Source organism: Staphylococcus sp. HMSC072B07 (genome assembly GCF_001815505.1).
Taxonomy (GTDB): domain Bacteria; phylum Bacillota; class Bacilli; order Staphylococcales; family Staphylococcaceae; genus Staphylococcus; species Staphylococcus simulans.
Genome location: NZ_KV820965.1, coordinates 2,157 through 59,827 on the forward strand (window position 1 = coordinate 2,157; position 57,671 = coordinate 59,827).

The window sequence follows — 57,671 nt, forward strand, 5'->3', positions numbered from 1 at the left end:
CGTCTGCATCTGCTTTCACTTCTGTTGTTTTACCGTCTGGCAACGTCAATGTCACTGTGCTTAATGGCTCGCTTGTTCCGTTTACTACTTTAGCTCCCGCTTCAATCGTATCGATTGTCGGAATGGCTGGAACTACTGTATCTTTCACAGTTTGCGTCGCTTCTGCTGATTTATTGTTCGCCACATCTGACGCAACTGCTTTGATCACTGCGTCATGTGCTAACGATTCTGCCAATTCCGCTGTCCACTTGCCGTCTGCATCTGCTTTCACTTCTGTTGTTTTACCATCCGGCAATGTTAACGTAACTTTGCTTAATGGTTCACTTGTACCGCTTACCACTTTGTCTCCCGCTTCGATTGCTTTAATTTCTGGAGAAACTGGAACTACTGTATCTTTGACAGTTTGTGTCGCTTCTGGTGATTTGTTGTTCGCTACGTCTGAAGCTACTGCTTTGACTACTGCATCATGTGCTAGTAGTTCAACTAATTCTGTTGTCCATTTGCCTTCTGCATCTGTCTTAACTTCTGTTGTTTTACCATCCGGCAACGTCAATGTCACTGTGCTCAATGGTTCGCTTGTGCCACTTACTTTTTTATCTCCCGCTTCAATCGTATCAATTGTCGGAACGACTGGTGCTATTGTATCTTTCACAGTTTGTGCCGCTTCTGGTGATTTATTACCTGCCACGTCTGACGCTACTGCTTTGATTACTGCGTCATGTACTAACGGTGTTTCTAATGTAGTTGTCCAAACGCCTTTATCGTCTGCGTCGACTACTTTTGTTGTACCGTTTGGCAACGTTAACGTAACTTTACTTAATGGTTCGCTTGTTCCAGTTACTGTCTGACTACCAGCTTCAATTGCGTTAATCACTGGTGCTTTAGGTGCTACTGTATCTAAAGCTTTGACAGAAATCGGTTCAGATACTGTACCGTGTTTACCTGTTGCATATACTTGTGTAACATCGTTATGTTCTAAAGATGTTCCTTCTGGTAATTGTGTTGTCCACTGCCCATCTTTATCAACTTCTACTTCTGCTTTTTTGCCATTCGCAAAAGTAAGTGTAATTGTGCTTTCTGGCTCACCTTTACCGCTGATGCTTGTCGCACCTGCTTCTACCTTGTCCACAGTTGGTGTATCAACTTGATAAACCGCAACTAATGGGGTTAAGATTTGTAGCAATTCTTCCTTAATCGCAGGATCAGCATATTCAACACCTGTGAAGACATTAAATAGTTCTCTGCGATAATCTCTTTCAGGATGATTTTTAATTTCTTCTGCTACGTGTGTTACATCTTTTCTAATCTCTTCATCATAACGACGGTTTGCATCCGCTTGTGTTTCACCATCTACAATAAATCCTTTATCAGCCAGTGTATAAGTTAATGTTTCTTTTTCAGCATTTTGTCTAGAAATCGCTACATTATCTTTGTTTTCATTTCTGACTAACACACGACGAGCCGCTGGTTCACGATGGCGAACGATAACTTTATCGCCATATTCTAAATCGAAAGTTTGCAGTTCTGATGCAAGACTTTTGTTACCAACTAATGTTCTATCTAATACTGTCGTACCATCTGCTTTTTGAATAGTTACATGTGCATATTCATCAGTGAAGTATAAATGTGGTTGTCCTGGATTTTGTTTATACGTTACTTGTTTAGTATCTGGATTATAGTTGACTGTAGCCATTTCCCAGTTGCCTAATCCTCTTAGTGAGATGGTTTGTGTAATGTTGTTTTGGATATCATCTTTTTTAGGATAATCAAGCGTTGCTTGATTATTACCGCCTTCTCTAACTACGAGATATTCACTTTCAGGTAATGCGTCTGTTGTTGAAAGAGGTGCGACAATTTTATAAACACCTGCACGTAAATTAGAGAATGCAGCTTTACCATCTACAACTTCTGCACTCGCAATTTCTTGTGTGCCTTCCATCAAGCTTACTTTGACGTTATCTGGTAAGACTTGTCCATTTAAATTCACATTCACTTGTGCATCTTCATGAATCGCCGTATCAGCTAAATCTGATGATTTTACAAGTTCATAAATCGTAGATAAACCTAATTTATCTTTAATACGTTGTTGTTCCTCAGGATTAGTAATCAATGCTGCTAATGGGTATGTGAATGTATTGTTGTAAGTGTCTAAATCATCTTTTAAAGCTTGTGGCATTTTCACTTTGTATAAATCAAAGTAGGCTGTGCCATTAATGCCGTTATCAGCTAACCAATACGTTGTAATCCATCTCGGTACATCTTGTTCAAATGGTTTACCTGCTTTGCCCATATCCGCTTCTTCTTGACGAATACCTTTCCACATATCCGCAAAGCCTTAAATGCCCGTTAAACGCACCATTTTTGTCATGAAATCAAGACTGCCACGGAAACCTGCATTATAGAAATTCATTCTTCCATCCATTACGCGCTCATGGAAATCTTTCTGCATGCTTTCTTGTCTGCCTTCATAAGCCCAACCGTCTTTGACACCCATGATAGTCGTTTGATATTGGTTAGCTAAAATGTTGTTTTCAATTTCAATTAAATTCATTTTAGGATCATACGTCATTGCGCCATCATAGCCATGACCGACTTCATGCAGTGCTAACCAACCTCTTTCAAGATAACCTGACATAGATGGGTTATTAGATCCCATATTGTTTGTTGAGTAATAAGCAAGACCTGGCCCATGAGCATCCGCAATCGTAAAGTATTTTTGGCCGACATTATAGTGGACAGAATTAATGTCATCATTTAAGCCAACCCATTTATCATAATGATTAATAACATCCTCATAATAACCGATCATGTCATCTAAGTTCATAAAGCCCCATTGGCCTGGGTTTTTACCTAAGTTTGCGATGCGTTCACGGTCTACATTCGGTACTAAGAAAGCAATTTTATCACCATCTACATAACCATAGCTTGTATTACGAGCAGCCCAATCTGCATCGAATGCTGCTTTATCTCCACCTTTACGGTAAGTAGGCAGTGTGACGCCAGCATCACCTTCAACATAGTATTCTACAACTGGTTTTTTAGTTAAACCTGTTGGAATACGTACGAAGGCACCGCTATCCATAGTTGTAGAGATTTGTGTCCAGCTTCCATCTCTAGAAACTGTCGCATTACGAACTGTTTGTCTATCGTTAGTCATCAAATCTACACGTAAATCTTCTTCATTACTGCCTTGTGCTTGTCTGATATAGAGCTTTTTATTTTGCGGTACAATCAAACCTAAGCTTTCTCTTGCTTGATAAATACCACGTTGCATTCTTGCTGTTCTTGCAGCTTCTGATTTTTCATATACAGGAATCTCTTTCGCATAAACTTGCTCATTAATTCCTTGGATTTTTTCAACAGGATGTGCGTTCGCAGCGGGTGCTGGTGCACTTGTATTCGTAATTGGTTGAGCAGGTGCTTCTGTCGTTGTTGTATCGGTAGTAGCGGCAGCTCTTGTCGCAACTTCAGCATCTGCAGGTTGAACAGCAGGTTCTGATGGCGTAACAGTAGTAGCTTTAACTTCAGTAGTCGCAGCTTCTTTTGGCGCATCTGTCGATGGCTCTGTTGCTTTTTGTGTATCAACTTTCGGCGCATCAGTTTGCGTTGTATCTGTTTTTGTAGGTTGTGATACTTCTGGTGCTGTTACAGGTTCAGGTTTTGTTGCTGTTTCGCTTGTTTGATTATCAACAGAAGGTTGTTGAATCGTAGTGTCTTGTGGAGTAGGAGAATCATTCACTGTTTCATTTGTTGACGTAGAAACGGTTTCATTTGTTTGTGTTTTTGTTGACTCCGCAGTTGCAGTGTCACCGTTTGTTTCTGGTTGTGTTGTAGGATTTACAACAGCGGTATCAGTGTTTTCTGCAGCTTGTGCTTGTTGATCCAGGGATGTATAAACTAGTGTTCCAAATAGAACTGAAGCAATCCCTGCGCTAAATTTTCTAATGTGGTATTTATTTCGTAATTCTTTATCGAATAATACATCGTGTTGCTGTTTTCTAGGCATTAAATGTTTCACTTCTTTCGTGTGTAATTGTTCTACACAATTCTATCATTAATTTTTTGGAAGATGTAAAAAAACTTATTGATTTACACAAGTTTTACTAAAAATTTTAAAACCTTTTAAAAGAGATAACTTCCGACACACTTTTCAAAGCACTTGTGTTTAACGCGTTTTCAACATAAAACAAAATCAATTAAAATAACTATCAATTCTCATATCAGTTTAAACATAGTAAAAGAACTCATCTTACTAGACTTATATTTCTTTGAAAATGTACAACATAAAACATGAAAAACTTAGGATATTGTTCTATTTTCAAAACAGAAATCCCTTTATCGCTTGATATAATATGCTTGATATTAATACATACAAAAACACGCCCTCAACTCAGCATAATCATATGCTTTGTTAAGCGCGTGTTTTGAGAATTATTTATTCTAATTTGTTATTAACGTTGATATACAACATCAATATTAACGCTAATAATACGATAGATTGAAGCAGTACTGAGCTAATCAAGAATATATCATTGTCTAAAAATAAGAATGCAATGTCAGCCAATAGCCAAAAGAATGAAGCGAACACCGTATACATAAACACCTTTGTAGACTGCTCACTATACTCTTTTTGAGCCAGCATCCAATTCTCTTTATTTTTCTTAGACTTTCTTGTTCGAAATCCCCAAAAATGATTAATATCATCTGGCGGTACTTGTCGAAATAATTTTCCTAGTATCCATAGAAAAATACTGCTAGGAAATAACACCATACTTAAAACGCCCTCTCTGTATTCTATTTCAGTAGATGTTTTACATTGATTCTATTCTATTATACAAATGACTCCTCTCATCAAATTGAAAGGAGCCTTTTGAACGTTCATTTAGTTTTTATTTCTTCTTCTGACTTTAACAAATACAAGACCGGTTACGAGTGCTAATAACCCTACGAACAAGTTTCGTTTTGTTTCTTCACCAGTATTTGGGAGTTCGTTTGCTTTTTTAGCTTTTTGTTCAGATTTTGCTGCGTTCTTTTCAGATGTAGTGTTTGGTTGGTTGATATTTTGATTTGAAGTTGCTTTATTCTCTTTAGAGTATGAAGTTTGAGACATTGTGATTTCTTTCTCTTTGACAACACGCGCTTCTTCTTTTGGAAGTACTTTTGTTGTATCTAACCATTGTACATTTTCATTTTTAAAGACAGTTTCTTTTGCGTTTTGTTGTGCTTTATTTTCAATCACAAATGGTGTCTGTTGAGTTCCTAAACCTGTATAGGCCATTTCATACAAACCATTAGTAATAGTTTTAAGATTCAACGTTAAATATTGGATGTCATAACCTAAATTGAAAATTTTATCCTCATATAAGAAGCCGATGTTTCCATTTTTAAGTACTGTCATTGTAGAATAAGCACTTTCACCCTTTTGGATTAGGTAGAAGTGGTTAGGATCCCATCCACTTGTGACATCTTTAGCTGTTTTATCACTAGCACTTAAAGCTTTATAATAAATACCTACGCCTTTTCTACTTTTATCAATCGTTGGTAAAGATTGTAGTAAAAGGTGTGTGTATTGATTTGTTTTTAAGTTTTTTGCATACACAACAAGCGTTTCACCATTTGTAGATCCACCGTTACCTAATGTAATCTTTTCAGGTTGTGCTTCCCATGTTCCTGTCGCAAATTGTTTATCTTTCTTGTCATACGTAAAGACATTTACGATACGACCAGCTGCAGTTCTCGAGAAGATTGCCACATTACCATTAGGCAGTTCTTCAACTTTCGCTTCGTCACCATTTGGAACTGGAGAATGTGCATCGCCAAGAATATTCCAATGTTCCCCTAAATCATCACTATATAATACATAGTTATTATTACCATCTGGTTGTCCTTCTAAAATTGAAGTATAGATTCTATAATAATCACCTGTTTTCACATATCTAGACTGCATAATTCTTCCTGAAGCCGCAAAAAGACGTGTCCATTTATCATTTAATCCATAGATATTTTGTGTGATATCTTGCGGCTTTTCAAAAGTATAACCACCATCATTAGATACTAGTCTTGCGATTCTAAGCGGATCTTGGCGTGTAGAAACATATTCAGGGACTTTATGCCAGTAACCTTTGTCACCATATGCGCTCAAAATAACGACTTTATTAGAGTCTCTGTCAGCGACCATTGCCGCATCGCCATAACCCACTGTTTCTGAACTATATTGTTTAGTGATATTTGTTTCAGGTCCCCATGTTTCTCCATTATCTGTAGAATGTTTTACTAAAAAATCAATGCGATGATGACCTAAATCCCAGGCGTCATTGTATCTATAATCTGATACTGCTACAACATGGCCATCGCCTGTACTCGCAATAGCAGGGATACGATAGTAGTTTTCACCATCTGGATTATCCCATAACGTTTGACTACCCTCAGGCTTAGGTTGCTCTAAAGTTTGAGGTGGTGTAGTAGGACTTGGTGTTGATGTTGTTTGTGTTTGCGTAACAGTAGTGGTTGCAGGTTGTTGATTTGTTGTGGCAGCAGTTGTTGCCTTTGGTGTTTCAGGTGTGGCTGGTGTGGTAGTTGTCTCTGCTACAGCTGTCGTTTCAGCTGTTTTATTTGTGTCAGTCACACTTGCTTTTGGTGTTGCATCTTGCGTTTCAGCAGCTGAAGCATCATGAGTGAAATAAGCACTTGTTAATAATAACCCTCCTGTTAACAAGAGTGGTTTCAAGTACCTTTTGTGTTCCAGTGTTGAGTGATTTTCTAATTGTTTTTTCATGCTGTTTCCTCCTATGACCTAAATAAACTTCATAAAATGTTTTATTGCTAACAATATGAATGTATCATCATTTTGTAATATACCATATTTGCTTAATGAAAGCGCTTATTTTAAAGAAAATACTATAAAATGTTATTTTTGTATCTATTCATCAATCAACCATACATTATTATTAGCCAAATAAATAACATAGGAGTAACCATCCAGCTTTCTTACTAAAAGCGTGAAAGATTAGTTTAGCGCAAAAAACACGCCCTCAACTCAGCATGATCATATGCTTTGTTAAGCGCGTGTTTTTAGTTAGTTGTTTATTTACTTAATTATACGTTGAATCTGAAGTGAACAACATCGCCGTCTTGCATGATGTATTCTTTACCTTCTAAACGCATTTTACCTGCTTCTTTCGCACCTTGTTCACCGTTATTTTCAACATAGTCGTCATAGCTTGTTACTTCTGCACGGATGAAGCCGCGTTCAAAGTCAGTGTGGATGATACCCGCACATTGTGGGGCAGTCATACCTTTTTTGAATGTCCAAGCACGTACTTCTTGTACACCTGCTGTGAAGTATGTCGCAAGACCTAACAAGTTATATGTGCTGCGGATTAAACGGTTCAAGCCAGGTTCTTCGATACCTAAATCTTCTAAGAACATGTCTTTATCTTCGTCATCTAATGTCGCAATTTCTTCTTCAATTTTCGCACTGATGACAATAACTTCTGAACCTTCTTTGTCAGCGTATTCTTTAATTGTTTGAACTTTTTCGTTGTCCGCTTCATTCACTTCATCTTCACCAACGTTTGCGATATAAATCATTGGTTTTGATGTTAATAATTGTGCTTGTTTCACATATTTCGCATCTTCTTCATTGAACTCTAAGCTGCGAATCGGTTCGCCGTTTTCTAATGCTTCTTTAATACGTTCTAAAATGCGTACTTCATTCAACGCATCTTTATCTTTTTGACGTGCCATTTTTTCAAGACGTGGTAATCGTTTATCTACAGATTCTAAATCTGCAAGTACTAATTCCATATTGATAACTTCGATATCATCTAGTGGATCTACACGACCAGATACGTGTGTCACGTTATCATCATCGAATGCACGAACTACTTGGCAGATTGCATCTACTTCACGGATATGAGATAAGAATTTGTTTCCTAGACCTTCACCTTTTGAAGCACCTTTAACAATCCCTGCAATATCAGTGAATTCGAATGTTGTAGGAAGTACTTTTTTAGGATTAACGATATCTGCTAAAGCATCTAAACGTGAATCCGGAACTTCTACAATCCCGACGTTCGGGTCAATTGTAGCGAACGGGTAGTTCGCCGCAAGTGCACCCGCTTTTGTAATTGCGTTAAATAATGTAGACTTTCCGACGTTTGGTAAGCCTACGATACCAGCTGTTAAAGCCATTAGTCATTCTCCTTCTCTTGTGTATCATGTGATACAAGTATTTTCTTTAATTTTTTATTAAACTCTGTACGAGGCATCATAATACTTCGATTGCAATGTTCGCATTTAATTCTGATATCTGCACCCATACGAATTATTTTAAATCGGTTTGCGCCGCAAGCATGCGCCTTTTTCATCTCCACAATGTCATTCAGACCATACTGAGCTGCCATTTACAATCCTCCATCATTATGAATTCTTATTACTGAGATTTTTGTCCATTAAACTGCATCATAATAGGGGTTGGTGATTTAATTCCTTCTTGATTCAAGAAATTCGCAACCTCTTTCCGTAAGATACGAGCGCCTGGCACAGTATTATTCGGTGTTGTTTCTGCCGCTATTTTCATGATATAAGCATTACCTGTTAAATCCTCGATACCGAGAATTTCAGGTTTTGAGACAAAGATAAAGTAATTGGAATGTAAGGATTCTAAGAAGTCTTTCAGCTTACTTTCTACCTTATCGACATTCTCTTCCATCGCAATCGGTACTTCTATCAATGCTTTACCGTTACTGATTGAGAAGTTGGTAATCTCTGACATTACACTGTTCGGCAACACGGTCAACTCTCCTGTATACGCATGTATACGTGTTGAGCGGATACCGATAGATTGAACTGTACCTTCTGTGATAGGTGCACCGTTCAAGTTGATTTTAACATAATCTCCCACATCAAATTGATTCTCAAATATAATAAAGAACCCTGTGATGATGTCTTTAACAATAGTTTGTGCACCAAAGCCGATTGCTAAACCGACTACACCAGCTCCGGCTAATAATCCTGTGACACTAATTCCGAATTTACCTAATATCGTTGTTAATACAATAAACCATACGACATAACGCACAATATTCTTCAACATCGCACTTAATGTATGAGATCGTTTTCTACCATGTGCATTGCGGTTTTGTAGTTTAAAGAACTGATCAATCGACTTATTGACTAAGTTGATAATAATCATCGCAACGACTACGTAGATGACAATCATGATGAGCTTGTTGAGTATCATTGCGTACGTTTCAGGCTTTGTAAACGGCTCAACGAGTGAGTTGAAAACACCTTGCATTGTATTCCAAAACGTATTCAAAAGATCGTCCTCCTGTCATTTCACAACAATTATATATTTTACCATGAATACAACATAATTTCTTATGTTTCACTGTGTAATTGTTGAATCAAACGCTTAAATTCTTCTTCTGATTTGAATTCAAAAGTGATTTGTCCTTTATTTCGCTTAGTTGTGATGGCTACATTGGTACCAAAGCGCTCTTTAAGCAAGCGTTCCTGCCGTTCAATCATGCGCGGTTTCTTTGTCTTTTTCTTAGCATCATCTTCTGAAGTAGGTGAAGTCAGCTCTGCAATGTATTGTTCTAAATAACGCACACTCCACGCTTCTTTCATGACTTGTTTAGCGATTTGTTTCATTTTGGTTTCGTCTTTTAGTATTAATAATGTGCGACCATGCGCACCTGATAATTTGCCGTCTTTTACCCACTCGGCGACAGCAGACGGTAAATTCAACAATCGCAACATATTCGCGATATAAGGACGGGATTTACCTAAACGTTCAGCCACCTCTTTTTGTGTGATATGTAAATCATCCATCAGCTTACGATAACTTTCCGCTTCTTCAATCGCATTCAAATCTTCCCGCTGCAGGTTCTCTATAATGGCGAGTTCCATCATCTCAGCATCAGACATCTCTTTGACTATCGCTGGTACTGAGTTCAAGCCTGCTAAATGAGAGGCTCTGAAACGGCGTTCACCTACGACAATATGGTAACCTTGCACCGTTTTGCGTAAGATAATCGGTTGTAAGACGCCATGTTCACGAATAGAAGCTGCGAGATCTGCTAATTTTTCCTGATCAAAATGTTTTCTAGGCTGATAAGGGTTTGGCCGAATTGCATCTAAATCGATATATTCTACATGTCCATCGTTCTCATTTGTTATGTCACGCACGTTCCAGTCACCTCACTTTCGTCACTAAAATAGTGTTACATTTTTAATTTTTGCTCCTCTCTTATTGTAAGGAAAATCATGAACGCAATAAAGGAATTTTCATTCTCAAATTGAAAAATAACGGCTGAAAAATGGCTTGATTCAAAAAAATTTTAAAAATTTTTCAGCAACGTCCAACCCTTGATACGCTTATGTTTCTCTCGTTTTTAATTGTCAGTAAAAACCTACTATTCTGAAAATTCTGTTGACAAACAAAACAGAACCAATATACAATGTGGTCATCAACAAAAAACAAACCTTTCAACACGAAAGAGAAACAATTGAATATCGTCTTGAAACACGATAATAAGGAAAGTAGAACTTACACTGCTGACACAGAGAGCTTCTGTCCGCTGAAAGGAAGCACAGAAAGAAAGTTTGAAAATGGCCTTGGAGTGGTGGTGTCGATATGAGGCATCAACGGGGGCGCCCGTTATAGCGCTACAGTATTAACATTTTTGCATAATGGCGTACTGGAATGACGCACACGTTATTGTTATTTACAGCAACAGCTGATACATATAACGGAACCGACCTTCAGTAGCTGCCATGAACAGATTTAGCGTACTGGAAGAGGTTGCTTTAGCAATAAAGCAGCGAATTAAGGTGGTACCGCGAAGCTCAAGCTTTCGTCCTTTACATCCGAATCTTTTTTCGGGTTTAAAGGACGGAAGCTTTTTTTTCGTGGTCAGCTTCCCTCCTTAGTTCCAGAACTTCCGCAGCCAAAAGCAATCTCAATAACTAAAGGAGTGTATATGTATGTCACTATCATCAGAAACAAATTTAATTAAGTATCATCAATTCCCGCACATTTTAGCAGCCAACCCGCCACTTTATGACTCATCGACTTTCCCGACAGCATTGATTGGTTCAGAGGTCCCTTACGATTACGCAAGATCAGGCCACCCAAACCGAGCATTGTTAGAAGAAAAGCTTGCAGCACTTGAAGATGCCGAGTACGGTATCGCTTATAACTCAGGAATCGGAGCAATTTCAGCAGTTTTCTTCTTACTGAAATCAGGAGATCACTTAATTATTCCGAATGATGTTTACGGTGGGACATACCGCTTATGCGAACATGTTTTACCAGGATTCAATATCGAAGTCACAGCAGTAGATACGACAAATCCATTAGCAGTTGAACAAGCGATTCAGGAAAATACGAAACTAATTCATCTGGAAACACCGTCAAATCCATTATTTAAAGTGACAGATATTCAAGCCATTGCGGATGTCGCAAAGAAACATAATATCCTTGTTTCAGTCGACAATACATTCTTAACACCCCTATCACAAAAGCCATTGCATTTAGGTGCTGACATTGTGATTCATAGTGCCACTAAATTTTTAAGCGGCCACAGTGACTTAATTGCAGGGGCAGTTGTAACAAACAACGCGGAAGTTGCAGAATCATTACAATTCTTACAAAACACTTTAGGAAGCGGATTATCAGCTCAAGACAGCTGGACACTGACAAAGCATCTTAAAACGCTTTATGTACGATGGAATCAATCAGTGAAAAACACTGAAAAGATTGTTGAATTCTTAAAATCACGTCCTGAAATTACTGATGTATATTACCCAGGAAATGATGAAATCAATCAACGCCAAGCTGAAAATGGCGGTGCAGTACTTGGCTTCAGATTAAGCGAAGCAGAAAAGGTACCGACATTTGCGAAAGCATTAAAAATACCGCAAATCGCAGTCAGCCTAGGCGGTATTCAAACTATCGTCTCTCATCCAGCCACAATGTCACATGCTTCTGTTCCAGAAGATGTGCGTAACGAACGCGGAATTACGTTCGATCTCTTGAGACTGAGTGTGGGCTTAGAAGACCCAGACGAGTTGATTGCAGATTTTGAAGCAGCATTGGAGGAAGCATACTATGAGCCGGTTTCTACAAACTTTGAGCAAGAACGTATTAGTAGCTGACGGTGCAATAGGAACGATTCTCTACTCTGAAGGGATCGATACTTGCCCTGAAGCATATAATCTTACACATCCAAAGAAAATCGAACAAATTCATCGATCTTACATTGAAGCTGGTGCGGATGTCATTCAAACCAATACTTACGGTGCCAACTTCGAAAAGCTTCAAGCTTTCGGATTAGAACACCAAGTAAGAGACATCACACGTGCCGGTGTCAGAATAGCGAAACAAGCAGCCAATGAAGACACGTTTATTTTAGGAACTGTCGGAGGTTTTAAAGGCGTGAAACAAAATGACTTGTCGCTATCGACGATTTTGTATCACACAGATATTCAAATTGAAACACTGATTGACGAGGGTGTTGACGCACTCCTCTTTGAAACTTATTACGATTTAAACGAACTCTTGCAGGTAATCAGAGCGACGAAGAAAAAGTACAATATTCCAGTTATCGCACAGTTAACTGCTTCAAGCACCAACTACTTGCAAGATGGAACAGAAATTAACGAAGCACTTAAACAAGTTGAAGCAGAAGGCGCAGACGTTATCGGCTTGAATTGCCATCACGGTCCGCACCATATGCAACAATCTTTCACACATATTGAGATTCCGCAACATGCGATTCTCTCATGTTACCCGAACGCTAGTCTCTTAGACTTTGAAGATTCTACGATTCACTACAGCGACAACGCTTCTTACTTCGGTAAGATAGCTGAAACGTTAGTGAAAGAAGGCGTACACTTAATCGGCGGTTGTTGCGGTACTACACCTGAACATATCCGCTTCATCAAGCAAGCGGTTGAAGGATTAAAACCAACTTTAGAAAAGAAAGTTATTCCGATCAGAAGAAAAAGTAATTACCCTTCTATTCCGGTCAAAAAGAATAACTTAACGACTAAAGTCAAAGCTGGTCCGACAGTCATCGTTGAACTAGATACACCAAAGCACTTAGATACAACGAAATTCTTTGCGAATGTCACAAAACTAGACAAAGCGAAAGTCGACGCTATCACACTTGCAGATAACTCACTCGCAACGGTACGCGTTAGCAACATCGCAGCAGCTAGTATTATTAAGCAGAATTACAACATTGAACCGCTGGTCCACATTACCTGCAGAGACAGGAACTTAATCGGTTTACAATCTCACTTACTCGGCTTATCACTGCTTGGTATTAACGAGATACTCGCGATTACAGGTGACCCATCTAAGGTGGGGCATCTGCCAGGTGCGACGAATGTTTATGATGTAAATTCAAGAGGTTTAACTGAACTCGCTGTTCGTTTCAACCAAGGACTTAATATTGACGGCGGCGCATTGAAAACGAAAACGAACTTCAATATTGCCGGTGCGTTCAACCCGAACGTCCGCAAGATGGAAGCAGCGGTGAAACGCTTAGACAAAAAAGTAGACTGCGGTATGAGTTACTTCATTACACAGCCTGTCTACACTGTCGAGCGTATTCAAGAAATTGCTGAAAAGACAGCACATCTTGATACCCCATTCTTTATCGGTATCATGCCAATAACAAGTTATAGAAATGCAACATTCTTACACAATGAAGTCCCTGGCATTTCATTGCCAGATGAAATATTAGATCAGTTCGAAGCGGTTAAAGATGATAAACAAAAAACCAAAGAACTGAGCTTACGTATCTGTCGCAACTTGATAGATGAAATAATCAAACACTTTAATGGGCTTTATATCATTACACCATTTGAACAAGTAGACTTTTCACTCGAACTTACACATTACTTTAAAAAACAAACTGAAAAAAATCAGGAGGCAATAATATGACAATTACAACAGCTAATATCGGATTCCCACGTTTAGGACGCAAGAGAGAATGGAAGAAAGCAATCGAAAGTTACTGGGCAGGTAAAACAAACTATGATGAATTAACAACAACGTTAAACGACTTACACAAAGAAAATTTATTATTACAAAAACACTACAGCATTGACAGTGTACCTGTTGGTGACTTCTCATTATATGATCATGTATTAGACGTTTCATTATTATTCAACATCATTCCAGAACGTTTCCAAGGTCAAGAAGTCAACGATGATTTATTATTCAATATCGCACGTGGTACAAAAGAAAATGTCGCAAGTGCCTTAATTAAATGGTTCAACACAAACTACCACTATATCGTACCTGAATGGGACAACGTAGAACCTAAATTAAACCGTAACGTCTTATTAGAACGTTTCGAATTCGCTAAACAATTAAACGTGAATGCACACCCAGTGATCTTAGGTCCTGTAACATTCGTTCAATTATCACGCGGCGGAGATCAAACATTTGAAGAAAAAGTTGAAGCATTGCTTCCATTATATAAAGAAGTTTTACAATCACTCGTTGATGCAGGTGCTGAATACATTCAAATCGACGAACCTGTATTAGTAACTGACGATGCAGAACAATTACAAGACATTACACGTCACGTCTATGAATACTTCGACAAAGCAGGATTAGCTGATAAATTAGTCATTCAAACTTATTTCGAACATGTAGACTTAGACTTTGTGAACAGTTTACCTGTTAAAGGTTTCGGTTTAGACTTCGTACATGATGGCGGTAAAAACCTTGAACAAATCAAAGCAGGCAAATTATCTAAAGACAAAGCATTATACGCAGGTATTATCGATGGCCGTAACGTATGGGCTGCAGATATCGAAGCGAAAAAAGAATTGATTGAAACTTTAGAAAACTATACAGATGAGTTAGTTATCCAACCATCATCTTCATTACTACATGTTCCTGTTTCATTAGATGATGAAGAACTAGATGAATCAATTGAAGAAGGTTTAAGCTTTGCAACTGAAAAATTAGACGAATTAGACGCATTAAAACGTGTCATCAATAACGGTGACAGTGAAAAATATGACAAATTAAAAGCAGCTTACGAACGCTTCCAAAACCAAGCTTTCAAAAACCTTGAACATGACTTTGACAGCGTACGTACACAACGTGAATCAGCATTCCCTGAACGTAAGAAAATTCAAGATGCACGCTTAAAATTACCAGAATTACCAACAACAACAATCGGTTCATTCCCACAAACGAAAGAAGTTCGTAAAAAACGTGCTGACTGGAAAAACCAACGTATCAGTGATGAAGAATATAACCAATTCTTACGCGATGAAATCGCACGCTGGATTCAAATCCAAGAAGATATCGGCTTAGATGTATTTGTACATGGTGAGTTCGAACGTAATGATATGGTTGAGTTCTTCGGTGAACGTTTACAAGGCTTCTTAGTTACAAAATACGGTTGGGTTCAATCATACGGATCTCGTGCTGTTAAACCACCAGTTATCTATGGAGATGTTAAATGGACTAAACCAATCACAGTGGAAGAAACAGCTTATGCGCAAAGCTTAACTGACCACCCTGTAAAAGGTATGTTGACTGGTCCTGTAACTATCTTAAACTGGTCATTCGAACGTGTAGACATCCCATGTCATGAAGTACAAGACCAAATCGCTTTAGCTATCAATGAAGAAGTTTTAGCATTAGAAGATGCAGGCATTAAAATTATCCAAGTAGATGAACCAGCATTACGTGAAGGTTTACCATTACGCTCTGAATACCATGAAGAATACTTGAAACAAGCGTTACGTTCATTCCGCTTAGCAACATCTTCAGTGTCAGATGCGACGCAAATCCATACGCATATGTGCTATTCTCAATTCGGCGAAATCATCCATACTATCCACGACTTGGATGCAGATGTTATCTCAATCGAAACATCACGCAGCCATGGTGCTTTAATCAAAGACTTCGAGGATGTAACGTATGATTTAGGTATCGGATTAGGTGTATATGATATCCACAGTCCACGTATCCCGACTGAAGAAGAAATCACAGTCGCAATCAACCGTGGTTTACAAGAAATCGACCGTTCATTATTCTGGGTTAACCCAGACTGCGGTTTGAAAACACGTAACGAAGATCAAGTAAAAGAAGCATTAACAGTATTAGTTTCAGCAGTTAAAAAATTAAGAAACAAAGAAGGACAAGAAACAGCTTAATTCACTTGTCATGAGTGATTTACGAGTGAGCCCGCAGTCTTAAAACTCACTCGTAAATACACTTATATCAGCCCTACAATTTTAAGCAGTCATGAGGTGTTTATAATGAGTTATCCTTTATGGGATCAGCTGAAAAGTCTAAAAGAAAGTGAATGGGTCGATTTAACCCATACCTTTGACACAGACAGCCCACATTTCAGCGCATTAGAAGCTGCATATATTGATACAATCAGTACCGTTGCAGAAGATGGTTATTTTGTACAAAGATGGAGTATTGCCACACAATATGGCACACATATCGATGCCCCCATCCACTTTGTCGAAAACAGAAGATATTTACATGAATTAGATTTGAAAGAATTAGTGTTACCGCTTATCGTACTTGATTACTCTAAAGAAGTTGCGGAAAACCCCGATTTCCGTTTAACTCGCGATCATTTACTTGAGTGGGAAGCACAACATGGCCGAATCGAACCTGATACGTTCGTCGCATTCCGCAGTGATTGGTCACACCGTTGGCCGAATGTGGAGCAATTTGAGAATAAAGATGCTGAAGGTAACCCTCACGCACCCGGATGGTCACTCGATGCATTACAATTCTTACTTGAAGAACGCGGTGTACGTTCAGTCGGTCATGAAACATTCGATACAGACGCTTCAGTCGATGTCGCAAAACACGGCGACTTAATCGGTGAACGTTATGTACTCGGACAAGACACGTACCAAATTGAGCTCCTAACGAATTTAGACCGCCTCCCAGAACGAGGCGCAGTGATTTATACAATATGTCCAAAACCAGCAGATGCGCCAGGATTCCCGGTCCGCGCATTTGCGATTAAGCCAAACGCATAATCATGGACCCGCGATCATCCATGACATGCAGCCATTATTAAATCTTAAAAAACGAAACTCCTTTAAAAGTTATGAATAAATACAATAAAAGTTGGCTACATTGCCCTGGGTCCACAGGAATTGGGGCAATGAATCGCCACTGTTCTTAACCCGATAAGAACAATTCTTTTCATAAACGTTACTATTTTGAACCCGATACAAAATAGTAAGTAAATTCCGATTACCCACTCTCCCGATAATGGGTAATCACTATACTCCTTTTTACTACTTATAAAAAAGCACTGAATATAAAGTACATGTCCCACCACCCCGTGAACAAAAAACTTTATATTCAGTGCTTCATTTTTGTTTAAAAAGATAATAAATAATAGCCGATTGTGTTAGAGCACAACCGACTATCTCATAAGCCTAGGTAGAATATGGCTTAGACCATACGCCTAACATTTTTACACTCAGCTACTTTCCAGAGTTCCTGAGTGTTTTTATTACAGTAATATCATAATACCTTTTGAAACTTCTTACAATCAATAATATACGTATAAACGTCTCTATAACAACGTTATGAGGGATTTTATTCACTACTTAAATAAAAGATTATTCTTTGTACATCGCACTAAGTGATTTCAACCGCTTCGCTGCTTCATCTAATTGCTCATCCTCTAACGCAAGTGATACACGAACATAATGACGTCCATTTTCACCAAATGGAATACCTGGCGCCACTAAAATAGATTGATCTTGAAGTAAGAATTCCACAAATTGTTCTCCGTCATATCCTTTTGGTGCTTCCAACCATAAGAAGATGCCACCTGTCATCGGTTCATAAGGGATGTTTCCTTCATCTAAAATCGCAGTGAAACGATCGCGACGTGCTTTAAAGACTTCACTTTGTTTATCTAAGAAATAATCATAGTTGTTAAGCGCAAATGTCGCCGCATCTTGAAGCGCACCAAACATACCCGCATGGTGATGTGTATGATATTTCTTCAAAGCTTGAATCATATCTTTGTTGCCGACTGCGAAACCGACACGATAGCCAGACATATTATAGCCTTTAGAAAGTGAATACACCTCGATTGCGACTTCTTTGCCTCCAGCTGTCTGTAAAATACTCGGATTTTTATGGTCAAAACCGAACGCTGCATAGGCAAAATCATGTACAATTTTCGTTTGTGTACCTCTGAACTTTTGAACAACATCATCAAAGACATCTTGTGTAACAGTTGATCCAGTTGGGTTATTTGGATACGTTAAATAAATCAATTTAGTCTGACTTAAGACTTCCTTCGGTACTTTATCAAAGTCAGGTTGATAATATGGCGGTTCTAATTCTAACGCATAAGGTTTCGCATCTGCGAACAACACCCCTGCTAGGTAATCTGTATAACCTGGGTCTGGCAATAAGACATAATCTTCAGGGTTAACGATACAGTTCGGCAAACCGACTAATCCATTCTTTGTGCCATATAAAATACAGACTTCATCATCTTTATCTAACTCAACATTATATTGTCGTTTATAGAAATCAACAATTGCTTGTTTAAAGCTTTCTTTACCATGAAACGCACCGTATTTTTGGTTTTCAGGCACACGTAATGCGTTCGCAAATTCATCGACAATTCCTTTAGGCGTTTCCCCATCTGGGATGCCTACTGCCATATTGATGAGAGGAAGCGGACCATGTTCTATCTTTCTCCCCATTGTTTTTCCGAAATAACTATCTGGTATCTTCGCTAATCTTCTTGAAATCACCATTTAAGTTCCCCCTTTGTTTGATGCGCCTATTAAAAAAGCTATATATCACCTATAAGCGACATATAGCTTTCTATGTATATGGCACCTATCTTTCAAGTTATACTTGTTGGATGTAGCACAGTCAGATTCAATGGTTGAATCTTCTGTTGCTGAAGCGTCATCGGGCCAATTCCCTCTACTTCTCTAGATAAGTTTTAATGACTTCTATTGTACTAAAAATTCTGACATTTATCAATTTAAGTTGAAATGAAAAACTCTACAGCTCAATAAAAGCCGTAGAGTCAATATTCTTTATTCAGGTTGACCTTTGGAATCAAATTTCTCAACTGATCCATCAGTATGCACAATATATGAACCTGCTAAATCACCCGATTTATCCACAAATGAGAAGCCCCAGCTTCCATCACTCTTTTGTTCAGGTTCTTTATACGTATACGTGCTTGTATCTAGTTTGTGGCCTTCATATGCTTCTACTTTATCAATCACATTTGCACGTGTGACTTTACCTTCAGAAGAAGATGAGTGACTTTCAGAGCTAGAATTACTATTACTTTCTTGTGCTGCTGATTGTGCATCTTGATTTGTGATTCGGATTAAATTTGCTACTTGTTTAAAGTTCGGTTCATCTTTGTATTGTTTATATAGATCTTTAAGATTATAAACTGCTCCCATGTTTGCTAACTGTTGATATGGATTGATACCTTGTGTCCCTGATACCAGCACTTGTGTATCACTCACACCAATAACTGCCGCAAATGGACCTTTAGAGTTAGTTGTGCCATAAATCACCATATTTTGAGGTTTATTAGTTACGATTTCAGAACTACCTGTATAAAGTGTTAATTGTTGAATTTCTCGTTGTCGCGAACCGCCATTCGTGTTTTGGACATAGCTGTGGTTTAATAATTCATTTGCTGTCACTGTAAATTCAGCTGATTTAGGTGCGTATAACGCCAAAGCGACCTTTTCTTGTGGTGTCAGTTGGCTGACAGCTTGTTCTGTCGTTTGTTTATGAGTATGTGATTTTTCATGTTTTGTTGTTTGTTCATGCTGTGTATTTTCTTTTTTCTCTGCTTTTTGATGATTTGTTTTTTCTTTTTCTTCGTGTTTTTGCGTATCTTCTTGTTTTTCATTTGAGCCGCAACCTGCCAATAATATTGAAAGTGCTGCAGCGGTAGTCAATACATGTTTAAATTTCATAGATAGCTTGCTCCTCTTTGTATATTTGAATATATAATTTCATTATATAGAAGAAACGGGACACATATTGTCCTAAATTAAAAGAAAGTGATCGAGTTAAGTATGATTATTTATTACTCTTTCAAAAGACACTCTGACAATTTTAATTTAAAAGTTTAAATAAAGAGGATTTTTTACCATAAGTAGCCGACCCTACCAAATACAAAAGTTCTGCAGTATTATACTGCAGAACCAAGTACTACTCTGGTGGCGTACCAAAGTTATCTAGTTTTTCTACTTTTCCATCTTTATCAACTGAATAATTATACTGTGTATGTGTTTCTAAATTTCTAAAATTAACAGTCCATGTATGATCCAATGTGTAATCATCAACGAAATGTCTTTTAGGAGGCCCATTAAATTCATATTTTCGTGGATCTAGTTTATGTCCTATATATTCTTCTACCTTGTGTATTGCAACTTGACTATTCATGTTACCATCTGGTGTATATACATCACCAGGACTTAACTTTCTTCTTTGTTTATTATTTGAAGTAGCATTATCTGTTTCTTTAGAAGAAGATGCATTATCACTCTCTGGATTCCTCACTGATTCGCTTACTTTAACCAAACTTACGACCTTTTTAAAGTTTGGATTATGACCATATTGTTTGTATAAATCTTCTAAGTTATAGATATGAGTTCCACGTTCTTTTAAAATTTCATCATAAGTCTTAGGACTTTGACTACCTGCAATAATAATCTGGTTTCCTGTAAAACCAAATAGCTCAGCAAAGTTTTGCTTAGTTTCTTCAGGTTCATAAAATTTTACGTTTTGTGGCACATCTGTAATTCTTTCAGGTAACATTTTATTTAAATGATACTCTTGAATAGATTGTTTTGTTGCCTTATCGCCTAACATCTTACCAAGATCTACACCATGCGTATATCTTATATATGAATGATTCAATAACTCATCAGCTGATATCATATAGTTTGTTTTTTCTTGTGGTAAAAACATTGCTAAAGCTATTTTCTCATTAATTGTTAATTGGCTGACTGTCTTCTCTATTTGTTGCGCATCTTTGTTTGCTTCATTTTCTTTTTTGGAAGTTGATTTGTGTTCACTTTTTTTATTATCCGTTTTACTTTTTGCTTCTTGCTTTGCAGAATCATTTTGTTTTTCATTGTGACTGCATCCAGCTAATAAAAGGGTTAAAACTACTGCTGAAGTAAATAAATGCTGTAATTTCATAGATGTCTTAATTCTCCTTCACTTTCAATATCTCATCCTTTTCTATTATATACAAAAAGCTATTAGTTGTTCACTTTTTATTTAAGAAAATAAAAAAACCACTCGCAACGAGGCGAATGGTTGTTAACGTTTATATACTCTGATTTTAATTTCTAAATAATCATCGTGGTCGCGTTCTTTTTGTTCGACACGGATTCCACTTTGTTCGATAGTTTCAAAGCTGTTTTGTAGAGTTTCGCGTGCTTTCGTCAAATCTTTGGCGAATTGAAGCGGCACAGCTTTAACTTTTTCAGGTCCTACTTTGGCTTTGACTCTCGCTTCTGTTTGTTTCACGTTCAAGTGTTGATCAATAATAATTTGGACCATTTCTTCTTGTTTTTCGTGAGATAAACTTAACAAAGCACGTGCGTGACGTTCTGTAATCTTGCCTTCTGAAAGTTTCGTAAGCACTTTAGGAGCAAGTTTCAGTAAACGCAGTTTGTTTGCGATAAAGCTTTGGCTTTTACCGACACTTTGTGCTAATTCACTTTGTGTTGTGTCTCCAAGCTCTAACAGTTTCTGATAGGCTTCTGCTTCTTCAACTGCTGATAAATTCTCACGTTGAATATTTTCTATTAAAGCGACGACTGCTGTTTCTTCATCCGTCATATCACGAATAATCACATCTGCATAAGCCATATGAATACTGCTCATAGCTCTGAAGCGACGTTCCCCAGCTATGATTTCATACATTCCTTCTTCAATCGGTCGTACCACAATCGGTTGTAGCAATCCATGTTCTTGAATGGATTCCGCAAGTTCATTAATCTTACTTTGATCAAAGACTTGTCTTGGTTGATAGCGGTTCGGCACAATCTTTTCAATTTGAATTGATTCAACATGATTATTGCGTTCATCTTCAGTAGCGCCTGTCATTTCTTCATCTTTATTTGTTAAACCGAATAGTTTAGAAAAAGGCTTTTTCATTCCGCAATCTCTCCCTCTAAATATAATTATATACTAATATTTATTTTTATTTTAGTAAAGGAGATTTGTTAGGTGTTCCGGCTTTTCTCGGATACTTTTTAGGGGTTTTACTACGCTTTTCAATGATGATAATTTGACGCTCACCTGCATCTTCAGGCAATTCAAAAGTTTCGACCGCTTCAACTCTGCCGCCGAAGACCCCAATCGCAAAGCGTGCTTCTTCTAACTCTTCTTCACCTTTAGAAGATTTCATCGCTACGAAATGACCGCCTGTTTTCACTAACGGCAAGCATAACTCACTTAACACTGTCAGACGTGCAACTGCACGTGCTGTCACAATGTCATAAGACTCCCGGTTGTCTCCACGGGTATTCCCAAAGTTCTCTGCACGTTCATGTACAAAGCTGACACCTTGTAACCCTAAAGCATCGGCAAGATGATTTAGGAATTGGATACGTTTATTCAACGAATCTACAATTGTCACTTTCAGCTGTGGAAAGACAATTTTTAATGGGATACTTGGGAACCCAGCACCAGCACCTACATCACAGATACTGAGTTCTTTTGTCATATCCACATAAAATGCGGCTGTAATTGAATCATAGAAGTGTTTCAAATATACTTCTGATTCATCTGTAATGCTTGTTAAGTTCATTTTTTCATTCCACTCTACAAGCATTTCATAATAAGTTTGAAACTGTTGTTTTTGTTGGTCGTTCAATGTAATGCCGTGTGTTTCTAGCTTGTCAGCCAACCATTCAACACTCATTTATTTCACCCTTTCAAGCTTACCTTGTTCTAGATAAATCAGTAAAATTGAAATATCAGCAGGGTTAACGCCTGAAATACGTGATGCTTGTGCAATGTTTAATGGTTTAACTTCTGCTAATTTTTCACGTGCTTCACTTGCTAAGCTGTCAATTTTACTATAGTCCAAGTCGTGTGGAATTTTCTTCTGTTCCATACGTTTTACTTTTTCTACTTGTTGTAATGATTTATTGATATAACCTTCATATTTCGTTTGAATTTCAACTTGTTCTTCAACGTCAGCTGGAATTTGATGTTCTTCTTCTAAGATATCAAGGATTGCTTGGTAATCCATTTCTGGACGACGTAGTAATTCAATCGCTAAGATACCGTCTTTTAATGGAGAACCGTTACGTGATTTAATCACAGATTGTGTGTGTTCATTCGGTTTAATACGAATGTTAGATAAACGATCAATTTCAGCTTGGATTTGATCACGTTTTTCATTGAAACGCGCGTAACGTTCTTCTGAAATCAAACCTAATTCATGACCTAAGTCAGTCAAACGTAGGTCTGCATTATCGTGACGTAACAATAAACGATATTCTGCACGTGATGTTAATAGACGGTAAGGTTCATTCGTACCTTTTGTAATCAAGTCATCAATTAAGACACCGATATAAGCATCAGAACGGCTTAATACTTTTTCGCCTGTGCCTAATACACGTCCTGCCGCATTAATACCCGCCATTAAACCTTGGCCAGCCGCTTCTTCATAACCTGAAGTTCCGTTAATTTGACCTGCAGTGTATAAGTTTTTGATTTTCTTAGTTTCAAGTGTCGGCCATAATTGTGTCGGTACTAATGCATCATATTCAATCGCATAACCCGCACGCATCATATCTGCTTTTTCTAAGCCAGGAATCGTTTGAAGCATTTCACGTTGTACATGTTCTGGCAAGCTTGTTGAAAGACCTTGAACATATACTTCGTTCGTGTCACGACCTTCTGGTTCTAAGAATAATTGGTGACGTGGTTTATCATGGAAACGCACGTATTTATCTTCAATAGATGGACAGTAACGTGGGCCTTTACCTTTAATCATACCTGAGTACATCGCTGACAGATGTAAGTTGTCATCGATCACTTGGTGTGTCTTATCATTTGTATAAGTTAACCAGCATGGTAATTGATCTAAGATATATTCAGTTGTATCGAAACTGAATGCACGTCCTACATCGTCACCTGGTTGAATTTCTGTTTTATCATAATCAATCGTTTTTGAGTTTACACGTGGCGGTGTACCTGTTTTGAAACGTACGACTTCAAAACCAAGTTCACGTAAGTTATCCGCTAGTGTAATAGATGGTAATTGGTGGTTAGGGCCACTTGAATATTTCAAGTTACCTAAAATAATTTCACCGCGTAAGAATGTACCTGTTGTGACGATAACGGCTTTTGAACGGTATTCTGTACCAATATTCGTACGCACACCTTTAATTTCGTCATCTTCAATAATTAATTCATCTACCATTCCTTGCATGATATGCAAGTTTTCTTCATCTTCTAATACACGCTTCATTTCACGTTGGTATAAAGCTTTATCTGCTTGTGCACGTAATGCACGTACTGCAGGTCCTTTACCTGTATTCAACATACGCATTTGAATATGCGTTCTATCGATTGTTTTAGCCATTTGACCGCCGAGTGCGTCGATTTCACGAACAACAATCCCTTTAGCTGGTCCCCCTACTGATGGGTTACATGGCATAAAACCAACGTTATCTAAATTAATTGTCAGCATCAATGTGTTGGCGCCGCGTCGTGCAGAAGCAAGTCCTGCTTCAATACCGGCATGCCCAGCACCGATGACAATTACATCATAATCCAAAGCCATACTTTGTCCTCCTTTTTATTTTCCGAGACAGAACTGACTGAATAACTGGTCAATCAATTCGTCGCTTGCAGAAGCACCGATAATCTCTCCTAAAATCTCCCAAGTTCTAGTTAAATCAATTTGAACCATATCCATAGGAATACCAGCTTCTGCTGCATCTATTGCATCTTGTATCGAGTGACGTGCTTGTTTCAGCAATGAAATATGTCTTGAGTTTGAAACGTAAGTCATATCTTGGTTTTGAACTTCACCGCCGAAGAACAAGTCACGAATTTGTTCTTCTAATTGATCAATGCCTTCTTGTTTTAACATAGATGTTTCAATGACTGGCATATCTCCGACCATATCACGAACTTCATCTAAATCAAGATGTTGTTCTAAATCTGTTTTATTCACAATCACAATCGCATCTTCATTCTTGATGACTTCATATAATTTAACATCTTCTTCTGTTAATGCTTCATTGTAGTTTAAGACAAATAAGATTAAATCTGCTTCACTTAAAGCTTTGCGTGAACGTTCCACACCGATTTTTTCTACAATGTCCTCAGTCTCACGGATGCCTGCTGTGTCGACGAGACGAAGTGGTACACCACGCACATTGACGTATTCTTCCAAGACATCCCGCGTAGTACCCGCAACTTCTGTCACAATCGCTTTATTATCTTGAATTAAGTTATTCAACATAGAAGACTTACCGACGTTAGGCTTACCGACTATAACTGTCGAAAGTCCTTCTCTCATGATTTTACCCTGTGTACCTGTTGCTAAAAGACGATCGATTTCTGATTTGATTTCTTCTGATTTCTCTAATAAGAATTCAGTTGTCGCATCTTCTACATCGTCATATTCTGGGTAATCAATATTCACTTCAACCTGTGCTAGGATTTCTAAAATAGATTGACGTTGACGCTTGATCATATCACTTAAACGTCCTTCAATCTGATTCATCGCAACTTTAGACGCTCGGTCTGTCTTAGAACGAATAAAATCCATGACTGCTTCAGCTTGAGATAAGTCAATACGGCCATTTAAGAATGCACGTTTTGTATACTCCCCAGGTTCAGCCATTCTAGCACCAGCCGTCATTGTAAGTTCTAATACACGATTAATCGTTAAGATTCCGCCGTGACAGTTAATTTCTACGATATCTTCTCTTGTAAATGTTTTTGGTGCACGCAGCACGGATACCATTACTTCTTCTACTACTTCATTCGTATCAGGATCGACAATATGTCCATAATTAATTGTATGCGAATCTACTTCAGCTAATGGTTTCTTTCCTTTATAGAGTTTATCAGTGATTTCGATTGCACGACTTCCTGATAAACGGACAATACCAATCGCACCCTCTCCCATCGGAGTAGAAATACTGGTAATTGTATCTAAATCCAACATGCTGCTTCGCCTCCTCTACTTAAATTTCTAACTCTATAATTGTAATGACTTTTATTGTAAATTGCCACATATGTGTTCGAATTCTATGGAGGTTAGACTTACGTTTGTCTGATATAAGACTTCGGTTAGTCTACTTTATTCTCTTATTGAATAGTTTTGCAATTTTAAGTACATGCTCTAAACTTTTTTGAATTTCCAGTACAGTCATATCTTTTGCAGGTTGTCTTGCAATAACAATAATCTTTTTCGCAATCATATCTTCTTTATGTACTTTAAAGTTTTCTCTGATTGCTCTTTTAATACGATTGCGTGTCACTGCATTGCCGAGTTTTTTAGAAACACTGATTCCTAATTGAAAATGAGTCAAATTTTTATCTGGCATGACATAAACGACAAATTGGCGATTTGCGAATGACTTTCCTCTTCTATAAATCGTTTGAAAATCGCTATTTCTTTTAATGCGATATGCTTTTTCCACTTCCATCACTCACTTATTTTTCTATTCTTGCTGCTCCCCTACCCTATCATTAAGTTCTAGTGTAAAGAATCAGAACTGTATTTTCCAACCCGTGTATCTTTTTTACCTGCATGAAAGCAAAAAAAAGACCACTGATAGGTCAGTGATCTTATGCTGATAAAACTTTACGGCCTTTGCGACGACGACGCGCTAATACTTTACGGCCATTTTTAGTGCTCATGCGTTTTCTGAAACCATGAACTTTACTGTGTTTACGTTTATTTGGTTGATAAGTACGTTTTACCATGTAAAAACACCTCCATATCGAATCTATCTTCATTTATAGTCGCTTTCTCATCTTAACAATGTGATGAGAGTCTTGGAAAAGATCTGCATCTACAGCCTCATCTAATATAACCGAGATATTACAGCCTTCTACCAAGTATCACCGAAGTATTTCTACGGTGTCTGCGAAAGGTTAAGCATCTATATCAAAAGGCTTACCTTACTTAGTTCAATTATCAATATCTTAGTCATAATTCAAGCAACTACTAAAATATAACAAATTCAACCTTATAAAGCAAGTACATTTTAAGTGAGATATATTCAAAAAGTTATCCACTTATTCACAGATGAACAGTGACATTCTGTGGATAATTATGTTACTATACACAGACGTTTGCACATAAAAACCACATATCCACAAGAGTTTGACAGGTAGATTTGTTAATAAGTATAATTGTGTGGATAAGTCTTGTAAGGTTTGATAAACAAACGGTTTACAACTTACAATTATCAACATTTTTTCTGTGTATAAAGCAAAATTAAATAAAGTTATCCACCGATTGTGATTAACTTGTGGATAATTATTAACAGCCTGTGTGGAAAGTTATCCACGGGGTGTGATTTTGTGTATAAGTCAAAAAAATTTTAAAGAAAGATGGAGTTTATATGTCAAAAGAAGAAATTTGGGAAAAAGTTCTTGAATTAGCTAAAAGCGAATTGGCAGAAGTCAGTTACTCAACTTGGTTTGAGCCTCCAAAAACAAAGCTGATCGACATCGAAGATTCTGAAGCGATTATTTTAGTCGAAGATAACTTCATTCAAAATTTTCTAAAGAAGCAATACATGGATATTGTAGAAAATTTATTCGAAAAAGCGATTGGAACGCCGCTTAAACCTCGATTTGTCATTCAAAGCGATTTAACAGCTGATAAAAAACTTAAAGACGATCAAAAAGACAAGCAACCAGAAAAAGAAACGGAAACTCCTGGTTTCCTAAGCAGCAGCGAAGATCAATTTAACGCACACAACACATTCGAAACTTTTGTTATCGGACCTGGGAACCGCTTCCCTCATGCTGCAAGTCTTGCAGTCGCGGAAGCACCCGCAAAAGCTTACAACCCACTCTTCATCTACGGAGGCGTAGGTTTAGGCAAAACTCACTTGATGCATGCTATCGGTCATTATGTTCTACAAAATAATAAAGATGCGAAAGTTATCTACACATCAAGTGAAAAATTCACGAATGAATTTATTAAATCTATTCGTGATAACGAAACGGAACAATTCCGTGAAAAATACAGAAACATTGATGTTCTATTGATTGATGATATTCAATTCATTCAAAACAAAGAACAAACACAAGAAGAATTCTTCCATACTTTCAATGACTTACACCAAGCAGAAAAACAAATTGTGATTTCAAGTGACCGACCACCAAAGGAAATTTCGAAATTAGAAGATCGCCTGCGTTCACGCTTCGAATGGGGCTTGATCGTTGATATCACACCGCCAGATTATGAAACAAGAATGGCTATTCTGCAGAAAAAATTAGAGGAAGAAGATGTGGATATTCCATTAGAATCTTTAACCTATATCGCAAATCAAATTCAGTCGAACATTCGTGAATTAGAAGGTGCATTAACACGTGTCATCGCCTATTCAAGATTACAAGGTGAACCAATTACGACTGAACTGACTGCTGAAGCACTAAAAGATATTATTCAAACACCGAAATCTAAGAAAATCACAATTCAAAATATTCAAAAAGTAGTCGGTCAATATTACAATGTGCGCCAAGAAGATTTCATTGCGAAAAAACGTACGAAATCCATTGCCTATCCGCGTCAAATCGCGATGTATCTATCACGCGAACTTACAGATTTCTCCCTTCCTAAAATCGGAGAAGAGTTCGGGGGACGTGATCATACAACTGTGATTCATGCTCATAGAACAATTCGGGTAGATATGGAAAAAGATCCGATTTTCAAACAAGAAGTTGAAAATTTGGAGAAAGAAATTCGAAATCAGTAAACATTTAAATAATTTTACTAGCAATTCGGGTAAAAATAAGTGAGAAATCGGAGCTGTTATAATACAGTGGACTAAATCGTCATTGTGGACAATGTGTAAAAGTTGTACACACCATACACAGTTTATCCACATGTGTATAACTTTGTGTGACAAGGTTTTAACTCGGTTATCCACTTATCCACAGCCCCTACTACTATTACTACGGTTTTAAAACCTATATAATTAAGTTATAAACGACTGGAAGGAGTTTAAAATTTATGATGGAATTCACGATTAAAAGAGACTATTTCATAAATCAATTAAATGACACATTAAAAGCCATTTCACCAAGAACAACATTGCCGATCTTAACGGGTATCAAAATCGATGCAAAAGAAGAAGGCATTATTTTAACAGGTTCAGATTCTGAGATTTCAATTGAAATTTCAATACCTAAAGAAGTTGACGGAGAAGAGATTGTAACGATTGCTGAAACAGGATCCGTTGTACTTCCTGGTCGTTTCTTTGTAGATATTATTAAAAAATTACCAGGCAAAGATGTGAAGTTATCAACAAATGAGCAATTCCAAACATTGATTACTTCAGGTCATTCAGAGTTCAACTTGAGCGGCTTAGACCCAGATCAATATCCATTATTACCTCAAGTTTCTCAAGATGACGCAATTCAATTACCAATTAAAGTACTTAAAAACGTGATTGCACAAACAAACTTCGCAGTGTCCACCTCAGAAACACGGCCAGTTTTAACTGGTGTGAACTGGTTGATTCAAGATAATGAATTAATATGCACTGCAACAGACTCACACCGTTTAGCAGTTCGTAAACTTAAACTAGAAGACGAAGACATTGATAATAAAAATGTCATCATTCCAGGTAAAGCTTTAGCTGAACTTAATAAAATTGTCACTGATTCAGAAGATGACATTAATATCTTCTTCGCATCTAACCAAGTGTTATTTAAAGTCGGCAACATCAATTTCATTTCAAGATTGCTTGAAGGACATTATCCAGATACATCTCGTTTGTTCCCAGAGAACTACGAAACAAAAATTGAAATGAGCAACAGTGATTTCTATCACGCGATTGATCGTGCCTCATTACTTGCACGTGAAGGTGGCAATAACGTAATCAAATTAAGCACTGGCAATCAAGAAGTTGAACTTTCTTCTACATCACCAGAAATCGGTACGGTAAACGAAGATGTTGATGCAAACAGTGTTGAAGGAAGCAGCTTGAAAATCTCATTCAACTCTAAGTACATGATGGACGCTTTAAAAGCAATCGATAATGACGAAGTAGAAGTTGAATTCTTCGGTACGATGAAACCATTCACATTAAAACCAAAAGATGACGATTCAGTTGTGCAATTAATCTTGCCGATCAGAACATACTAATCTCAAAAACAAAAGGTGACATTCACTTTAAAAAACGGAAATCCTCTTTGCAGGGTTTCCGTTTTTTTATGGCAGATTCAAAATAACAACGTGAAATTCATTTTAAAGTGTCTCAGATGTCGCTGAATGCATTTTAAAATTATTTAGGATAAAAATATCGATGCGCTTAAAATGTTCAATGTCACCTTTTAAAATGCGAAAAATGAGTGTTAAAGAAGCTGAAAAATTCAAAATCTGAGATTAACGTGAAAAAATGATGAGAAAACGCTAGATTTCAACCGCTCAAACATGAAATTTATTACGAAAAAAGGTATAATATATTAATGACCTTATAAAGAAATGGAGTGAGTGTGTTGACTGAAAAAATCATGGTTGAAGGTGACATTACTTTAGGACAATTCCTGAAAACTGAAGGCATTATTGAATCAGGTGGACAGGCAAAATGGTTTTTAAAAGATTTCGAAGTTTTCTTAAACGGTGAGCGTGAAACACGTCGTGGTAAAAAACTCGAAGATGGCGATCAAATTGAAATACCTGAAGTGGGTTCTTTTGTAATTGCTCATCAAGGTGACCAATGAAATTAAATGCACTCCAACTTGAAAATTATCGCAATTATGAAGAAGTCGCATTGGATTGCCATCCAGATGTGAATATTTTGATTGGTGAAAATGCGCAAGGCAAAACTAATTTATTAGAATCCATTTACACACTTGCATTAGCGAAAAGCCATCGAACTTCAAATGATAAAGAGCTCATACGCTTTGGGGCTGAGTATGCTAAAATAGAAGGTGAGCTGAGTTATCGACATGGGAAGATGCCATTGACCATGTTTATAACTAAAAAAGGCAAAAAGGTTAAAGTAAATCATTTAGAACAACATCGTCTGACACAATATATCGGACACTTGAATGTTGTTCTTTTTGCCCCAGAGGACCTGAATATTGTCAAAGGATCACCGCAAGTCAGACGCCGCTTTATTGATATGGAGCTAGGTCAGATGTCTGCGGTTTACCTGAATGATTTGTCTCAATATCAACGGATTTTGAAACAAAAGAACAATTACTTAAAACAGCTTCAGATTAAGCAGAAAACAGACCGCACAATGCTTGAGGTATTAAATCAGCAGTTTGCGGAGTATGCGCTTAAAGTCACTTTGAAGCGTGCGCACTTTATCGAGGAATTAGAAGTGCTTGCACAACCGATTCATGCCAGCATTACAGATAACAGAGAAAGCTTAGAGGTTAAATATCGTCCGAGCTTGAAGTTGTCTGATACTGAGGATGAAGCGGCTTTGTTTGAAGAAGTGCAGCAATTGATGGCTGACAATATGGACAGAGAAATAGAACGCGGCGTGGCCCTTTATGGTCCGCACCGTGATGATTTAGGTTTTAACGTTAATGGGATGGATGCTCAGACTTATGGCTCACAAGGTCAACAGCGGACATCTGCATTATCAATTAAGCTGGCTGAGATTGAACTGATTAACAAAGAAGTCGGCGAATACCCTATCTTATTGCTTGATGATGTGCTGAGTGAATTAGATGACTCTCGTCAGACTCACCTGCTGAGTACAATTCAAGATAAGGTGCAGACATTTGTGACTACAACGTCTGTAGAAGGTATTGATCATGAAATTATGAAACATGCAAAACTTTACCGAATCAATCAAGGTGAAATTATCAAGTGATAGAAAGTGAAGGTGGAAGCATTGTCAGATGTGAACAACACGGAAGATTATGGTGCTGGACAAATACAGGTATTAGAAGGACTTGAAGCCGTTCGTAAACGTCCAGGTATGTATATCGGATCGACTTCAGAAAGAGGTCTGCACCATCTTGTATGGGAAATTGTAGATAATAGTATTGACGAAGCATTGGCTGGCTATGCTGATACAATCGAAGTCATTATCGAGAAAGATAACTGGATTCGTGTAACAGATAACGGCCGTGGTATTCCAGTTGATATTCAAGAAAAAATGGGCCGTCCAGCAGTTGAGGTTATCTTAACTGTATTGCATGCCGGCGGTAAATTCGGCGGTGGCGGATACAAAGTATCAGGCGGTCTGCATGGTGTAGGATCTTCAGTTGTTAACGCACTTTCTGAAACATTAGAAGTGTTTGTACACCGTAATAATAAAATTTATAACCAAGCGTATAAACGCGGGGTTCCTCAATATGATTTAAAAGTGGTTGGCGAAACAGAACATACAGGAACTGAAATCCGCTTTAAAGCTGACCCTGAAATCTTTACTGAAACAACAACGTATCAGTATGAATTGCTTCAAAAACGTATTCGTGAGTTGGCTTTCTTAAACAAAGGCATTCAGCTTACTTTACGTGATGAACGCGGTGAAGAAGTAAAAGAAGACTCATATCACTATGAAGGCGGTATTAAATCTTACGTTGAGTTGATCAACGAGAATAAAGAGCCTTTATTTGATGAGCCAGTTTACTTACATGACCGTAAAGATGACGTGGAAGTAGAAATTGCATTGCAATACAACAGCGGTTTCTCAACAAACTTATTATCTTATGCGAACAATATCCATACTTACGAAGGCGGTACACATGAAGACGGCTTTAAACGTGCGTTAACACGTGTATTGAACAGTTATGGTATTCAACAAGGCATTATGAAAGATGATAAAGAGCGTTTATCTGGTGAAGATACACGTGAAGGTTTAACAGCGGTTGTCTCAATTAAGCACAGCAACCCTCAATTCGAAGGACAAACAAAAACGAAACTCGGCAACTCTGAAGTTCGTCAAATCGTAGACAGACTCTTCACAGAGGATATGGAGCGTTTCTTGTTAGAACATCCACAAGTTGCTCGTATTATTGTCGAAAAAGGTATGATGGCTTCTCGTGCACGTATCGCAGCTAAAAAAGCACGTGAAGTAACTCGTAGAAAATCAGCATTAGAAGTTTCAAGCTTACCAGGTAAATTAGCTGACTGTTCAAGTAAAAACCCTGAAGAGAGTGAAATCTTCATCGTCGAAGGTGACTCTGCCGGGGGGTCTACAAAACTTGGTCGTGATTCAAGAACACAAGCGATTTTACCGCTACGTGGTAAGATCTTGAACGTTGAAAAATCACGTTTAGACAGAATCTTAAATAATAATGAAATCCGTTCTATGATTACTGCATTCGGTACCGGTATCGGAGAAGAATTCGATATTTCGAAAGCACGTTATCACAAAATCGTCATCATGACAGATGCCGATGTGGATGGTGCGCATATCAGAACACTGTTATTGACATTCTTCTATCGCTTCATGCGTCCGTTGATTGAAGCGGGTTATGTATACATTGCACAACCGCCTTTATTCAAATTGACACAAGGTAAACAGAAATACTATGTCTTTAACGAACGTGAATTAGAGAAATTGAAATCTGAATTGAAACCGACACCGAAATGGTCTATTGCCCGTTATAAAGGTTTAGGTGAAATGGATGCAGATCAATTATGGGAAACAACAATGAATCCAGAGCATCGTTCAATGTTACAAGTGACATTAGAAGATGCGATTGAAGCGGATTTAACTTTCGAAATGTTAATGGGCGATGTTGTAGAAAACCGTCGTCAATTCATCGAAGAAAATGCGGTTTACGCGAACTTGGATTTCTAATTTTGGAAGCTATGAATCAGCGAAACAGCTACGGAATTAATAACTTAAGGAGGCAATCTTGATGGCTGAATATCCTGAATCAAGAATAATTGAACGAAATATTAGTAACGAGATGCGTGAATCGTTCTTAGACTATGCGATGAGTGTTATCGTATCTCGTGCTTTGCCAGACGTCAGAGATGGTTTGAAACCGGTACATCGTCGTATTTTGTACGGGTTGAACGAACAAGGGATGACGCCTGATAAACCGTATAAGAAATCCGCACGTATCGTAGGTGACGTAATGGGTAAATACCACCCTCACGGTGACTCATCTATCTATGAAGCCATGGTACGTATGGCTCAGGATTTCAGCTATCGTTATCCTCTTGTAGACGGCCAAGGTAACTTCGGTTCCATGGATGGCGATGGTGCAGCTGCAATGCGTTATACAGAAGCACGTATGACAAAACTTGCGACTGAATTATTAAGAGATATCAATAAAGACACAATCAACTTTATCGATAACTATGATGGTACGGAAAGAGAGCCGGAAGTCTTACCGGCACGTTTCCCTAACCTCTTAGTGAACGGTGCTGCAGGGATTGCAGTAGGTATGGCGACGAATATTCCACCTCACAACATGACAGAAGTCATCAATGGTGTATTAAGTTTAAGTCATAATCCTGATATCACAATCGCAGAATTGATGGAAGACATTACTGGACCGGACTTCCCGACTGCTGGTTTAATTTTAGGTAAGAGCGGTATCCGTCGTGCTTATGAAACAGGACGTGGATCTATTCAAATGCGTGCACGTGCTGAAATTGAAGAACGCGGCGGCGGTCGTCAACGTATCGTTGTGACTGAAATTCCGTTCCAAGTCAACAAAGCGCGTATGATTGAGAAAATCGCAGAATTAGTACGTGACAAGAAAATCGATGGTATTACAGACTTACGTGATGAAACAAGTTTACGTACTGGCGTACGTGTCGTAATCGATGTCCGTAAAGATGCGAATGCGAGTGTTATTTTAAATAACTTATACAAACAAACACCACTTCAAACTTCATTCGGTGTGAACATGATTGCCTTAATCAATGGCAGACCGAAATTAATTAATTTAAAAGAAGCATTAGTCGAATACTTAGAACATCAAAAAGTAGTCGTGCGTAGACGTACGGAATACAACTTGAAAAAAGCTGAAGACCGTGCACATATCTTAGAAGGTTTACGTATTGCGTTAGATCATATTGATGAAATCATCACAACAATCCGTGAATCTGATACAGATAAAGTAGCAATGGAACGTTTACAAGAACGCTTCAAATTATCTGAGCGTCAAGCACAAGCTATCTTAGATATGCGTTTAAGACGTTTAACAGGTTTAGAAAGAGATAAAATTGAATCTGAATATAACGACTTGATTGCGTACATTGAAGAATTAAGAGCGATTCTTGCTGACGAAGAAAAATTATTACAACTTGTTCGTGACGAATTAATCGAAGTCCGAGAACGATATGGTGATGAACGTCGTACTGAAATTCAACTTGGCGGTTTAGACCATATTGAAGATGAAGACTTAATTCCAGAAGAACAAATTGTAATCACATTAAGTCATAATAACTACATCAAACGTTTACCTGTTTCTACGTACCGTGCACAAAATCGTGGCGGTCGCGGTGTGCAAGGTATGAATACATTAGAAGAAGACTTCGTGAGTCAAATTGTCACATTGAGTACCCACGACCATGTATTGTTCTTTACGAACCAAGGACGTGTCTACAAACTTAAAGGGTACGAGGTGCCGGAACTCTCACGTCAGTCTAAAGGTATTCCAGTTATCAACGCAATTGAGCTTGAAAATGATGAAGTCATCAGTACGATGATTGCGGTGAAAGATTTAGAGAAAGAAGATGCCTTCTTAATCTTCGCAACGAAACACGGTATCGTGAAACGTTCATCTCTAAGCAACTTCTCACACATCAATAGAAACGGTAAGATTGCGATCAACTTCAGAGATGAAGATGAACTCGTAGCAGTACGTCTTACAGATGGCTCAAAAGATGTCTTACTTGGTACATCACGTGCATCACTTATCCGCTTCAAAGAATCGCTCTTACGTCCACTTGGCCGAACAGCTGCCGGCGTAAAAGGTATCACTTTACGTGAAGGTGATGAAGTCATCGGACTCGCAGTCGCAAATGGCGATAGTGAAGATGAAGTATTAGTAGTCACTGAAAATGGTTACGGTAAACGTACACCACTTGAAGAATACCGTGTGTCTAACCGTGGCGGTAAAGGTATCAAAACAGCTACGATTACTGAGAAAAATGGTGATATCGTCTGCATCACAACAGTAACAGGCGAAGAGGACTTAATGATTGTCACAAACCATGGTGTCATTATACGTATCGATGTCGGCGACATTTCACAAAACGGACGTTCAGCACAAGGGGTAAGATTAATCCGCTTGAGTGATGAACAATTTGTTTCTACGGTTGCGAAAGTTCAAGAAGAACCAGAAGATGAATTAGAAGGTACTTCTGAAGATGAAACAGAACCAGGTGAAAATGGTCCAACACCAACAATCAATGAACAAGTCGTCGAATCAGAAGATGATGACCGTACAATTCATACAGAAGAATTAGATGAAACTGTAGAAGAAGACGGTGAACGCACTGAATTAAGACAAGACTTCATGGATCGCGTGAACGAAGATATTGAAAACGCAGATTCAGAAGATGAAGATAACGAAGAAGAATAATTTAAGTGAATAGATAAAATAAAAGCTTTCTGCAAAACCACTAGGTTAAGCAGAAAGCTTTTTTATTACTCTTAATAGATTAAGTTTAATTTTCTTTTTCTTCTAAACGCTTCATCGCATATGGGATTTCTGCGATTAAGTTTGATGGCGGAACAACGTACATTTCTTTAGATAAGTGTTCGCCAATATAACTATGCACATATGTCGCAGTTTTAACCGCGTAATCAAAGTCGTCAAACTGACCGATAAAACTTGTGATAATACCTGATAATGTATCACCCATACCGCCAGTAGCCATAGCTGGTGTACCAATCTCTAATTTGTACGTGTTATCTTTTAAATAGATTTCTGTACCATGTTGTTTTAAGACAACTGCAGAGTGTATTTGATCTACAGCTTCACGGTTACGTTCATAAGTTTGTTCCTCAATTGGAATGCCGCTTAATCTTTCCCATTCCATTTGGTGTGGTGTGAACACAACATTTTGACACTTAGGTACTTCTACTTTTAATTTACTCATAATTGTAATCGCATCACCATCAATAATCAGGTTCTGATGCGGTTGGATATTTTGAAGCAAGAATGTCATCGCATTATTGCCTTTAAAGTCTAAACCAAGTCCAGGGCCGATTAAAATACTGTCTGATGTTTCAATGAGTTTCGTTAACATCTTCGTATCATTAATGTCCACAACCATCGCTTCAGGACAGCGTGAGTGTAATGCTGCATGATTCGTCGGATGTGTCGCAACTGTAATCAAACCGCTTCCGCTATACACACATGCACGTGCAGCCATAATAATTGCGCCGCCTAAATTTGCGTTTCCGCCAATTAATAAGATTCTGCCGTAATCTCCTTTGTGCGTCTCATCTTTTCGTTTTGGAATCGTAACATCTGTTAAAATTTCCACCATAATCCCTCCATAACCCATTCATTTTACACTTAAGCTTCATACAATGGAGCTTTAGGTTTTCGATGTATTTGATTATTTATAAAATTTAAGCACACCCCTGTCATTGGAGTGAGCCTTTCATACCTGTAATGTTGATTGTTTCTCAATGCATTACAACATCTTATACCTATCGTTTAGGTAAGTCAACACTTTCCTTGCGAAGACTTATTGAACGTTTTGTAAAGTCTTGTGCGCGTAAGGATGAACGGGTGAAGATTACCTTTGTTTAACTCATATTGTCTGGCTGGATAGAAAACTGTTATTTAAATTTAGCGTGCTAAACTAGTGACGTATTAACACGCTACGGCTTTGGCAGAATCTATTGTCCTTCTAAAAATGTAAGCGTATACTTGGGATAATTGTATACATTTATTTTCTGAGGGGGTAATTCAATTGACACTAGAATTAAACGGAGCATCGCTCACAATTGAAGATATAAAAAAATTTTTACACCAGCAAGATAAGGTAACAATCTCATCTGATGCGATGGAACGCGTTAAACAAAGTCGTGCCATTGTAGAAGATATTATTAAAAATAAAGTAACGATTTACGGAATTACAACAGGCTTCGGCTTGTTTAGTGATGTCTTAATCGATCCACAGCAATATAATCAACTTCAAGTGAACTTGATTCGTTCACATGCTTGCGGTACAGGTGATCCGTTTTCTCATGATGTTGCACTTGTGATGATGATTTTACGTTTGAATACAATGTTGAAAGGTCATTCAGGTGTTACGACTGATTTAGTCGATCAATTAGTTTATTTTATTAATGAACGTATTATTCCAATTATTCCACAACAAGGTTCTTTAGGCGCTTCAGGTGATTTAGCACCTCTATCTCATCTTGCGTTAGCTTTAATTGGTGAAGGCAAAGTCTTTTATCAACAAGAAGAGAAAGACAGTGCTGATGTGTTACATGAATTAGGACGTGAACCTTTAGCATTATCTGCCAAAGAAGGTTTAGCATTGATTAACGGGACACAAGCAATGACAGCACAAGGTGTGATTAGTTGGATTGAAGCGGAAGCTCTAGCTTATCAATCAGAATGGATTGCCTCACTAACACATCAAGCGTTAAACGGTATTACAGATGCTTATCGACCTGAAGTTCATGATGCACGTAACTTCCCTGAACAAAGTGCAGTCGCAGATCGTATGTTGTATTGGTTAGAAGACTCTCAGTTAACAACGACACAAGGTGAAATCAGAGTTCAAGATGCGTATACGTTACGTTGTATTCCACAAGTTCATGGCGCAAGCTTTGAAACATTGAAATTTGTGAAACAACAATTAGAACGTGAAATGAATGCGGCGAATGATAATCCGTTAATCTTCCATGAAGGTGATGAAACATTAGTTATTTCAGGCGGCAACTTCCATGGTCAACCTGTTGCATATGCGTTAGACTTCTTGAAAATTGCGGTAAGTGAACTTGCGAATATCGCAGAACGTCGTTTAGAACGTTTAGTAAATCCACAATTAAATGGTGGTTTACCTGCTTTCTTAAGCCCTGAACCAGGCTTACAAAGTGGTGCGATGATTATGCAGTATGCGGCAGCGAGTTTAGTATCAGAAAATAAAACATTGGCGCATCCTGCGAGTGTGGATTCTATTCCTTCATCTGCGAACCAAGAAGATCATGTCTCTATGGGTACAATTGGTTCAAGACATGGCTATCAAATTGTGGATAATGCGCGTAGAGTGTTATCGATTGAATTAATTATTGCGCTGCAAGCGGTAGAATTAAAAGGTATTGATCAATTATCGCCACGCTCACTTGAGAAATATGAGACGTTAAGAAATATTACGCCATCCATTACAGAAGACCGTCAATTCCATCATGATATCATGCAAGTATCGCGTTATTTACAGCAAGCAGCGTATACTGATGCAGAATGCAAATAACATGAATTTTTCTTGAATTCAGAAAAATTTTATATTTGAGTTGCAATTTAAATAACTATTTGCTATAGTGAAGTTAAGTTCATAAGATATTGTTCGCAGGATAAGTAATCCTAGTTATTAATTCCAGAGAGCTTATGGTTGGTGTGAATAAGCAATTAAGACTACGTGACGAATCTACCTGCATTTGAGAGAACAACCGGTTTAACCGTTATTTTAGAGAGAGTGCAGTGTGCATCAATTAATTTGATACATACTGTTAAATAGGGTGGCAACACGTAATACCACGTCCCTTGTAGGGGCGTGGTATTTTTTTATTCTTTTTTCAGCTGCTCTAATTATATTATTAATTTGAATTTAAATACCCCGACACTTATTTTGAAAGGATGACTGACACATGTTAGATATTAAATTGTTTAGAAACGAAACGGATCGCTTGAAAGAGAAAGTAAGATTACGCGGAATGGACCCACAAATCGTGGACAAAGTATTAGAACTTGATGGTAAACGCCGTGAGTTAATCGGTAAAGCAGAAGAAATGAAAGCTGAACGTAACCGAGTAAGCGGTGAAATCGCTGAGAAAAAACGCAATCAAGAAAATGCGGATGATGTCATTAAACAAATGAGAGAACTTGGCGATAAAATCAAAGATATCGATACTGAGTTAAACGAAGTGGATGATGACTTACATTATAAATTATCTACAATCCCTAATATCATGCATGATGATGTGCCAGAAGGCGAAACTGATGAAGAAAACATCGAAGTGAAAAAATGGGGTACGCCTCGTGAATTCGACTTCGAAGCGAAAGCACATTGGGATTTAGTTGAAGAATTAGGTATGGCAGATTTCGAACGTGCTGCACGTGTATCTGGTGCGCGTTTCGTCTTCTTAACAAATGAAGGTGCACAGTTAGAACGTGCATTAATGAACTACATGTTAACAAAACATACAACACAGCACGGCTATACTGAAATGATGGTACCACAACTTGTGAATGCAAATTCTATGTATGGTACAGGTCAACTTCCAAAATTCGAAGAAGACTTATTCAAGATTGAAAAAGAAGGACTTTACATGATTCCTACTGCGGAAGTACCGTTAACTAACTTCTACCGCGAAGAAGTCTTGTCTGCAGATAAATTGCCAGGCAAGTTCACTGGACAGTCAGCTTGCTTCAGAAGTGAAGCGGGTTCTGCCGGACGTGACACACGTGGCTTAATCCGTTTACACCAATTCGATAAAGTTGAGTTGGTACGTTTTGAAAAACCTGAAGATTCTTGGGATGCATTAGAACAGTTAACAAGCGACGCAGAAGCAATCTTAGAAGAACTTGAATTACCATATCGTCGTGTCATTCTTTGTACTGGCGACTTAGGTTTCAGTTCAAGTAAAACATATGACTTAGAAGTTTGGCTTCCAAGTTATCAAGATTACAAAGAAATCAGCTCATGCTCTAACATGACAGATTTCCAAGCACGTCGTGCTAACATTCGTTTCAAACGCGACAAAGATGCTAAACCAGAATTAGTTCATACATTGAACGGAAGCGGCTTAGCAGTAGGTCGTACGTTTGCAGCAATTGTTGAAAATTACCAAAACGCTGATGGATCAATTACGATTCCAAAAGCATTGGTACCGTTCATGGGCGGAAAAGAAAAAATCGGCCCTGCAACAAAATAAATGGGATCATCGAGTAGTTGGAAAACGAATTAAGATGATCCAACCTCGTTCCAATATATATATTTACCTACCACATGGACGCTATGCCTTACCAACATAGCGTCCTCTTTTTATATGAAAAATTAATATTTCCCGTCTTGTTATTTCCTGAAACACAAAGAAAAACCGACTACCCTCTAAGGATAATCGGTTGAAATAGAATAGTTTGAAAGTGTTGCTGTTAAAGAGTTTGTAGACGAATGGATGTCTTGCTTCAGACAAGCGTCAGTCTAACTTTATCACTCTTGGTTTTGTGTTTCTGATTGCTCAGCGGTATCAACATATAGAAATGCGATGACACTCATAATACTTAGTGTCACAAATGCACAACCTAGTGGAATCAGAAAATTTCCTGCGTTTAAAAAGATGAGACCTGTAATGCTCATTTTAATTAAGGCATGCAATACGAAACATAAAATGCTTGTGAAGAACAGCGCAAGACTGCTTCCAGCTAAGAAAACTTTCTGCATACTTCTGGTACTCCTTCTTCGTTTAAATCTTTTTTTATCACTCTCATTATAACGTGGTTTGCAATATATTACGATAGCGTTTTCGGGAATTAATAAAAATTTAACAAATGGATAGAGTCCAAGTCTTTCTTATTTAGTTAAGAGAGTGATTGAATCAAACTAAAAATGAAGATGATTAGAGTTGATGCGGTAGTGAGTAATAAAGCGATGGTCGTCATTTTTTGATTTCTTACTTGCTTAGGTTTTTTCGTTTCAATAAATAAAATGATCATCGCTGCAATTAATAACAAACCTACAATAGAATATGTAACGATACTTCCAGCTGCCATAAAATCTCCTCCATAGTTGTTATAATATAAATAGTTTATTTATTATATACCTCACTTTTCTGAAGGGAAACATTATAAAATATTGGGTATAGTTGATAAGATACAACTGAAGAAATTGAACTTTATCTATGCTGTTAAAAACATGTAGCAAGCTAGTGATATCAAGTAGGTGATTCTTGCCAACTATGTTAAAATAATTCTTATAGTTACTAAAGTATAGGAGTGGCGAATTTGTTTGCAAAAATAGACCTGAAGGCGACGCTACTTGCAACATTGGCATTGCTGATTATTGTGGCAGTCACCTATGTTATACCGGTTGCCGGACTCATCTTATTTTTTATTGCAACGGTGCCTGGTATTATTCTATGGCATAAGTCTATTATGTCTTTCGGTATTGCCGCACTGATTACAGTTATTTTAACTGTCCTGTTCGGAAGTGAGGGTGTACTGAGTTATATCATCTTCATTTTGATTTTGAGTTTGATAGTAGGGCAATTATTAAAAGAACGTACATCGAAAGAACGTATACTCTATATCGCAACTACATATATGAGTATCATCAGTTTGGCAGGCTTTATGCTGCTTCAAGTCTTCGATAAACTTCCGCTTTCACAAGTGCTTGTGAAACCATTTAAAGATCAAATGTATCAAGCAATGGCAATGAGTGGACTAGATGCTTCTTCACGTAGTGTGTTAGAAGAAGGTTTTAGACAATTAGCAGTTCAATTACCTAGTTATACGATTATCGTTATTTTTATTATGATACTCATTAACTTGATTGTATCGTTTCCGATTTTACGTAAGTTTAAAATAGCAACCCCAGTGTTTAAACCGTTATATGCATGGCAGTTTAAACGTGTACTCGCATACATTTACTTTATAGTATTGCTTTGTGTCATGTTCGCAACGCAACCTGGCACATTCCAAAGTATCGTTTTAAATATGCAAGTTATCTTATCATTTATTATGTTCATCCAAGGTTTAAGTTTCATTGCTTACTTTGCGAAAGCGAAACGTATGCCGGTAGGTGTGGGCATTTTATTAATGGTTATAGGATTTTTACTGACACCTGTGATACCGATTATCGGCTTACTGGGTGTTGTAGATATTACATTCAATTTAAAACGATTTATTAAAAAATGATTTGAGGTGACAGAATGAATCGTCAATCTACGAAGAAAGCACTGTTTATTCCTTTCTTGCTTATGGTATTAACTGCAATCGCATTAGTTGTTGTTTGGTTTATCTTTAACCAATTGATTGCTGGTATCGCAACTGCAGTCTTACTTGTGATGATTATTATCAGTGCATTTGCGTTTCGTAATGCATTCATACGATTAGATCAATATGTAGATGATTTAAGCGGACAGATATCAGCTGGCAATAGTATCGCGATTAAAAGTTTGCCAATTGGCATCATTGTTCTTGATGAGAATGAAGATGTAGAATGGATGAACCATTTCATGTCTGAACGATTGGATCGTAATGTTATCTCAGATCCGATAAATGAAGTGTACCCGAACATTCTGAAACAATTAGAGAAGACGCAAGAGATTGAAATTACAGATGGCAATTATCATTATCGTGTGCGTTATTCAGAAGATGAACACGTCTTATATTTCTTTGATATTACCGAAGAAGTACACACGTATGAATTATATGAGGAATCGAAACCGGTTATCGCAACCTTATTCCTTGATAACTACGATGAAATCACACAAAATATGAACGATACACAACGTTCTGAAATCAACTCTATGGTCACACGTGTCATCAGTCGTTGGGCTTCTGAGTATGATATCTATTTCAAGCGTTATAGTTCAGACCAATTCGTAGCGTATTTAAACCGTCGTATTCTTGACCAATTAGAAGAATCAAATTTCGACTTGTTGCGAAACCTACGTGAAAAGAGTGTAGGTTACCGCGCACAATTGACATTAAGTATTGGTGTCGGTGAAGGTTCAGAGAACTTGATTGACTTAGGGGAATTATCACAATCAGGTTTAGACTTAGCCCTTGGCCGTGGTGGTGACCAAGTCGCAATCAAACATATCAATGGTAATGTAAGATTCTATGGTGGTAAGACTGACCCGATGGAAAAACGTACACGTGTACGTGCGCGTGTTATCTCACATGCTTTAAAAGATATCTTGATGGAAGGCGACAAAGTTATCATTATGGGACATAAACGTCCTGACTTAGACGCAATCGGTGCAGCTATCGGTGTTTCACGCTTTGCGATGATGAATAACTTAGATGCTTATGTTGTGTTAAATGAAGAAGATATCGATCCGACATTACGTCGTGTGATGGATGAAATTGATAAGAAACCAGAATTAAAAGAACGTTTCATCACATCAGATGATGCGTGGGATATTATGACATCGAAAACGACATTAGTTGTTGTTGATACACATAAACCAGAAATGGTATTAGATGAGAACATTTTAAATAAAGCAAACCGTAAAGTCGTGATCGACCATCACCGTCGTGGTGAAAGCTTTATCTCTCATCCATTATTGGTATATATGGAACCTTATGCCAGCTCTACAGCTGAGCTTGTGACGGAACTCCTTGAATACCAACCGACAGAACAACGTCTGACAAGATTAGAATCAACGATTATGTATGCAGGTATTATTGTCGATACGCGTAACTTCACATTACGTACAGGTTCAAGAACCTTTGATGCGGCAAGTTACTTAAGAGCACATGGTGCAGATACGATCTTGACGCAGCACTTCTTAAAAGATGATATTGATACGTACATTAATCGTTCAGAACTTATCCGTACTGTGAAACTGCAAAGCAATGGTATTGCGGTGGCACACGGATCTAATGATAAAATCTATCACCCTGTTACAGTTGCACAAGCTGCAGACGAATTGTTAAGTTTAGATGGTGTAGAGGCCTCTTATGTAGTGGCTAGACGAGAAGATGACTTAGTGGGTATTTCAGCCCGTTCACTCGGCTCTATCAACGTCCAACTGACAATGGAAGCTTTAGGCGGCGGTGGACATTTAACAAATGCTGCCACGCAAATTAAAGGTGTAACAGTAGATGAAGCAGTAGAACAATTACAACAAGCAATAGATGAACAAATTAGTAGGAGTGAAGGACAATGAAAGTAATTTTCACACAAGATGTTAAAGGTAAAGGTAAGAAAGGCGAAGTTAAAGACGTACCTGTAGGCTACGCACAAAACTTCTTATTCAAGAAAAATGTTGCAGTAGAAGCAACACCAGGTAACTTGAAACAATTAGAACTTAAAAACAAACGTGCTGAAGAAGAAAGAGAACAAGAAATCGAAGATGCGAAAGCATTAGCAAAACGTCTTGAAGACATCGAAGTAGAAGTCACAGCTAAATCAGGTGAAGGCGGCAAATTATTCGGTTCTGTCAGCACAAAACAAATTGCACAAGCCTTACAAAAGCAACACGATATCAAAATTGATAAACGTAAAATGGACTTACCTAACGGTATCCATGCCTTAGGTTATACAAATGTACCAGTAAAATTAGACAAAAAAGTCGATGGTACAATCCGTGTTCACACTGTTGAACAAAAATAAGCAATGAAATAATTAGAGGTGTAATCAAAAAATGGATGGAATGTATGAACAAAACCAGATGCCGCATAACAACGAAGCTGAGCAATCTGTCTTAGGTGCCATTATTATTGATCCACAGCTCATGGGGGAAACTCAGGGAGTCTTACTTCCTGAGTCCTTTTATAGAGGCGCTCACCAACACATCTTCCGTGCGATGATGCACCTCTTTGAGGAAAATAGTGAAATAGATGTCGTAACCTTAATGGACCAGCTGACATCTGAAGGGACATTGAGTGAAGCGGGTGGCCCGCAATATCTTGCGGAGCTCGCAAGCAATGTGCCGACGACAAGAAATATTGAGTACTATCGCGAGATTGTTTATAAATTAGCTGCGAAACGTAATTTGATTCGTGTCGCAGATCAAATCGCGAAAGACGGTTATGATTCAGAACTTGATTTAGATGACATTTTAAGTGATGCAGAGCGTAAGATTTTAGAACTCGCATCTACGAGAGAATCTGAAGGGTTTAAAGATATCAGAGACGTCTTAGGACAAGTTTATGAGAATGCTGAAGAGTTAGACCAAAACAGTGGTCAAACGCCAGGTATCCCGACAGGTTATCGTGACTTAGATCAAATGACTGCAGGCTTTAACCGAAATGATTTAATCATTTTAGCTGCACGTCCTTCGGTAGGTAAGACTGCCTTCGCATTGAATATTGCGCAAAAAGTTGCGACCCATGAAAGTAATTATACGGTCGGTATCTTCTCGCTAGAGATGGGTGCAGACCAATTAGCAACACGTATGATTTGTAGTTCAGGAAATGTAGACTCGAACCGTTTACGTACTGGGACGATGACAGATGAAGACTGGAATCGTTTCACAGTGGCAGTCGGTAAGTTATCTAAAACGAAAATCTTTATTGATGATACACCGGGTATCAGAATTACAGATTTACGTTCTAAGTGTCGTCGACTCAAACAAGAGCATGGTTTAGATATGATTGTGATCGACTACTTACAGTTGATTATGGGAAGCGGTTCTCGTATGTCTGATAACCGTCAACAAGAAGTATCTGAAATCTCAAGAACGTTAAAAGCGATTGCACGTGAATTAGAATGTCCGGTTATTGCACTGAGTCAGTTATCTCGTGGTGTTGAACAACGACAAGATAAACGCCCAATGATGAGTGACATCCGTGAATCAGGTTCTATCGAGCAAGATGCGGATATCGTTGCTTTCTTATATCGTGATGATTACTATAATCGTGAAGACGGTGAAGAAGATGACGATGGCGGCATGGAACCTGTCACAAATGATGATAATGGTGAAATTGAAGTCATTATTGCGAAGCAGCGTAACGGCCCGACAGGAACTGTTAAATTGCACTTCATGAAGCAATACAACAAATTCACGGACATTGATTATGCACATGCAGATATGATGTAAAAATTAAAAATGAAATTATAGATGAATTTAAAAGACCAAACGCGCGTTTTGGTCTTTTTTTAATGGGAAATTAGAAAAATAAGGCGAAATAGAAACGAATTTAAAAATATTTTTACGTACAATAAACTAGTATTAGGTTTGAATGTACGGTTTTAAGTCGATTTAAAAGGGTTATTTTGTCAATAAGTATGTGTAATATAAAGTGTAATAAACGGTATAAAACATTGGTATTAAAGGGTTTATATTACTTTTTCGGATGTTTGAGTGTTCACTGAACTGCCAAAAATCTGTAATATTTAATGTTCGTTTTCTATTTGCATTACACGCTTACAATTGATAGAATATTGAATGGTTAATTGAGAATAACTTGGAGGTGCTCTTATGTCATCAATCGTAGTTGTTGGGACACAATGGGGAGACGAAGGTAAAGGTAAAATCACAGACTTTTTAGCAGAACAAGCGGACGTTATTGCACGTTTTTCAGGCGGAAATAACGCAGGACATACAATCAAATTCGGCGGAGAAACTTATAAATTACACTTAGTGCCATCAGGCATTTTCTATCAAGATAAACTATCTGTTATCGGTAACGGTGTTGTAGTTGATCCGGTTGCATTATTAAAAGAGTTGGACGCATTAAATGAACGCGGCATTCCAACAAATAATTTGCGTATTTCAAATCGTGCACAGGTTATTTTGCCTTACCACTTATTACAAGATGAGTATGAAGAACGTCTTCGTGGTGATAACAAAATCGGTACGACTAAGAAAGGTATCGGCCCAGCATACGTTGATAAAGCACAAAGAATCGGTATCCGTATGGCGGATTTATTAGACAAAGAAACATTCGAACGCTTATTAAAAGCAAATCTTGAACACAAAGCAGCATACTTTAAAGGTATGTTTAATGAAGAAGCACCAGCTTTCGAAGATATGTTCGAAGAATACTATGCAGCTGGTCAACGCTTAAAAGAATATGTAACAGACACACCTAAATTATTAGATGATGCACTTGTAGCTAATGAACGTGTATTATTCGAAGGTGCACAAGGGGTTATGTTAGACATTGACCATGGTACATACCCATTCGTTACATCAAGTAACCCGATTGCTGGTAACGTTACTGTCGGCGGCGGTATCGGACCAACATCAGTATCTAAAGTTATCGGTGTATGTAAAGCGTATACGTCACGTGTAGGTGATGGTCCATTCCCTACTGAACTATTCGATGAAGATGGTCATCATATCCGTGAAGTAGGTCGTGAATATGGTACAACTACAGGACGCCCACGTCGTGTCGGCTGGTTCGACTCAGTGGTATTACGTCATTCACGTCGTGTAAGTGGTATTACTGACTTATCTATCAACTCAATCGACGTTTTAACTGGTTTAGATACAGTTAAAATCTGTGTTGCGTATGAGTTAGATGGTGAAGAAATCACTGAATACCCAGCAAACTTAAACGCGTTGAACCGTTGTAAACCAATTTACGAAGAATTACCAGGTTGGTCTGAAGATATTACGGGCGTACAATCATTAGAAGAATTACCAGATAACGCACGTCGTTACTTAGAACGTATTTCTGAGTTATGTAACGTAGGTATCTCAATCTTCTCTGTAGGTCCAGACCGTACACAAACAAATATGTTAAAACCTTTATGGTCATAATTTAAAATAACAAGTGTAATTACAGCAACTTAAAATCAATGATATAGAAAAATGCAATGCGGGTATGAACCTGCATTGCATTTTTTGTATTCATAAAGCTTATGATGAAGTTTAATGAATTTTTTTCTTACGGTGATGTCCGCCACGTACTTCAGAAACATTACCGAAGGATAAGAAGGCGTTCGGATCGATTTGAATAACGACTTCTTTTAATTTCGCTTCCTCAACACGTGTGATGACCGTGAAGACGACTTTACGCGGATCGCCTGTATAGGCACCCTCTGCGTGTAAGTACGTCACACCACGCCCTAAACGGTCGTTAATCGCTTCTCCAATTTCTTTATACTCATCACTGATAATCCAGACCGCTTTTGATTCATCTAAACCGATTAAAATTAAATCAATCATTTTAAAAGCGATGAAATAAGCGACAACACTGTACATGGCACTTTCCCATGTGAATACAAAACCAGCGACTGCGAAAATAAAGAAGTTGAAGATCATCACGATTTCACCGACTGAAAATGGCAAACGGTTATGCACGAGAATGGACATAATTTCTGTTCCATCCATACTACCGCCGGCTCGGATGACTAAACCGACACCGATACCGACAATGGCACCACCGAAGATGGTGATAAGTAAAGGTTCTCTAACGACTGCAGGGATATCATGGAGCAACATAGTTCCGATAGATAAGACAGTAATCGCATAAAGCGTAGATACCGCAAATGTTTTACCAATCTGTTTATAACCTAAGAAGAAAAACGGTAAGTTAAGAATAAAGATAAACACACCGAGTGATAAACCTGTTAGATGAGATAAGATAATCGAAACACCGACGATCCCGCCATCTAACAATTTATTTGGAACTAAGAAGAGTTCAAGTCCTACTGCCGTAAGCATTGAACCTATCGTTAAGAAAAGGATACGTATAATAATTTGTGTGAGAGACAGTTTTTTCTCTTTCTTTGTATGACCCCCAGAGTGCGTGGATTGATTCATAATTTGCCTCCTAAAATGGGTTATGTAAAAATTATACAAAAAAACTTTAAAAATTGCTTGTGTTTTTTTAAAGAGCTGTGCTATAATCTATCTTGTGCTTGAAAAACGGCTCCTTGGTCAAGCGGTTAAGACACCGCCCTTTCACGGCGGTAACACGGGTTCGAGTCCCGTAGGAGTCACCATTTAGGTCTCGTAGTGTAGCGGTTAACACGCCTGCCTGTCACGCAGGAGATCGCGGGTTCGATTCCCGTCGGGACCGCCATTCATTAATATAATTATGGTTCAATAGCTCAGTTGGTAGAGCAATGGATTGAAGCTCCATGTGTCGGCAGTTCGACTCTGTCTTGAACCATTTTTGCCGGCCTAGCTCAATTGGTAGAGCAACTGACTTGTAATCAGTAGGTTGGGGGTTCAAGTCCTCTGGCCGGCACCATCTCAGGAGGGGTAGCGAAGTGGCTAAACGCGGCGGACTGTAAATCCGCTCCTTCGGGTTCGGCAGTTCGAATCTGCCCCCCTCCACCATCTTATTTTAATAGGGGCATAGTTCAACGGTAGAATAGAGGTCTCCAAAACCTTTGATGTGGGTTCGATTCCTACTGCCCCTGCCATGGCGACTGTGGTGAAGTGGTTAACACATCGGATTGTGGTTCCGACATTCGTGGGTTCGATTCCCATCAGTCGCCCTTTATTATTAATGGGCTATAGCCAAGCGGTAAGGCAACGGACTTTGACTCCGTCACTCACTGGTTCGAATCCAGTTAGCCCAGTTACTTTTGGCGGCATAGCCAAGTGGTAAGGCCAAGGTCTGCAAAACCTTTATTCACCGGTTCAAATCCGGTTGCCGCCTCCATGAATTATGCGGGAGTAGTTCAACTTTTAGAACACGTTCCTTCCCGGAACGAGGTATAGGTGTAAATCCTATTTTCCGCTCCATTTTTTATTTTATGCGGGAGTAGTTCAACTCTTAGAACACGTTCCTTCCCGGAACGAGGTATAGGTGTAAATCCTATCTTCCGCTCCATATTATGCCGGCGTGGCGGAATTGGCAGACGCGCGGGACTCAAAATCCCGTTCCAGCTAATGGAGTGCCGGTTCGATCCCGGCCGCCGGTACTGAAATAGAAACATTTTTAATGTTTTAAGAGTAGAATTCTTGATATATCAAGGTTTCTACTCTTTTTTTATATACTAAGTAACGTTTAAATATATAATTTTGGTCACGTTATGGACACTTATAGTATTGTTAATAGATATTTTGATCATAGTTATTGATTATAAATAACTGGTTATATTTAAAGGCTTTACATTGACTGTTTCAAACTTTTCCTTAAAGCAATGACTATATTGACGTAAAGTAATATCTGTTGATGTATAGTCTGGACTTTTAAGATATTCAGGAATTACCTTGTTTATTCCATTCTAGAAGTGAAGTTGTTTTTAATTATCTGATACAAAAATTTAAAAAGTTATATAGAAAGCGCATTAACTATACTTATTAAATATATGATTTGATATGCATATGTAACTTTATGTTACCTTTGTTCCGTTTTTCGTATTGTTGCTTTGATAGAATTATTATAGAATAAAAGCAATAGTTAAAGAACGGAGGATAAATTTACATCTTATGGCTAAATCAGAGTTAAACACAAAAGTATTTTTTAGTAACATATTGAATGCGGTAGGTGCAGGCGTTGTAGTTGCTTTGTTACCGAACGCATTACTAGGTGAAATCCTTAAGTTTTTCATGAATGGAAATCATTATTTAGAATTAATTTTTCAAATCGTTATAGCAATACAATCTTTTATGGCGTTTATTATAGGTGTCTTAGCGGCACATCAATTTAAATTCAGCGGTCCGTCTGCTGTCATGATAGGGACTTCTGCAATGATAGGTTCTGGTGCAGTACAATTCACTTCGAAAGGCTTAGCTTTAAAAGGTATTGGGGATATTATCAATATCATTATCGTTGTGATGATTGCATGTGTGCTTGTATTGCTTTTAAGTGGTAAATTAGGTTCACTTGAAATGATCATTTTACCTGTAGTGATTCCTGTCGTTTCTGGTTTTATCGGTTTAATGATTTTACCATTTGTATCTCATATCACTAAAGCATTAGGTGCGATGATTCATTCATTTACGGAATTAAATCCATTATTGATGAGTATCTTAATCGCAATGACTTATGCTTTGTTAATGGTTACGCCAATTTCATTGGTAGCGATTGCAACTGCCATTTCGTTATCAGGCTTAGGCAGTGGTGCAGCAAACTTAGGTATCGTTGCAGCATGTGTAACATTCATTTGGGGCTCGTTGCCAGTCAATAAAGCAGGTGTCAATATCGTATTGATCATTGGTGCAGCTAAAATGATGATTCCTGTATATTTCAAACATTTGATTATCGCAGTACCATTAGCTTTAAATGGTTTAGTTGCTGGTCTTGTAGCATACTTTATCGGCATCCAAGGAACACCAATGTCAGCAGGATTTGGCTATACAGGACTTGTAGGCCCGATCAATGCGTTTAACCGAATGGAAGGCGATTCATTTACAAATATTGTATTATTAGCATTTGGTTACTTTATCATCCCATTTGTTTCTGGTTTTATTATCCATCAAGTATGTAAGAGAATTTTACCAGGTTATAACAATGAAATTTATAAATTTGATATACCTAAACAATAAATCTTTGGCCTTGTTCAAATCTGAACAAGGCTATTTTTATGAAGTATTTTTATATGAGTAACTCAAGTTTTCAGAAAATTTAAAAATACCTATTGCATATTGATACAACTATATGTATAATAATTCCATAAGTTAAGGAGGACATCGCTATGATACAACATAAAGCATTAAACATAATTAAAGTATTCATATGTACGGTATTTTTACTCGGCATCATTTTACCGCTATTTAATTTAAAGGCAAATGCTGAGGCACAAGACCCCGTATGGGAAAAGATTAAACAAAGAGGGGAATTAAGAGTAGGACTATCTGCTGACTATGCGCCATATGAATTCGAATCTTCGAAAAATGGAAAACGAGAATATGTCGGCATTGACGTTGAATTAGCTAAGAAAATTGCTGAAGACAATCATCTAAAGCTAAAAATTGAAAACATGTCATTTGATAGTTTACTAGGTGCTTTGAAAACAGGAAAAATCGATATGATTATTTCTGGAATGACACCAACACCAGAACGTAAAAAAGAAGTAGACTTCTCAGATTTTTATATGAAGTCTGGACAATCCATCATTGTTAAAAAAACTGAGATCGATAAATATAAATCATTACGTGATTTTGACAATAAAAGAATCGCAGCACAAAAACAAACGACTCAAGAGCAGTTAGCAAAAACAGAAATTGAAAATACTGATGTTCACTCATTAACACGTCTACCAGAAGCAATCATGTCTTTAAAAAGCGGCAAAGTAGATGGTGCAATTATTGAAAGACCTGTAGCAGAGGCTTACTTACAACAAAATCCTGAATTAGGATTTGCGAAAGTTAAATTCCATGAACCTGATAAAGATAATTCAATTGCGATACCTAAAAATGCGCCGGTATTACTAGCGCAAGTAAACAAATCAGTTAAAGATGTAAAAGATCAAAACTTGATTCCGAAATATAAAGATATCGCAGCACAATCTATGGAAGAAGAAGGAAACTTCTTTACTAAGTACGGTTCATTCTTTTTAACAGGTATTAAAAATACAATTTTAATTTCTATAGTCGGTGTAGTATTTGGTGCTTTATTTGGTGCATTCTTCGCTTTAATGAAATTAAGTTCAATAAAACCTTTAAAATGGTTAGCTTCTGTATACATTGAATTTATCAGAGGTACACCATTACTTGTACAAGTATTCTTAGTGTTCTTCGGTACAACTGCTGTATTGGGTTGGGATATCTCAGCGCTAATTTGCGGTATGATTGCGATGGTTATCAACTGTGCTGCATATATTGCAGAAATAATTAGAGCGGGTATTAACGCTGTTGATAAAGGCCAAACAGAAGCAGCCAGAAGTTTAGGTTTAAGCTATGGCCAAACAATGAAAACAATTATTTTACCTCAAGCAATTAAAAATATTTTACCAGCATTAGGTAATGAGTTTGTGACAGTTATTAAAGAATCATCTATTGTGTCAGTTATCGGTGTCAGTGAGATTATGTTTAATGCCCAAGTTGTCCAAGGTGCATCTTTTGATCCATTTACGCCATTACTTGTAGCAGCAATTCTTTACTTTGTATTGACCTTTGTATTATCAAGAGTCATGAACTTCTTTGAAGGGAGAATGAAAGTCAGTGATTAATATTAAACATTTAAAGAAAAACTTCGGCAGTAATGAAGTTTTAAAAGACATTGAACTAGAAATTAACGCAGGAGAAGTAGTGGCGATTATAGGACCATCTGGTGGAGGTAAAAGTACTTTATTAAGATGTATTAATCTTTTAGAGCAACCAGATGGCGGAGAAATTAACTTTGAAGGTACTAATATTTTAGGTAAAGATGTGAAAGTAAATGAATTACGCCAAAAAATGGGCATGGTTTTTCAAAACTTCAATTTATTTCCGCATAAAACCGTCTTAGAGAATATCATGTTAGCACCGAAGTTACTAAAACATACAGATTCAACAAGTTTAAAACAAGAAGCACAAGAACTTTTAGATAAAGTAGGTTTATCAGATAAAGGAAATAGTTATCCAGCACAATTATCAGGAGGTCAGAAACAAAGGGTTGCGATTGCTAGAGCGTTGGCAATGCATCCAGATGTATTACTCTTTGATGAACCGACTTCTGCACTTGATCCAGAAGTAGTTGGAGATGTGCTTCAAGTTATGAAAGAACTTGCGAAAGAAGGCATGACCATGGTTGTGGTAACACACGAAATGCAGTTTGCGCGTGATGTCAGTGACAAAGTGGTATTTATGGCAGATGGCATTGTAGCTGAAGCAGGTACGCCTTCACAAATTTTCGGTAATCCGCAAAATGAAAGAACGCAACAATTTTTAAAACGTGTATTATAACGAACAGCAAGCAGCCATGATGAATATAACGTTATTGTTTAGAGCAATGACCCTTTTAAACTAAATTAGTTATTTCATCATCTTCTTGCTGTGATGCTTAAATATATGCATCACTTTATAAAACATATCACCCAGTAAAAGACACATTTCTATACCTCTATTATAAAGATATTATGTTTACTGATTAACAAAAATCAAAATAGATTATGGCGTTAACTTTTTAAACCAGTTTAAAAGATATGTATAGGTATATGTCATTCAACTAGAGAAAGGGATAAAAGTGATTGATTCATGAAATTCATTGTTATAAAAATCAGTGGTAGTATTATCAATCAATTAGCATCTACGACATTTAAACAAATTGCTGATCTTAGAAGTAACGGACTGTATCCAATTATTGTGCATGATGGCGGTCCGAAGGTAAATGAAGCATTAAAAGAAAATGGTATTGAAGCGGAACATATCAATGGCATCAGGAAAATCAATCTTCCAACCTTAAATATTATAGCCAATACTTTATTATGCAAAGTCAATGTTGACGTAGTGGAAGAAGCAAATGAAGTTGCACAAAATTTCATTGGGATTAACGGGGCTTATTTTCCAATATTTGATTGTCGTCCTATTTCTAAAGAACTAGGTTTCGTAGCCGAACCAGAAAATATCAATCGAGAAGTGTTTCAACAACTTTGTACGAATTATATTCCAGTCGTTGCTTCTATCGGTCGCTATCATAATCAATTTTATAGTATTAATGTAGAAACACTTTCCTATAAAATTGCCGCAACATTACAATCACCTTTAATCATTTTAAGTGATATACCAGGTGTACAAAACCAAGGTGAGGTTATTTCTGATATTTAACTTTCTGAATTAGACAAATTAATCAACTCTAAGATGATTAGTGATGATATGATTCCAAAGTTGAAAGACGCATCGAAAGCATTTAGTGCAGGCGTTAAAGAAATCGTGATTGCGCCAGGTTATGAAGAGAATATTATGAGACAGTATTTTGATGGACAACCCGTCGGCACAAAAATTTATTAATAATTATCAACAAGCTGATATCTACAGAAAGGTATCAGCTTTAATTTTTGAAGAAAATTTAACTTGTATCTATGTATTGTGTGTTAAAATACAAAATGGACCATGGATATGGAGGCATTATGGTGGATAATAAACAATTAAAAAAAGATATTATTGAATATGCCCATCAAATCGGGATAGACAGTATCGGTTTTACAACTGCTGATCCATTTGATGAGCTTAAACAAAAGTTAGTGGACTATCATGCCAAAGGATATGCATCTGGTTTTGAGGAATCAGATATTGAATTAAGAGTGAATCCTAAGTTGTCTATGCCGACTGCAAGATCCATTATTGCTATCGCAGTAGGTTACCCAAACAAATTGAAGGGTGCACCGAAAAGTGTTCGAGGCGATCGTAGAGGGATGTTTGCGCGTGCTTCATGGGGACAGGATTATCATACAATCATGCGAAAACGCTTGGATAAATTAGGTGAGTATATCAAGTCACGCGTACCTGATGTAGAAATGTTATCTATGGTAGATACAGGTGTATTATCAGATCGTGCTGTGGCTGAACGTGCCGGATTAGGTTTTACAGGAAGAAATGGCTTTGTTATCAATCCTGACTTAGGGACATGGACCTATTTAGGTGAAATGTTAGTCAGTATTCCATTTGAGCCAGACGACCCATTGCTCGACAGTTGTGGAGATTGTACGATTTGTGTTGACCGTTGTCCAACTGGTGCATTAGTTGGGAACGGACAATTAAACAGTCAGAAATGTATTTCATTCCTGACTCAAACAAAAGGTTATTTACCAGATGAATATCGCTATAAAATCGGCAATCGATTATATGGTTGCGATACGTGTCAGCAAGTGTGTCCTAAAAATAGGGGGATTAACACAGAACACGATGATATCGTTTTAGAACCTGAAATATTAAAACCACGTTTAATTCCTTTACTACAAATGAGTAATAAAGAATTTAAGAATACGTATGGACATTTAGCAGGTGCTTGGAGAGGTAAGAAACCAATTCAACGTAATGCGATTATCGCATTAGCACACTTTAATGAAACAGCTGCATTGCCAAAACTAAAAGAAGTAGCGTTAAATGATCCAAGACCGATGATTCGGGCAACTGCTTACTGGGCAATTGGCCAAATTGCAGGTGAGGATGAACGTGATTTTATCGATGCACATCTCGCCGATGAATTAGATGAAGTACAAGAAGAAATGTTAAAAGGATTAGAAAAGAGGAATTAAGTAACATGACAAACCATGTCGTATTATATCAACCCCAAATTCCTGCAAATACAGGGAACATAGCTAGAACATGTGCAGGTACAGATGCACATTTACATCTAATTAAACCCCTAGGGTTCAGTACAGATGATAAAATGTTGAAACGTGCCGGCCTAGATTACTGGGTGCATGTGAATATTACTTATTATGAAAGTATTGAAGAGTTTTTTGAGAAAACTGATGGACATTATTATCTCATCACTAAATTCGGTCAAACGACCTTTACTGATTTTGATTATTCAAATTCTGATGAAGATCATTATTTTGTATTTGGGCGTGAAACGACAGGGTTACCAGATTGGGTAAAAGAAAAATATGCTGAAACAGCATTAAGAATTCCGATGAACGATCATATTCGTTCATTAAACCTATCTAATACAGCCGCAATCTTAGTCTATGAAGCATTGAGACAACAGAATTATCCACATTTACATTAATGGATATTTGGGTTTGAGTGAAATCAATTAATGAAAC

General features: G+C 37.6%; 45 protein-coding genes, 12 tRNA genes, 1 riboswitch and 1 other annotated feature. Of the genes, 36 read left to right on the plus strand and 21 right to left on the minus strand.

Annotated elements, in window-relative coordinates; genetic code table 11:
- From HMPREF3031_RS12095 to HMPREF3031_RS12130, 8 genes are all read right to left on the minus strand, one after another.
- Positions 1-2,323 (minus strand): Ig-like domain-containing protein (locus HMPREF3031_RS12095; protein WP_257243625.1); only part of this gene is annotated, 2,323 nt, incomplete at its 3' end.
- 12 nt (positions 2,324-2,335) lie between these two features.
- The gene (locus tag HMPREF3031_RS12100) at positions 2,336-4,006 is read right to left on the minus strand and encodes a YSIRK-type signal peptide-containing protein (protein ID WP_070684461.1); all 1,671 of its coding nucleotides are present in this window, start codon (positions 4,004-4,006) and stop codon (positions 2,336-2,338) included.
- A 429-nt stretch (positions 4,007-4,435) separates the two neighbouring features.
- A complete protein-coding gene (locus HMPREF3031_RS12105) occupies positions 4,436-4,771 on the minus strand; it encodes an SdpI family protein (RefSeq protein ID WP_002480314.1) in 336 nt (111 codons plus the stop codon).
- A 111-nt stretch (positions 4,772-4,882) separates the two neighbouring features.
- On the minus strand, positions 4,883-6,775 hold the full coding sequence (locus tag HMPREF3031_RS12110; RefSeq protein ID WP_070724988.1) for an LPXTG cell wall anchor domain-containing protein: 1,893 nt from the start codon (positions 6,773-6,775) through the stop codon (positions 4,883-4,885).
- A gap of 320 nt (positions 6,776-7,095) precedes the next feature.
- Positions 7,096-8,193: a redox-regulated ATPase YchF gene (gene ychF / locus HMPREF3031_RS12115; RefSeq protein ID WP_002480312.1), complete on the minus strand. Its 1,098-nt coding sequence runs from the start codon at positions 8,191-8,193 to the stop codon at positions 7,096-7,098.
- Positions 8,193-8,405 carry a DUF951 domain-containing protein gene (locus HMPREF3031_RS12120; protein WP_002480311.1) on the minus strand — a complete coding sequence of 71 codons (213 nt, stop codon included), beginning with the start codon at positions 8,403-8,405 and terminating at the stop codon, positions 8,193-8,195. The genes ychF and HMPREF3031_RS12120 overlap by 1 nt, the downstream gene beginning before the upstream one ends.
- 29 nt (positions 8,406-8,434) lie before the next feature.
- On the minus strand, positions 8,435-9,301 hold the full coding sequence (locus HMPREF3031_RS12125; RefSeq protein WP_031262363.1) for a mechanosensitive ion channel family protein: 867 nt from the start codon (positions 9,299-9,301) through the stop codon (positions 8,435-8,437).
- 83 nt (positions 9,302-9,384) lie between these two features.
- A complete protein-coding gene (locus HMPREF3031_RS12130; RefSeq protein ID WP_002480309.1) occupies positions 9,385-10,197 on the minus strand; it encodes a ParB/RepB/Spo0J family partition protein in 813 nt (270 codons plus the stop codon).
- Positions 10,198-10,530: 333 nt separating this feature from the next.
- Positions 10,531-10,876: a binding site (T-box leader), on the plus strand.
- 119 nt (positions 10,877-10,995) lie between these two features.
- Here HMPREF3031_RS12130 and HMPREF3031_RS12135 point away from each other — a divergent pair.
- The 4 genes from HMPREF3031_RS12135 to HMPREF3031_RS12150 all read left to right on the plus strand — a co-directional run bounded on the left by HMPREF3031_RS12135 (position 10,996) and on the right by HMPREF3031_RS12150 (position 17,055).
- The gene (locus HMPREF3031_RS12135; RefSeq protein WP_002480308.1) at positions 10,996-12,168 is read left to right on the plus strand and encodes a trans-sulfuration enzyme family protein; all 1,173 of its coding nucleotides are present in this window, start codon (positions 10,996-10,998) and stop codon (positions 12,166-12,168) included.
- Positions 12,122-13,963 (plus strand): bifunctional homocysteine S-methyltransferase/methylenetetrahydrofolate reductase, encoded by a 1,842-nt coding sequence (locus HMPREF3031_RS12140; protein ID WP_002480307.1) that lies wholly within the window; start codon positions 12,122-12,124, stop codon positions 13,961-13,963. Before HMPREF3031_RS12135 ends, HMPREF3031_RS12140 begins: the two co-directional genes overlap by 47 nt.
- A complete protein-coding gene (gene metE, locus HMPREF3031_RS12145; protein ID WP_070724991.1) occupies positions 13,960-16,203 on the plus strand; it encodes a 5-methyltetrahydropteroyltriglutamate--homocysteine S-methyltransferase in 2,244 nt (747 codons plus the stop codon). The genes HMPREF3031_RS12140 and metE overlap by 4 nt, the downstream gene beginning before the upstream one ends.
- A gap of 102 nt (positions 16,204-16,305) precedes the next feature.
- Positions 16,306-17,055, plus strand: a complete 750-nt coding sequence (locus HMPREF3031_RS12150; protein ID WP_037556254.1) for a cyclase family protein — start codon at positions 16,306-16,308, stop codon at positions 17,053-17,055.
- Between the two features lie 594 nt (positions 17,056-17,649).
- Here HMPREF3031_RS12150 and HMPREF3031_RS12155 read toward each other — a convergent pair.
- The 9 genes from HMPREF3031_RS12155 to rpmH all read right to left on the minus strand — a co-directional run bounded on the left by HMPREF3031_RS12155 (position 17,650) and on the right by rpmH (position 27,016).
- A complete protein-coding gene (locus HMPREF3031_RS12155) occupies positions 17,650-18,810 on the minus strand; it encodes an aminotransferase class I/II-fold pyridoxal phosphate-dependent enzyme (RefSeq protein ID WP_002480304.1) in 1,161 nt (386 codons plus the stop codon).
- An 82-nt stretch (positions 18,811-18,892) separates the two neighbouring features.
- Positions 18,893-19,004: riboswitch (SAM riboswitch) on the minus strand.
- Between the two features lie 97 nt (positions 19,005-19,101).
- Entirely contained in the window at positions 19,102-20,010 is a 909-nt protein-coding gene (locus HMPREF3031_RS12160; protein WP_002480303.1) for a hypothetical protein, read from the minus strand.
- A gap of 238 nt (positions 20,011-20,248) precedes the next feature.
- Positions 20,249-21,244: a hypothetical protein gene (locus tag HMPREF3031_RS12165; protein ID WP_002480302.1), complete on the minus strand. Its 996-nt coding sequence runs from the start codon at positions 21,242-21,244 to the stop codon at positions 20,249-20,251.
- Positions 21,245-21,367: 123 nt separating this feature from the next.
- A complete protein-coding gene (gene noc, locus HMPREF3031_RS12170; RefSeq protein ID WP_002480301.1) occupies positions 21,368-22,210 on the minus strand; it encodes a nucleoid occlusion protein in 843 nt (280 codons plus the stop codon).
- 46 nt (positions 22,211-22,256) lie between these two features.
- Positions 22,257-22,979, minus strand: coding sequence for a 16S rRNA (guanine(527)-N(7))-methyltransferase RsmG (rsmG, locus tag HMPREF3031_RS12175; protein WP_002480300.1), 723 nt, complete (start codon positions 22,977-22,979; stop codon positions 22,257-22,259).
- Entirely contained in the window at positions 22,980-24,854 is a 1,875-nt protein-coding gene (gene mnmG / locus HMPREF3031_RS12180; RefSeq protein WP_002480299.1) for a tRNA uridine-5-carboxymethylaminomethyl(34) synthesis enzyme MnmG, read from the minus strand.
- A 15-nt stretch (positions 24,855-24,869) separates the two neighbouring features.
- Complete coding sequence (gene mnmE / locus HMPREF3031_RS12185; protein ID WP_096754688.1) at positions 24,870-26,249, minus strand: tRNA uridine-5-carboxymethylaminomethyl(34) synthesis GTPase MnmE; 1,380 nt, start codon at positions 26,247-26,249, stop codon at positions 24,870-24,872.
- A 133-nt stretch (positions 26,250-26,382) separates the two neighbouring features.
- Positions 26,383-26,736, minus strand: coding sequence for a ribonuclease P protein component (gene rnpA, locus HMPREF3031_RS12190; RefSeq protein WP_023014874.1), 354 nt, complete (start codon positions 26,734-26,736; stop codon positions 26,383-26,385).
- A 142-nt stretch (positions 26,737-26,878) separates the two neighbouring features.
- Positions 26,879-27,016 carry a 50S ribosomal protein L34 gene (gene rpmH / locus HMPREF3031_RS12195; RefSeq protein ID WP_000240855.1) on the minus strand — a complete coding sequence of 46 codons (138 nt, stop codon included), beginning with the start codon at positions 27,014-27,016 and terminating at the stop codon, positions 26,879-26,881.
- Between the two features lie 644 nt (positions 27,017-27,660).
- On the opposite strand from rpmH, the gene dnaA reads away from it, so the two are divergent.
- The 6 genes from dnaA to gyrA all read left to right on the plus strand — a co-directional run bounded on the left by dnaA (position 27,661) and on the right by gyrA (position 36,793).
- Entirely contained in the window at positions 27,661-29,025 is a 1,365-nt protein-coding gene (gene dnaA / locus HMPREF3031_RS12200; protein WP_070724993.1) for a chromosomal replication initiator protein DnaA, read from the plus strand.
- Between the two features lie 257 nt (positions 29,026-29,282).
- Positions 29,283-30,419, plus strand: coding sequence for a DNA polymerase III subunit beta (dnaN, locus tag HMPREF3031_RS12205; protein ID WP_002480295.1), 1,137 nt, complete (start codon positions 29,283-29,285; stop codon positions 30,417-30,419).
- 368 nt (positions 30,420-30,787) lie between these two features.
- Positions 30,788-30,997: a S4 domain-containing protein YaaA gene (gene yaaA, locus HMPREF3031_RS12210; protein ID WP_199790672.1), complete on the plus strand. Its 210-nt coding sequence runs from the start codon at positions 30,788-30,790 to the stop codon at positions 30,995-30,997.
- Positions 30,994-32,106 (plus strand): DNA replication/repair protein RecF, encoded by a 1,113-nt coding sequence (gene recF, locus HMPREF3031_RS12215; RefSeq protein ID WP_002480293.1) that lies wholly within the window; start codon positions 30,994-30,996, stop codon positions 32,104-32,106. Before yaaA ends, recF begins: the two co-directional genes overlap by 4 nt.
- 12 nt (positions 32,107-32,118) lie before the next feature.
- Positions 32,119-34,047: a DNA topoisomerase (ATP-hydrolyzing) subunit B gene (gene gyrB / locus HMPREF3031_RS12220; protein WP_031262353.1), complete on the plus strand. Its 1,929-nt coding sequence runs from the start codon at positions 32,119-32,121 to the stop codon at positions 34,045-34,047.
- A 61-nt stretch (positions 34,048-34,108) separates the two neighbouring features.
- Positions 34,109-36,793: a DNA gyrase subunit A gene (gene gyrA, locus HMPREF3031_RS12225; protein WP_002480291.1), complete on the plus strand. Its 2,685-nt coding sequence runs from the start codon at positions 34,109-34,111 to the stop codon at positions 36,791-36,793.
- Positions 36,794-36,878: 85 nt separating this feature from the next.
- Here the strand turns inward: gyrA and HMPREF3031_RS12230 are convergent, their stop codons facing one another.
- Positions 36,879-37,703: an NAD(P)H-hydrate dehydratase gene (locus tag HMPREF3031_RS12230; RefSeq protein WP_023014869.1), complete on the minus strand. Its 825-nt coding sequence runs from the start codon at positions 37,701-37,703 to the stop codon at positions 36,879-36,881.
- A 435-nt stretch (positions 37,704-38,138) separates the two neighbouring features.
- On the opposite strand from HMPREF3031_RS12230, the gene hutH reads away from it, so the two are divergent.
- Positions 38,139-39,653 (plus strand): histidine ammonia-lyase, encoded by a 1,515-nt coding sequence (hutH, locus tag HMPREF3031_RS12235; RefSeq protein WP_002480289.1) that lies wholly within the window; start codon positions 38,139-38,141, stop codon positions 39,651-39,653.
- A gap of 394 nt (positions 39,654-40,047) precedes the next feature.
- Positions 40,048-41,334, plus strand: a complete 1,287-nt coding sequence (gene serS / locus HMPREF3031_RS12240; RefSeq protein WP_002480288.1) for a serine--tRNA ligase — start codon at positions 40,048-40,050, stop codon at positions 41,332-41,334.
- 278 nt (positions 41,335-41,612) lie between these two features.
- Here the strand turns inward: serS and HMPREF3031_RS12245 are convergent, their stop codons facing one another.
- Both HMPREF3031_RS12245 and HMPREF3031_RS12250 read right to left on the minus strand, forming a co-directional pair.
- The gene (locus tag HMPREF3031_RS12245; RefSeq protein WP_002480287.1) at positions 41,613-41,843 is read right to left on the minus strand and encodes a hypothetical protein; all 231 of its coding nucleotides are present in this window, start codon (positions 41,841-41,843) and stop codon (positions 41,613-41,615) included.
- A 137-nt stretch (positions 41,844-41,980) separates the two neighbouring features.
- Complete coding sequence (locus tag HMPREF3031_RS12250) at positions 41,981-42,172, minus strand: hypothetical protein (protein ID WP_002480286.1); 192 nt, start codon at positions 42,170-42,172, stop codon at positions 41,981-41,983.
- 216 nt (positions 42,173-42,388) lie between these two features.
- Between HMPREF3031_RS12250 and HMPREF3031_RS12255 the strand changes: the two genes are divergently transcribed.
- The 5 genes from HMPREF3031_RS12255 to HMPREF3031_RS12275 all read left to right on the plus strand — a co-directional run bounded on the left by HMPREF3031_RS12255 (position 42,389) and on the right by HMPREF3031_RS12275 (position 48,840).
- Positions 42,389-43,315: a DUF2232 domain-containing protein gene (locus HMPREF3031_RS12255; protein ID WP_172954256.1), complete on the plus strand. Its 927-nt coding sequence runs from the start codon at positions 42,389-42,391 to the stop codon at positions 43,313-43,315.
- Between the two features lie 14 nt (positions 43,316-43,329).
- Positions 43,330-45,297, plus strand: a complete 1,968-nt coding sequence (locus tag HMPREF3031_RS12260) for a DHH family phosphoesterase (RefSeq protein WP_002480284.1) — start codon at positions 43,330-43,332, stop codon at positions 45,295-45,297.
- Entirely contained in the window at positions 45,294-45,743 is a 450-nt protein-coding gene (rplI, locus tag HMPREF3031_RS12265; RefSeq protein WP_002480283.1) for a 50S ribosomal protein L9, read from the plus strand. The genes HMPREF3031_RS12260 and rplI overlap by 4 nt, the downstream gene beginning before the upstream one ends.
- 31 nt (positions 45,744-45,774) lie before the next feature.
- The gene (dnaB, locus tag HMPREF3031_RS12270; protein WP_002480282.1) at positions 45,775-47,172 is read left to right on the plus strand and encodes a replicative DNA helicase; all 1,398 of its coding nucleotides are present in this window, start codon (positions 45,775-45,777) and stop codon (positions 47,170-47,172) included.
- A gap of 381 nt (positions 47,173-47,553) precedes the next feature.
- Positions 47,554-48,840 carry an adenylosuccinate synthase gene (locus tag HMPREF3031_RS12275; protein WP_070724996.1) on the plus strand — a complete coding sequence of 429 codons (1,287 nt, stop codon included), beginning with the start codon at positions 47,554-47,556 and terminating at the stop codon, positions 48,838-48,840.
- Between the two features lie 111 nt (positions 48,841-48,951).
- Here the strand turns inward: HMPREF3031_RS12275 and HMPREF3031_RS12280 are convergent, their stop codons facing one another.
- Positions 48,952-49,845, minus strand: coding sequence for a YitT family protein (locus HMPREF3031_RS12280; RefSeq protein ID WP_002480280.1), 894 nt, complete (start codon positions 49,843-49,845; stop codon positions 48,952-48,954).
- 107 nt (positions 49,846-49,952) lie between these two features.
- Here HMPREF3031_RS12280 and HMPREF3031_RS12285 point away from each other — a divergent pair.
- The 19 genes from HMPREF3031_RS12285 to trmL all read left to right on the plus strand — a co-directional run bounded on the left by HMPREF3031_RS12285 (position 49,953) and on the right by trmL (position 57,634).
- Positions 49,953-50,027, plus strand: a tRNA-Glu gene (locus HMPREF3031_RS12285).
- Between the two features lie 4 nt (positions 50,028-50,031).
- Positions 50,032-50,107: transfer RNA gene (locus HMPREF3031_RS12290), tRNA-Asp, on the plus strand.
- A 17-nt stretch (positions 50,108-50,124) separates the two neighbouring features.
- Positions 50,125-50,197: transfer RNA gene (locus HMPREF3031_RS12295), tRNA-Phe, on the plus strand.
- Positions 50,198-50,202: 5 nt separating this feature from the next.
- Positions 50,203-50,278: transfer RNA gene (locus tag HMPREF3031_RS12300), tRNA-Thr, on the plus strand.
- 5 nt (positions 50,279-50,283) lie between these two features.
- Positions 50,284-50,367: transfer RNA gene (locus HMPREF3031_RS12305), tRNA-Tyr, on the plus strand.
- A gap of 12 nt (positions 50,368-50,379) precedes the next feature.
- Positions 50,380-50,453: transfer RNA gene (locus HMPREF3031_RS12310), tRNA-Trp, on the plus strand.
- Between the two features lie 2 nt (positions 50,454-50,455).
- A tRNA-His gene (locus HMPREF3031_RS12315) sits at positions 50,456-50,528 on the plus strand.
- 12 nt (positions 50,529-50,540) lie between these two features.
- Positions 50,541-50,612: transfer RNA gene (locus HMPREF3031_RS12320), tRNA-Gln, on the plus strand.
- 8 nt (positions 50,613-50,620) lie between these two features.
- Positions 50,621-50,695, plus strand: a tRNA-Cys gene (locus HMPREF3031_RS12325).
- Positions 50,696-50,703: 8 nt separating this feature from the next.
- Positions 50,704-50,778: transfer RNA gene (locus HMPREF3031_RS13590), tRNA-Gly, on the plus strand.
- Between the two features lie 13 nt (positions 50,779-50,791).
- Positions 50,792-50,866: transfer RNA gene (locus HMPREF3031_RS13595), tRNA-Gly, on the plus strand.
- A 6-nt stretch (positions 50,867-50,872) separates the two neighbouring features.
- Positions 50,873-50,957: transfer RNA gene (locus HMPREF3031_RS12330), tRNA-Leu, on the plus strand.
- A 511-nt stretch (positions 50,958-51,468) separates the two neighbouring features.
- Complete coding sequence (locus tag HMPREF3031_RS12335; protein WP_002481302.1) at positions 51,469-52,527, plus strand: PTS sugar transporter subunit IIC; 1,059 nt, start codon at positions 51,469-51,471, stop codon at positions 52,525-52,527.
- 149 nt (positions 52,528-52,676) lie between these two features.
- Positions 52,677-54,152 (plus strand): ABC transporter substrate-binding protein/permease, encoded by a 1,476-nt coding sequence (locus HMPREF3031_RS12340; RefSeq protein WP_070724998.1) that lies wholly within the window; start codon positions 52,677-52,679, stop codon positions 54,150-54,152.
- Positions 54,145-54,867, plus strand: a complete 723-nt coding sequence (locus tag HMPREF3031_RS12345; RefSeq protein WP_002481300.1) for an amino acid ABC transporter ATP-binding protein — start codon at positions 54,145-54,147, stop codon at positions 54,865-54,867. Before HMPREF3031_RS12340 ends, HMPREF3031_RS12345 begins: the two co-directional genes overlap by 8 nt.
- A gap of 291 nt (positions 54,868-55,158) precedes the next feature.
- Positions 55,159-55,728, plus strand: coding sequence for an amino acid kinase family protein (locus tag HMPREF3031_RS12350; protein ID WP_083317902.1), 570 nt, complete (start codon positions 55,159-55,161; stop codon positions 55,726-55,728).
- Positions 55,729-55,776: 48 nt separating this feature from the next.
- Positions 55,777-55,911 (plus strand): hypothetical protein, encoded by a 135-nt coding sequence (locus HMPREF3031_RS13775; RefSeq protein ID WP_257243630.1) that lies wholly within the window; start codon positions 55,777-55,779, stop codon positions 55,909-55,911.
- A gap of 122 nt (positions 55,912-56,033) precedes the next feature.
- Positions 56,034-57,158, plus strand: a complete 1,125-nt coding sequence (queG, locus tag HMPREF3031_RS12355) for a tRNA epoxyqueuosine(34) reductase QueG (protein WP_037556441.1) — start codon at positions 56,034-56,036, stop codon at positions 57,156-57,158.
- 5 nt (positions 57,159-57,163) lie between these two features.
- Positions 57,164-57,634 (plus strand): tRNA (uridine(34)/cytosine(34)/5-carboxymethylaminomethyluridine(34)-2'-O)-methyltransferase TrmL, encoded by a 471-nt coding sequence (gene trmL / locus HMPREF3031_RS12360; protein WP_002481297.1) that lies wholly within the window; start codon positions 57,164-57,166, stop codon positions 57,632-57,634.
- Positions 57,635-57,671 lie beyond the last annotated feature (37 nt).

What these genes read in the sequence shown, in the direction of transcription:
- dnaA (WP_070724993.1), top strand. Translation starts at nt 27,661, where the DNA reads ATGTCAAAAGAAGAAATTTGGGAAAAAGTTCTTGAATTAGCTAAAAGC.
- HMPREF3031_RS12350 (WP_083317902.1), top strand. Translation starts at nt 55,159, where the DNA reads ATGAAATTCATTGTTATAAAAATCAGTGGTAGTATTATCAATCAATTA.
- gyrA (WP_002480291.1), top strand. Translation starts at nt 34,109, where the DNA reads ATGGCTGAATATCCTGAATCAAGAATAATTGAACGAAATATTAGTAAC.
- rpmH (WP_000240855.1), bottom strand. Translation starts at nt 27,016, where the DNA reads ATGGTAAAACGTACTTATCAACCAAATAAACGTAAACACAGTAAAGTT.
- rplI (WP_002480283.1), top strand. Translation starts at nt 45,294, where the DNA reads ATGAAAGTAATTTTCACACAAGATGTTAAAGGTAAAGGTAAGAAAGGC.
- HMPREF3031_RS12110 (WP_070724988.1), bottom strand. Translation starts at nt 6,775, where the DNA reads ATGAAAAAACAATTAGAAAATCACTCAACACTGGAACACAAAAGGTAC.
- mnmG (WP_002480299.1), bottom strand. Translation starts at nt 24,854, where the DNA reads ATGGCTTTGGATTATGATGTAATTGTCATCGGTGCTGGGCATGCCGGT.
- HMPREF3031_RS12340 (WP_070724998.1), top strand. Translation starts at nt 52,677, where the DNA reads ATGATACAACATAAAGCATTAAACATAATTAAAGTATTCATATGTACG.
- HMPREF3031_RS12280 (WP_002480280.1), bottom strand. Translation starts at nt 49,845, where the DNA reads ATGAATCAATCCACGCACTCTGGGGGTCATACAAAGAAAGAGAAAAAA.
- HMPREF3031_RS12140 (WP_002480307.1), top strand. Translation starts at nt 12,122, where the DNA reads ATGAGCCGGTTTCTACAAACTTTGAGCAAGAACGTATTAGTAGCTGAC.
- HMPREF3031_RS12335 (WP_002481302.1), top strand. Translation starts at nt 51,469, where the DNA reads ATGGCTAAATCAGAGTTAAACACAAAAGTATTTTTTAGTAACATATTG.
- ychF (WP_002480312.1), bottom strand. Translation starts at nt 8,193, where the DNA reads ATGGCTTTAACAGCTGGTATCGTAGGCTTACCAAACGTCGGAAAGTCT.
- HMPREF3031_RS12165 (WP_002480302.1), bottom strand. Translation starts at nt 21,244, where the DNA reads ATGAAATTACAGCATTTATTTACTTCAGCAGTAGTTTTAACCCTTTTA.
- HMPREF3031_RS12160 (WP_002480303.1), bottom strand. Translation starts at nt 20,010, where the DNA reads ATGAAATTTAAACATGTATTGACTACCGCTGCAGCACTTTCAATATTA.
- HMPREF3031_RS13775 (WP_257243630.1), top strand. Translation starts at nt 55,777, where the DNA reads ATGATTCCAAAGTTGAAAGACGCATCGAAAGCATTTAGTGCAGGCGTT.
- rnpA (WP_023014874.1), bottom strand. Translation starts at nt 26,736, where the DNA reads ATGGAAGTGGAAAAAGCATATCGCATTAAAAGAAATAGCGATTTTCAA.
- HMPREF3031_RS12100 (WP_070684461.1), bottom strand. Translation starts at nt 4,006, where the DNA reads ATGCCTAGAAAACAGCAACACGATGTATTATTCGATAAAGAATTACGA.
- HMPREF3031_RS12275 (WP_070724996.1), top strand. Translation starts at nt 47,554, where the DNA reads ATGTCATCAATCGTAGTTGTTGGGACACAATGGGGAGACGAAGGTAAA.
- HMPREF3031_RS12135 (WP_002480308.1), top strand. Translation starts at nt 10,996, where the DNA reads ATGTCACTATCATCAGAAACAAATTTAATTAAGTATCATCAATTCCCG.
- HMPREF3031_RS12155 (WP_002480304.1), bottom strand. Translation starts at nt 18,810, where the DNA reads ATGGTGATTTCAAGAAGATTAGCGAAGATACCAGATAGTTATTTCGGA.
- HMPREF3031_RS12250 (WP_002480286.1), bottom strand. Translation starts at nt 42,172, where the DNA reads ATGGCAGCTGGAAGTATCGTTACATATTCTATTGTAGGTTTGTTATTA.
- HMPREF3031_RS12245 (WP_002480287.1), bottom strand. Translation starts at nt 41,843, where the DNA reads ATGCAGAAAGTTTTCTTAGCTGGAAGCAGTCTTGCGCTGTTCTTCACA.
- rsmG (WP_002480300.1), bottom strand. Translation starts at nt 22,979, where the DNA reads ATGAGTGTTGAATGGTTGGCTGACAAGCTAGAAACACACGGCATTACA.
- HMPREF3031_RS12125 (WP_031262363.1), bottom strand. Translation starts at nt 9,301, where the DNA reads ATGCAAGGTGTTTTCAACTCACTCGTTGAGCCGTTTACAAAGCCTGAA.
- dnaB (WP_002480282.1), top strand. Translation starts at nt 45,775, where the DNA reads ATGGATGGAATGTATGAACAAAACCAGATGCCGCATAACAACGAAGCT.
- noc (WP_002480301.1), bottom strand. Translation starts at nt 22,210, where the DNA reads ATGAAAAAGCCTTTTTCTAAACTATTCGGTTTAACAAATAAAGATGAA.
- serS (WP_002480288.1), top strand. Translation starts at nt 40,048, where the DNA reads ATGTTAGATATTAAATTGTTTAGAAACGAAACGGATCGCTTGAAAGAG.
- metE (WP_070724991.1), top strand. Translation starts at nt 13,960, where the DNA reads ATGACAATTACAACAGCTAATATCGGATTCCCACGTTTAGGACGCAAG.
- recF (WP_002480293.1), top strand. Translation starts at nt 30,994, where the DNA reads ATGAAATTAAATGCACTCCAACTTGAAAATTATCGCAATTATGAAGAA.
- HMPREF3031_RS12120 (WP_002480311.1), bottom strand. Translation starts at nt 8,405, where the DNA reads ATGGCAGCTCAGTATGGTCTGAATGACATTGTGGAGATGAAAAAGGCG.
- trmL (WP_002481297.1), top strand. Translation starts at nt 57,164, where the DNA reads ATGACAAACCATGTCGTATTATATCAACCCCAAATTCCTGCAAATACA.
- HMPREF3031_RS12260 (WP_002480284.1), top strand. Translation starts at nt 43,330, where the DNA reads ATGAATCGTCAATCTACGAAGAAAGCACTGTTTATTCCTTTCTTGCTT.
- yaaA (WP_199790672.1), top strand. Translation starts at nt 30,788, where the DNA reads ATGGTTGAAGGTGACATTACTTTAGGACAATTCCTGAAAACTGAAGGC.
- HMPREF3031_RS12105 (WP_002480314.1), bottom strand. Translation starts at nt 4,771, where the DNA reads ATGGTGTTATTTCCTAGCAGTATTTTTCTATGGATACTAGGAAAATTA.
- dnaN (WP_002480295.1), top strand. Translation starts at nt 29,283, where the DNA reads ATGATGGAATTCACGATTAAAAGAGACTATTTCATAAATCAATTAAAT.